Below are 46,627 nucleotides of genomic sequence, written 5' to 3'. Positions count from 1 at the left end.
CTTTGAGGACAGGCCCTAGGACGCGTTCGTCATGCGAGGACGCCGCAGGGTGAATCCGGGGCAGTCGCGCGGGGCGCAACATGAAGCTAAGGGAACGGTGAGCATAGTGCCGACCGGCAGGGTCAAGTGGTACGACGCGGAGAAGGGCTTCGGCTTCGTCACCCAGGACGGCGGTGAGGACGTCTACGTCCGCGCCTCCGCACTGCCCGCGGGGGTCGACGCGCTCAAGTCCGGCCAGCGCGTGGAGTTCGGCGTCGCCGACGGCCGTCGCGGCCCGCAGGCGCTGTCCGTCCGCCTCGTCGACCCCGCGCCCTCGGTGGCCGAGGCGCAGCGCCGCCCGGCCGAGGAGCTGCACGGCCTGGTCGAGGACATGATCAAGCTGTTGGAGATGAAGGTCCAGCCGGACCTGCAGCGCAACCGCTACCCGGACCGCAAGACCACCAAGGTCGTCGCCGACGTCGTCCGCGCCGTCGCCCGCGAACTGGACCCGAACTAGCGCTCAGCGGCGGTCGTCGACGGAGAGCACCCAGGTTCCCCTGGTGACGAAGTCGACGCCGCCGTCCTCGCGCGCCGCGAGCACCCCGCCGAACTGCTGGATCTCCACCGTCTCCAGCTGCGCGGCGTTGGTCGGCAGCCGCAGGGTGTAGGCGAGCCGCTCGTTCTCGCCGTAGAACACCGCGCTGCGGCCCTCGATCTGCGTGCCGGCCGCGTCGCGGAAGCGGAAGACGACCTGCCACGGGGTCTCCCCGACGTGGGCGTCCACAGAGATCTGCAACGGGCTGCCCGGCGGCACCCGCAGCACGGCGTGCGCGTCCGGGTCGGCCGAGCAGTTCTCCACCTGCACGTCGCAGTGCTGGGCGGGGCCGGTCACCACGGAGGTGCCCGCCGCGTAGAAGGTCACGGTCGGCGGGGTCGGCGCGGCGCACCCGGCGAGGGTGGCACCGGCGGCCGCGAGCAGGAGAGCGAGTCGACGCACGCGTCAAACCTACGGGGAGTGCGGTGGCGGGGCTCCGCCCGGCTGGCCCTGCGAGCCCGGCCACCCGGGAGTCCAGCCGTCCGGCCTGCTCACCGGAGAGCCCGGTGAGCCCGGAGGCACCGGGGGAGCCGTGGGCTTGGTCCGGTCCTCGCTGCCCGGGCGCAGCGGCCGGTCGCCGCCGAGGCCGGGGATCAGCGAGGTGCCCCGGTGCGTCAGCACGGTCTGCACCAGGCCGAGCGCGAGCACGCACGCGACCACGGTGAACCCGAGCCAGTAGACCGGCGGCAGCAGCAGGCCGAGCACGCCGCCGAAGACCCACGCGAGTTGCAGGATCGTCTCCGAGCGACCGAAGGCCGACGCCCGCGACTCGTCCGGCATGTCGGTCTGGATCGCCCCGTCAAGGCACGCCTTGGCCAGCGCGGAGGCGGTCGCGCCCATCAGGCCGACGATGGCCGCGGTGACCAGGCCCTCCATCAGCGCGGCGAACACCACCGAGGTGAGCGCGGTGCTCAGGCAGGCGATGACCACGGTGTCGGGCTTGTCCAGTTGCAGGCGCGCGCCGATGGCGTTGCCGAGGAAGGTGCCGAGCCCGGCCGCCGCCCCGATCACGCCGAGCAGCATCAGCTGGAGCACCGCGTCGCCCTCGGTCTGCGCCTTGATCACGAACGCCGCGAACAGGGTCAGGAAGCCGGTCAGCACGCGGATCGAGCCCGCACCCCACAGGCCGACGAGCAGGGTGCGGCCCATCGGCTGGCGCTTGGGCTTGCCGTCGCGCTTGTCGGCCTTGGCGCTCAGCGACGCGGGGACCTCGCCCTCGGTCACCTCCACCCACGCCGGGATGCGCAGGCAGCGCCACACGCCGATCGCGCAGATCACCGCGGCGAACCAGAGCGCGGCCGACTCGTGGATGAGCTGGCCGAGCCCGCCCGCGATGCCGCCGAAGACCACGCTCGCGCCGAGGCCGAACACGGCCATCCGCGAGTTGGACTTCACCAGCGAGATGTCCGGGGGCAGCACGCGCGGTGTCACCGCCGCCTTGAGCACGCCGAAGGACTGGGACAGCACCATCGCGCCCAGCGCGGCCGGGTACAGCCCCCACGAGTCGAAGTTCGTCGCCATCACCATGACGAGCACGGCGCGCCCGGCGAAGGAGGCGGCCAGCGCGAGTCTTCTGCCGCGCTGGAGCTTGTCCAGCAGCGGGCCGACGACCGGCGCGACCAGCGCGAACGGGGCAACGGTGATCAGCAGGTAGAGCGCGACCTTGCCCTGGCTCTCGCCCTTGGCCGCCGAGAAGAACAGCGTGTTGGCCAGCGCCACCGCGATCGCCGCGTCCAGCGCGAAGTTCATCATCACCGCGTAGGTCAGCGCGGCCAGCCCGGACTTGTCGGCCCCGTCCGCGTGCACCCCGCGCCGGAACGCCTGCACGGCCTGCTGGCCGAGCTGACGGGTGCGGTAGACCGCGACCCGGCTGACGGTGATCTTCTTCGGCAGCTTCGGCCCGGCCGAGCCGTACTCCGGCGGCGGGGCCAGCCGGTTGTGCTGCTCCGGGTACTCCTCGTGCCTGTCCTGGTGCCTGTCCTGGTGCCGGTCGTGCCCGCCCGAGTCCTCGACCGGGACCGGGTAGCCGTCGGAGTTGTAGCGCTCGCGGTAGCGCGGCGGCTGCTGCGGGTAGCTGTCCGGCGGGTAGTACTTGGGCTCGTACCGCGTCTCCGGCTCGGTGCGCTGGCGGCGGGGTCGTGCCTGGTAGTCCGGGTCCTCGTCCCACGGGTAGGACGGCTGCTCGTCGGGACGGGTGCGCCGGTCACCACCGCGCGGCGGTTCCGCGGAGCTGTGCAGCTCCTGCGCCTCCTTGTGCCGCTTGCGGTTGCCCCCGCCCCAACCAGGGCGGCCCCGACCGGTACCAGTCACGTCCTCATCCTGCCGTACGTCGTGCTGCCAGTGTCCCAGCCTTGACCACGCGTTATCGCACCGGCACGAACCGCACCCGGAAGATCTTCGGCCAGAGCTTGCCGGTGATCAGGAACTCGTCCGTCCCCGGTACGGCGGCGATGCCGTTGAGCACGTCGGTCGCCGTCCTGTCCGCCTGGCTGAGCAGGCCGGACGCGTCCACGGTAGCGGTCACCGCCCCGCTGGCCGGGTCGATCCGCACGATCTCGTCGCGTTTCCAGAGGTTCGCCCAGACCGCGCCGCCCGCGCACTCCAGCTCGTTGATCTCCCGGACCGGCAGCCCGTCCCGGCTGACCTCGACCCTGCCCAGCTCGGCGAAGGTCGCGGGATCGCGCAGGGTCAGCGTGGAGCTGCCGTCGCTCATCACCAGCCGCGACCCGTCCAGGCACAGCCCCCAGCCCTCGCCCTGGTAACTCACCCGGCGCAGTTCGCGCAGGTCGGAGCGGTCACGCTCGATCGCGACGCCCTCCTGCCAGGTGAGCTGCCAGAGCCGGTCACCGGACACCGTCACGCCCTCGCCGAACAGCTCGGGCAACGGCACCTGTCGGCGCACAGCTCCGGTCACCGGGTCCAGTTCGCGCACGCTGGACTGCCCTTTGAGGCCGGTGCCCTCGTAGAGCACGCCGTCGCGCAGCTCCAGGCCCTGCGTCCACGCGGAGGTGTCGTGCGGGAGCGTGCCGAGCACCTCCACGCGCAGCTGCTGCGCCGTTGCTCCGCCGGGCGTGTCTCCCTCGGCCAGCCACACGGCGCCGACCGCCACAGCCAGCGCAGCGGCCACCGCGCCGTACCGCCAGGTTGCGCGTCGCATGCGGCCAGCCTGGCATGCCTGACGAGGGCCGTACGGACATGCGGCACAATCGTCAACCGTGACGCCCACCTCCACTCCTGCCAGCCACCATTCGGCGGACACCCACGACGCGGCGACCACGCAACCCGCTGAGGTGCTGGTCGACGCGCTCGAACTGGCCAGGAGCGCCGCCGCGGAAGAGGCGGGCGGCGAGGTCGGTGACCACGTCGGCGTCACGGCCGAGGACGACGTCACCGCCACGCACCTGTTCGAGGCGGCGCACCCCGGCTACGGCGGCTGGCGCTGGGCGGTGACCGTCGCGGTCGTCGGCCCCGACGAGCCCGTCACGGTCAGCGAGGTCGTGCTGCTGCCCGGCCCGTCCTCCCTCGTCGCCCCCGACTGGGTGCCGTACAACCAGCGCATCCGCGCCGGTGACCTCGGTCCGGGTGATCTGCTGCCGACCGCCCCCGACGACGCGCGCCTCGCTCCCGGCTACGTGCTCAACGACGATCCCGGTGAGCAGGAGGTCGCCTACGAGATCGGCCTCGGCCGGCCGCGCGTGCTCTCCCGCGAGGGCCGCACCGACGCCGCCGAACGCTGGCACCGCGGCGACTTCGGCCCGACCAGCGACATGGCCAAGGCCGCCCCCGGCAACTGCGGGAACTGCGGTTTCTTCCTCCAGCTCCAGGGCTCGCTGAAGGCCGCGTTCGGGGTCTGCGCCAACGAGCTCGCCCCGGCGGACGGGCGCGTCGTGCACGCCGAGTACGGCTGCGGCGCGCACTCCGAGGCCGAGGTCGACACCAGCTCCATCGTGCCGATCTCCGAGGTGGTCTACGACGACTCCGTGCTGGAGATCGACCACACGCCGCGCGGCGGGGACCTGCCGTCGACCGACACCCCGCACTCGGCCGAGCCCTCGGCTGAAGCCGATCCCGCGCCCGAGGCCGAGCCCGCGACCGAGTCATGAGCACGGACCCCTTCGGCACCGCCGCGCTGCGGCAGGCGGTGCTGGACGCGTGGCGCGCCTCGCCGACCCGGTTCCGCGAGGACGCCAACGCCGAGGAGGACCTGCGCTACGGCGGCTACCGCGATCGGCTGCTCGTCGAGCTGGCGCAGAACGCCGCGGACGCGGCCGGCAGCGGCGGACGGCTCCGTCTGTCCATTGTGGACGGAGAGCTGCGCGCGGCGAACACCGGTGAGGCGCTGACCGCGCAGGGTGTCGCCGCGCTGGCCTCGCTGCGCGCCTCGCCCAAGAAGGACGCCAACCGGGTCGGCCGCTTCGGCGTCGGCTTCTCCGCGGTGCTCGCGGTGACCGACGAGCCCAGGGTCGTCTCGACCACCGGCGGCATCGCGTTCTCCGCCGACCACACGCGTTCGGTGAGCGCGGACCTGCCGACCGTCGCCGAGGCGCTGGCCGAGCGCGGGGGCGCCGTGCCGGTGCTGCGCCTGGTGTGGCCGATCGGCGCGGACGAGCCCGGCGTTCCGGAGGGCTTCACCACCGAGGTCCGGCTGCCGCTGCGCGCGGACATCGACCCAGACGAGGTGATCAAGGGCTTCGCCGCCGAGGCGGAGGACCTGCTGCTCGCCCTGCCCGGCCTGGCCGAGGTGGAGATCGACGGCCGGAGCTGGCGCCGCGAGGACCTGCCCGACGGCAATCTCCGCGTGCACGGGGACTCGGGTTCGACCACGTGGCACGTGCACCGCAGGGACGGCAAGCTCGGCGAGGACGATCTGCACGGGCTCGGTGCGGAGGCGCGCCTCCGTCCTGAGTGGACGGTCTGCTGGGCCGTGCAGCTCGACGCCGGTGGCGCGCCAAGGCCGCTCGACCAGGACGTCCTGCACACGCCGACGCCGACCGACGAGCGGATGTCGTTGCCAGCAAGGCTCCTGGCGACCTTGCCGGTCGAGCCGTCGCGCCGCAGGCTGATGGCGGGTCCCGCCACCGACCGCGTTCTCGAAGCCGCCGCGCAGTGCTACCCCGACCTGCTGCTGACCCTTCCGGTCGAGCACCGCACCGCCCTCGTGCCGCTTCCCGGGTTCCCACTGTCCGATGTGGACGGAAAGCTGCGCGATGCGGTGATCTCCGCGCTTCGCTCGGTTTCCTGGCTGACCTCGGTCGCCGAGGAGGACATCGCGCCGTCGCGGGCGCGTGTGCTGGACCGGCCCTCCGCCGAGCTGGCCGAGCTGCTCACCGACGTGCTGCCGAACCTGCTGCCCGCTGAGTTCGCGCAGAACTCGCACGCGAAAGCGTTGCAGGCGTTGGGTGTTCCGCGCGTCCGGCTCGCCGAGCTGGTCGAGTCGGTCACCGGGCTCGATCGCGCGCCGGAGTGGTGGAAACAGCTCTACGAAGCGGTTTCCGAGCTGCTCGACGCCGATCCCAGGGCGAGCGAGGAGCTGGCCGCCCTGCCCGTTCCGCTGACCGACGGCCGCATGGCGGTCGGCCCGCGCGGCACCCTGGTCCTCGACACCGATCTGTCCACTGTGGACGCCCTCGGCCTCCGGCTCGTGCACGCCGACGCCGCGCACCCGTTGCTGGAGCGCCTGGGCGCCGGGCGTGCCGGAGCCGACGAACTCCTTGACGCGCCAGAACTCCGTGCCTCCGTCGAGCGCAGCGTCGCCGACGCCGAAGCCGGGCTCGACCTGGACGTGGACGCGCTCGCCGATGCCGTGCTGCGCTTGGTCGAGCACGCAGGTCCACGCGACTGGCTCGGCGCGCTCGCGCTGCGCGACTCCGAGCGCGAGATCCACCGCGCCGACGAGCTGATGCTGCCGAGTTCCCCGCTGCTGGACATCTTCGAGGAGGACGCGCCGCTTGGCGTGCTCTCCGACGACCTCGCGGCGAAGTGGGCGGGCGAGACGCTGCGCGCGGTGGGCGTGCTCGACGGCTTCACCGTGCTCGTCGACCAGTCCCCGGTCGGCCCCGACCACCGCCTCGCCGACGAAGCGGCGTGGTGGGAGGAGATCGACGGCGACGCGAACCCGCCCGCCGAACTGCGCGCGGTCCGCGACCTCGACCTGGTCGCCGACGACGCGTGGCCCGCTGCTTTGCGGCTGCTCGCGGCCGACCCCGACACGTGGCGCGCGCTGACGCAGCCCGACGGCTACACCGGCTGGTGGCTCACCCGCTACGCACTGCTCGACGGGCTGCCGCCGACGCACTGGCGGTTGCCCGAGGCCGACGACCTCGCCGGGCTCTACGAGGTGGTGCCCGCCGAGGAGCTGTCCGAGGACCTGTTGGTGCAGCTCGGCGTCCGCTCCGGCCTGTCGGTCGACGACGCCTTCGACGCCGAGGATCTGCTTGCGCGCCTTGGTGATGAGGACCGGCTCGTGCGCGACGGCACGATGCTGCGCGCGCACTCCGTGCTCGCCGACGCCGTCTCCGAAGGGCTGTTCGAACCGTCCGATGTGGACGTTCCCGAGTTCGTCCGCGCGCTCTCCGGCGCCGTCGTGTCCACCGAGTACGCCGTGGTGCTCGACGGCCCGTGGCTGCTGCCCGTGCTCGACCCGGGCACGCTCGTCGGCGGCGGCACGCCTGAAGTCCTCGCCGACCTGCTCGACCTCCCGCTCGCGTCGGACTACGCGCAGGCTTTCGTTGTCAGCACCGGCACCGCGTCCGAGTGGGCCGACCTCGACGGCGTCGTGGAGGCGTGCGACCTCATCGGCGTGCCCTTCCCCGACGGCGAGGTCGTCCTGCACGAGCGCCTAGAGGTGAGCGTGCGTGGAGCGGTGCACGAGGCCGAGTGGTGGCGCGACGACTCCGGCCGCCTCCACACCACCGAGACCCCCTCCGGCCTGGCCCGCGCCCTGGCGCACGTGCTGAACCGCTGGCCCCAGCGTCACCAGCTCTCCGCGCTGCTCGCGTCCCCCACCGCCACCACCCACCTCGCGTAACCACCTGAATGACTCGTTCATGTGGTTCAACCTGCTGAACGAGTCATTCAGGTGGTTGAACGTGCTGAACGAGTCATTCAGCACGTTCACGTTGGCGAACGAGTCATTCAGCACATAAGCGCGGGCGGCTAGAGGCCGTCGCCCTGTTGGGCGGTGCGGGAACCTCGGCGGGAGGCGCGGCGCTGCCACATGATGATCGACCAGCCCATGAGGCCGAGGACGCCGCCGCAGAGCGTGGTCCACACCCAGACCCACTGGCCGGTGTCGAAGGCGGTGCGCAGCACCAGCAGCACCGCGAAGGCCACGAACCACAGCGCGGTGCCGGTGGCGATCAGCGGGACCGGGTCCGCGAGGGCGCGGGGCAGCGGCGGGGGCGCGGGGCTCTCCGCGCTCGTGACCTGACCGGGTTCGCTCTTCTCCGCCACATCGGGCAGGCTACCGGCCGAAACGTCGCGGCAGGGAGTGCGCATGGGCTCAGGCAGGCTGGACCGCTACTTCAAGATCAGCGAGCGTGGCTCGACGGTGGGCCGGGAGGTCCGCGGCGGGCTGGTCACGTTCGTCACGATGGCCTACATCGTGGTGCTGAACCCGCTGATCATGGGCAGTTTCGCGGCTGACGACGCGGGCGCCAAACGCGACGTGCTCGGCAACATCCTCCCGGTCCCGCAGGTCGCCGCCGTGACCGCGCTGGTCGCCGGCGTGATGACCATCCTCTTCGGACTGATCGCGAACTACCCCTTCGCCATCGCGACCGGGCTCGGCATCAACAGCCTGGTCGCGGTCACCCTGGCGCCGCAGATGACCTGGCCGGAGGCGATGGGCCTGGTCGTGGTCAACGGCCTCGTGGTGCTGGTGCTGGTCGCGACGGGCTTCCGCACGGCGGTGTTCAACTCGGTGCCGCCGGAGCTCAAGGCGGCGATCGCGGTCGGCATCGGCCTGTTCATCTGCCTGATCGGCTTCGTCGACGCGGGGTTCGTCCGCCGCCTGCCCGACGACGCCAAGACCACGGTTCCGGTGGGACTGGGCATCAACGGCTCGATCGCCTCGTGGCCGACCTTCGTCTTCGTGTTCGGCCTGCTGCTGACCGGAGTCCTGGTGGCGCGCAAGGTCCGGGGCGCGATCCTGATCGGCGTGCTCGGCAGCACCGCGATGGCGATGGTCATCGAAGCGATCTTCAAGGCCGGGCCGTCCAAGGGCACCGATCCCAGGGGCTGGAGCCTGGGCTACCCGGGCCTTCCCGACCAGTTCTTCGGCCTTCCCGATCTCTCGCTGGTCGGCGACGTGTCCTTCGGCGCGTGGTGGCGACTGCCCGCGATCACCGTGGCGCTGCTGGTGTTCACCTTGGTGCTGACCGACTTCTTCGACACCATCGGCACGATGACCGGTCTCGCGAAGGAGGCCGACCTGCTCGACAAGGACGGCCAGCTGCCCAACACCGGCAAGGCCCTGTTCGTCGACGGCGCGAGCGCGGTCGCGGGCGGCCTGGCGTCCTCCTCGTCGAACACCGTCTACATCGAGTCGGCCGCGGGCATCGCGGAAGGCGCGCGCACCGGGCTGGCCAACGTGGTGACCGGCCTGCTCTTCCTGGTCGCGATGTTCTTCACGCCGCTCTACCAGGTCATCCCGGTCGAGGCCGCAGCGCCCGCGCTGGTGATCGTCGGCGCGCTCATGGTCAGCCAGGTGCGGGAGATCGACTTCTCCGACTTCACCATCGCGCTGCCCGCGTTCCTGACGATCGTGGTCATGCCGTTCACCTACTCCATCGCCAACGGCATCGGCGCCGGCTTCATCAGCTACGTGCTGCTCCAGGTGGTGACCGGCAAGGCGCGCAGGGTGCACCCGCTGATGTGGGTGGTCTCGGTGGCCTTCATCGCCTACTTCGCGGTAGGCCCGCTCCGCCAGGCATTGGGCATCTGACCCACAGCCGGGTGACTCGCGTGGCTGGTCGGGTGAACGGCGCCTAGCCTCGGAAGTCGTGGGGATCAACAAGCTCTGGCGGCTCCTGCCCTGTGCTGCGGTGATCGCGACGTTCTCGCTGCCGGCCGAAGCGGTTCCCCAGCCCCCACCACCCGGCCCCGTCCTGCACACCCCGGCGTCCGCGCTGAACACGGCGCTGTCCTGCGGCGGCGACGTGGACGACTCCGGGACAGCGAAGCCGGTGCTGCTCGTGCACGGCACCGGGCTGAGCGCGGCGGAGACATGGGACTGGGGCTACCGCCGCGCGCTCGGCAAGCTGAACCGGCCGGTGTGCGTGCTCGACCTGCCGGGCAAGGGCATGGACGACATGCAGGACGCGGCCGAGTACGTCGTGCACGCGATCCGCACCGTCGCCACCCGCAGCGGCAACAAGGTCTCGGTCGTCAGCTACGACCAGGGCGGCGTGCTCGCGTTGTGGGCCTTGAGGTTCTGGCCCGACATTCGGTCCACAGTGGACGATTACGTCGGGCTCGGCGTGCCCTACCGGGGATCGCGCGCGGCGGCGGAGCACTGCGTCCGCAACCCGTTGTGCCAGCCCGCGGTCCGCCAGTTGCACCCGGAGTCGCAGCTGATCCGCAACGTCAACCTCGGCCAGCTCCCGCCGGGACCGTCCTACACCTCGATCCACACGCTCTTCGACGAGCTGGTGACCCCGCAGCCGACCGCGAGCCTGCTGCCGGAGGCCACCAACATCGCGACGCAGGTCTTCTGCCCGTTGCGGCACACCGGACATCTCACGCTGCTCGCCGACGCCGTTGGCTACGCGCTGACGGTGGACGCCCTGGAGCACGCGGGGGCGGCCGATCCGCGCCGGGTCTCGGGCTCGCTCTGCTCGGATCGCGCGCTGCCGGGGGCCGACCTCGTGGCGATGGCGACCAGCCTGCCGCTGCTGCGCCCGAGCGAGCTGTTCGACGTCGTCGGTGGCCAGGCCACCGAGACCGAGCCGCCGCTGCGCTGCTACGTCGGAGGGACCTGCGCTCCGGCAGCGAGATAGTGAGGTATGCTAAAGACATGTCGGAGTCCGAACCGGGTGAGCCCAACCTGGCCAGCCGCCTGAGGCTGTCCGTCGTCCGGCTCAACCGCAGGCTCCGCGCCCAGCGCAGCGACTCCACGGTCTCGCTGACCCAGCTCTCCGCGTTGTCCAGCCTGCACAAGGGCGGGCCGTTGACCCCCGGGGAGCTGGCATCGCGCGAGGGGGTCCAGCCCCCGTCCATGACCAGGGTGATAGCCGCACTGGAGGAACACGGGTACGCGACGCGTTCGCCGCACCCCACCGACGGCAGGCAGGCGATCGTCGACCTGACCGAGGCCGGGCGGACCTTCATCAAGGCGGAGGTCTGCGCGCGCGAGCGGTGGCTGGACAAGCGGCTCGCGGAACTGGACGAGTCCGAACGGGAGGTTCTCTCCCGCGCGGCCGAGATCATCGACAGGATGGCGGGGCAGTAAGGAAGTGCCGATTCACGCGGGGAACACCAGGAGTCAGCGTCCGCTCGACGACAACCACTCCCCGCCAGGCACACCCCCTCCGTCCATTGTGGATATAGAGGCGCCCCAGGAGAACGAGAAGCCTCGTAGCGGCATGTTCTCCTCGCTGCGAACCCGCAACTACCGCCTCTACGCCTCCGGGCAGGTCATCTCCCTCATCGGCGTGTGGATGCAGCGCGTCGCCCAGGACTGGCTGGTGCTCCAGCTCTCCGACGGCAGCCCGGTCGCCCTCGGCATCGCCGTCGCGATCCAGTTCGCCCCGACGCTCGCGCTGTCGCTCTGGGCGGGCGTGCTCGCCGACCGGCTGGACAAGCGGAAGTTCCTCATCGTGCTCCAGGCGGCGATCGGCCTGTGCGGGCTGACCCTCGGCGCGCTGGACGTGACCGGTGTGGTGCAGCTGTGGCACGTGTACCTGCTCTGCCTGGTGCTGGGCGTGTTCACCGCCGTGGAGACACCTGTGCGGCAGTCCTTCTCGGTGGAGATGGTCGGCAAGGCGCAGGTCACCAACGCGGTGGCGCTGAACTCGATGACCTTCAACATCGCCCGCATCCTCGGCCCGGCCCTCGCCGGCCTGATGATCAACTGGGTGGGCACCGGCTGGGTGTTCGTCGTCAACGGGGCCAGCTTCGCCGGGGTGATCACCGGCCTGGTGCTGATGAACCCGGCCGAGCTGTTCCGCTCCAAGCCGGTCCCGCGCGGGCGCGGCCAGCTCCGCGAGGGCCTGCGCTACGTGCGCGGGCGCGCCGACCTGGTCGTGATCATGGTGCTGGCGTTCGGGGTGAGCACCTTCGGGCTGAACTTCCACTCCACCTTGGCCGTCATCTCGCGCAACGAGTTCCACGGCGACGCCTCCCTCTACGGCGCGCTGTCCACCGCGATCGCCGTCGGCACGCTCTCCGGCGCGATCATGGCCGCGCGGCGCAGCAGCAGGGGACAGCCCCGCCAGCGACTGCTCATCGGCGGCGCCGCGGCCTTCGGCGCGCTGGAGATCATCACCGGCTTCATGCCCGACCCGTGGACCATGGGCGCGCTGCTGGTGCTCACCGGAGCCGCCGCGCTGACCTTCACCACGGTCTCCAACGCGATCGTGCAGCTCTCGGTCGCCCCGGAGATGCGCGGCCGGGTGATGGGCCTCTACATGCTGGTGTTCCTGGGCGGGAACCCGCTCGGCAGTCCCCTGATGGGATGGGTCGCCGAGCACTGGGGACCGCGCTCGCCGGTGTTCCTCGGCGGAGCCATCTCGCTGCTGTTCGCGCTGGTCTGCGGGGTCGTGCTGATGCGCCGCGGCGGGATCAGACTGCCGGTCCGCCGGCTGGTCCGGCTCCGGGTGCTCACCCGGAAGTGACTGGGGCTTGCCACCCCGGTGAAGTTAGGCTAACCTAATTCCTGTCCGCTTCGTGGTGGGAGCGGCAGTCAGTTCGGGAACATGAAGAGTCCCTGACTTCCGACCGGGAGTCAGGGGCTTTTCGTTTGTCAGGGTGTTGGTTGCGGCTGAACGCAAAAGGACCCCGGCCACCAAGGATGGCCGGGGTCCTTCCTGAGCAGCTTCGCTTGTCGGAGCATCCACTGCCAGGTCTCAGGGCTGGAGCAGCAAGCCGTTCTGTCCCGCGCGAGCCGAGACGAAGCGCTCGTTGACGTCGTTCCAGTTGATGACGTTCCAGAGCGCGTTGAAGTATTCGGCCTTCACGTTGCGGTACTGGAGGTAGTAGGCGTGCTCCCAGGCGTCGAAGGCCAGCAGTGGGGTGGTGGCGATGGAGAGGTTGGAGTGGTGGTCCTTGAGCTGCTGGGTGACCAGGCGCTGACCGACCGGCTCCCAGGCGAGGATGCCCCATCCGGAGCCTTGGATGGTGGAGGCGGCGGCGTTGAGCTGGGCGCGCAGGCCGTCGAAGGAGCCGAAGAATTCATCGACTGCCGCGGCGAGCTCGCCGGTGGGCTTGTCGCCGCCGTTGGGGGAGAGGTTTTTCCACCAGACCTGGTGCAGGGCGTGTCCGGCGAGGTGGAAGGCGAGGGTGGTTTCCAGGCCGACGATGGAGCCGAAGTCTTCCTTGTCCCGGGCTTCGTCGATCTTCTCCAGTGTCTGGTTGGCGCCGGTGACGTAGGCCTGGTGGTGCTTGGAGTGGTGCAGCTCGTTGATCTCGCCGATGATCGCCGGCTCCAGAGCCGAGTAGTCGTAATCCAGTTCCGGCAAGACGTACTGCGCCACGGTGAGCCTCCGGTGTGCCTCGTTGATGCAAGTCTCTCTTAGTTGCAACTTACTTGCATCTGGATCGACCTCGCGCGGTGGGTCTAAACACGTGCCAGGTGGGAATACGGTCACAACCCGTACCAGGGGTTTGACCGGCCCGCCGCAGCTCGGGGAGCATCCGGGGCGACAACCGAATACACGTCTCAGGCAGGGGAAGACCGGTCGAAGTCCGGCGCTGACCCGCAACGGTGGGCCTCCGCACGCGCGGTGGCGAGCCCGAACACCTGCCCGAGCACGTTCGGCTCGAACTCCGTCGAGGTCTACGGAAGGTGCCAATGACCAGGTCTTTTCGGCGTGCGCTCAGCGCTGCCGCGCTCACCGTCGCGCTGGCCGCGTGTGCGACCCCGGCGCCCGCTCCCGCGTCGTCGGCCACCAGCGTGACGAGCTGCGGCAGGGCGCAGTCGTTCCCGACACCGCCGCAACGGATCGTCAGCCTCAACCAGCACGCGACGGAGATCCTGGTCGCGCTTGGCCTGACCGACCGCATCGTGGGGACCGCCTACCCCGACACCCCGGACGTGCCCGCGTCGATCGAGGCGGACTACAAGAAGATCAAGCTGATCGCGGAGAAGTACCCGTCGATGGAGCAGGTGCTCGCGGCGGAGCCGGACGTGGTGGTCGGCGGCTACGCGAGCGCGTTCGCGGAGAAGGACGGACGCGGACGAGAAGCCTTGGAGCGCAAGGGAATTCGGACTCTGCTGCTGGCGGAGTCGTGCTCGACGGGGCCGATCGGGATCACCACCTACACCGAGGACCTGGTGTTGTTCGGCAAGGCGTTCGGGGTGGCCGAGCGCGCGAAGAGCTTGGCGGAGGAGACGACGCGGCGCATCGACGCGGTGTCGGCGAAGGTCCAGGGGGTCGAGCCGGTGCCGGTGTTCTTCTACGACAGCGGGGAGAAGGCCGCGTTCACCGTGGGGGGTCACGGCCTGGGCAACGACATCGCCAAGCGAGCCGGGGGCCGCAACATCTTCGCTGACCTGCCGAAGATCTTCGGTGACGCGAGCTGGGAGCAGGTCGCCGAGCGCGCGCCGAAGGCCGTGGTGCTGGTGGACTACCTCGGTGCGGGCGGCTTGGACGGCAAACGTGCCTTCCTGCAAGGACATCCGCTCGTCGCCAAGACCCCGGGCGTGGCGCAGGGCAAGTACGTCACGCTGACCCTGCCGGACCTCATCGAGGGCATCCGCCTGGCTGACGCGGTGGAGAAGCTGGCGCGCGGCCTGCATCCCGGTGTGGCCTGGTGACGGTTCTCGTTGGGGTGGCTCGAAAGCGGCCACCTCTGCTGTTCACGGTTCTCGCACTCACGGCTGCCGTGGTGGTCGTGTGTGTGCTGGCAGTGTCGTTCGGCTCCGTGTGGCTACCCCTCAGTCACGTGTGGGGCATCCTCGCGGAGCCGTTCGCGCCCTGGCTGGTGGACGTGACGTGGAGCCCGGTGCGCGCGTCGATCGTGTGGGACTCCCGCCTGCCCAGGGTCGCGATGGCCGTGGTGGTCGGCGCGGCGCTCGCCATTGCGGGAGCCATCGCGCAGATCGTCACGCGCAACCCCCTCGCCGACCCCTACCTCCTCGGTGTCTCACAGGGTGCCGGTCTCACGGCATCACTGGTGATGGTGCTTGGGGTAGAGGTTCTAGGCATGGTCGCGCTGCCGCCAGTGGCCTTTGTCGGAGCACTCGGGGTGCTGCTGGCGGTGCTCGCGATCTCGGGTCGCTCGGGCTCGGTCAGCGTGCTGGTGCTCGCCGGGCTCGCGGTGGGCCAGGTGTGCAGTGCGGGCCTGTCTCTCGTGATCTTCTTGCATGCCAAGGGAGATCAGGCCAAGCAGGTGCTGTTCTGGCTCGCGGGCGGACTCGGAGACGCCAGGTGGGACGCGCTGGCGGTACCCGCGGTGGTGCTCGTCCTGGCTGTGCTGGGCGGCATCGTGGCAGGTCGGCGGATCAATCTCCTGCACGCGGAGGACGACGCCGCGACCGCGCTCGGGGTGAACCCCCGCCGCTTCCGGCTGGTGATGCTGATCGGCGTCTCACTGCTGGCGGGCACCTCGGTCGCGGTCGCGGGCGGGATCGGCTTCGTGGGGCTGATCGTGCCGCACGTCGCGACGTTCCTCGTCGGCTCCGACGCGCGGCGCTTGCTTCCAGTCTCGGCCTTGCTGGGCGCGGGTTTTCTGGTCGCAGCGGACCTGCTCGGCCGGTTGCTGGCCTCGCCGTCGGAGTTGCCGGTCGGAGTGATCACCTCTGCCGTCGGCGGCCCGCTGTTCATCCTGATGTTGCTGCGGAACCGACGGAGGATGGGATGAGCCTTCGCGCTGACGGCCTCAGGGTGCGCTTGGGCGGGCGGTTCGTGGTCGACGGCGTTGACCTCGCGGTCACCCCGGGCGAAGTGCTCGGGCTCGTCGGCCCGAACGGCAGCGGCAAGACGACGTTGCTGCGATCCCTGTACCGCGCGGTCGCCCCAGCGGCCGGAAAGGTCTACATAGGACAGTCCTTTGTAGACGAACTGCCGCGCAGGGAACTCGCTCGGAGGTTGGCGGCGAGCACGCAGGAGCCGGAGCACGCGGCCTCGCTGACGGTGACCGAGGTCGTCGAGCAGGGGCGTGTGTGCCATCGCGGTTGGCTGGAGGCGATGCGCGCCGAGGACGGCGAAGCGGTGGAGTCGGCGATCCGGGCTGCTGGGCTCGTCGACCTGCGCGATCGGGATGTCCGCACGCTTTCCGGTGGAGAACGGCAGCGCGTCTCGATCGCTCGTGCGCTGGCTGTGCGGCCCGAAGTCCTGGTGCTGGACGAGCCGACGAACCACCTCGACCTGCGGCACCAGCTCGGCGTGCTCGGCCTGTTGCGCGAGCTGGCTGACGAAGGGCTGGCAGTTCTCCTGACGTTGCACGACCTGCGACTCGCCGTGTCCTACTGCGACCGGATCGCTGTGCTGGACAACGGGAGTCTGGTCGGGTCCGGGACTCCGTCCGAGGTGTTGGACGAGCGGTTGCTCGCTGACGTCTTCGGCGTTCGCGGGCGGCTGATCGGGTCCACTTTGGACATTCAGGGGCCGGTGTGAAGGAGCTGTTCGCGGCGTGCTGCCCGGAGGCGGAGGTCGTCGTCGGCACGCCTCCCGCTGATGCGATCAGATGCGCAGACTTGATCTACGAGCCTGATGTGCTGAGGTCGCTCGTCGACATCGAGGAAACATCGAGCGGGCACACCCTCCGCGCGTCGGCGGCGCGTACTTTTCTTTCTTGCTATGCGATTCGCGTGTGCCAGGTGACGGTCATGCCCACGGTCATCGGAGATGTGCTCGTGCATCCGGATGGTGTTTCGATCCGAGGAGACGGGCACGGGTTCGGCGTTGTCTACGTTGAACCGAAGGCGATTCAGCCCGTTGCCGATTCGGCGAGCGGCCTGGCGGACGTGGCCGACTTGGTGCTGGAAGGGCACATGCGAGCGCTTGCGGAGGCGCTGTCCGTCGAGCCGGGGTGCGCGTGGAGTCCGGTAGCGGGGCAGATCGGCTTCGGGCTCGGCACCGCGATGGCTCGTGCCCGTGCCCCGAAGGAGAAGTTGCTCGAAGCGCACAGGGCGCTCGTCGCACAAGTGCCCTGGCTCGCTCACACCGGGCGCCTGGTCGAATCGACGGCGGGGGACAAGCTGGTCTTCCTGAGGTCGAAGTGCTGCCTGTGGTGGACCATCCCGGTGGAGGACGAGTGCCGCAGCTGCCCACGTCGGAGTGACGAGGAAAGGCTTGCCCGATAAACCAGTTGCCGAGCCGGGGTGGCTGGTGCACCGTGGTTCGGGTGTCCGTTCTGGTAGCGCGCGGTCTTTCGCTGTCATTCGGTCCGAGAACGGTTCTCGCGGAGGTAGATCTCGATGTCGCTGCTGGTGATCGCGTAGGGCTCATCGCCCCGAACGGAGTCGGCAAGTCCACGCTGCTCCGCGTGCTCGCCGGGGATCTCCCGCCTGAGGAAGGCACCGTCCGCACCCGTCCGCCCAGCGCCACGGTCGCGTACCTCACGCAGGAAACCGATCTGCGCCAAGGGGAATCCCTGCGCGACCACCTCGCTCGGCGGACCGGCGTCGGCCGTGCGGAGCGGGAGTTGCAGCGCACCGCCGAACTGCTCGCGGACAACCCGTCCGGCTCCGAGTACGCGGACGCCTTCGACCACTGGACGGCTGTCGGCGCCGCCGACTTCGACGAGCGGGCCGACGCGGTGTGCGAACGGCTGGGACTGGCCGCTGACCTGCTGGACGGCCGTGGCGCCGACCAGCTCTCCGGCGGGCAGGCCGCGCGGTTGCGGCTGGCGTCGGTCTTGCTGGTGCGAGCGGACGCGATCCTGTTGGACGAGCCCACGAACGACCTGGACACCAGCGGCTTGGAGCTGCTCGAACAGCACGTGGTGGGCAGCCGCGCGGCGATCGTGCTGGTCAGCCACGACCGCGAGTTCCTCGCCCGCACCGTCACCACGGTCGCCGAGCTGGATGAGTTCTCCCACCGCCTCAAGCTGTTCGGCGGCGGTTGGGAGTCCTATGTGGACGAACGGCTGAACGAGGAGCGGCACGCCCGCGAGGCCTACGAGCAGTACGCGACCAAGCGCGAGAACCTCGTCCAGCGCTCGCGCCGGGCGAAGGAGTGGTCCCGCACGGGCGTCAAGCGCGCGACGAGCGCGAAGGCGATCAACGACGAGCCCGATCGCAGCGTCAGGTCCGGCCGGAAGCAGGGTGCGCAGAACGTCGCGGCCAAGGCCACCCTCGCCGAGCGTCAGCTGGACCGGCTGGAAGAGGTCGACGAGCCGCGCGAGGCATGGGAGCTGCGGTTGACGCTGCCCTCGGCCGGGCGCGGGAGCGACATCGTGTTCACCTTGCGCCAAGCCGTCGTCCGACGCGGTGACGTCACGCTCGGGCCGGTCGATCTGACCATCGGCGCCGGTGAGCGGTGGCGCGTCGTCGGGCCCAACGGCTCGGGCAAGTCCACGCTGATCGCGGCGGTGCTCGGCCGCCTCCCGCTCGTCTCCGGCGCCCGCAGCGCCGGGGCGAACGTGGTGGTGGGCGAGGTCGACCAGCTCCGGGCCGCCTTCGCCACCGACGAGCCGACGCTGGCCGTGGTCGCCGCGGCGACCGGACTGTCCACGGTGGAATCACGAACGCTGCTCGCGAAGTTCCGGGTTGGAGCGGATGCCGTACTCCGTCCGGCCCGCACACTGTCGCCGGGAGAACGCACCCGTGCGGGCCTTGCGGTCCTCCAGGCGCGCGGAACCACGTGCCTGGTGCTGGACGAGCCGACCAACCACCTCGACCTGCCCGCGATCGAACAACTGGAGCAGGCGCTGGCGGAGTACCCGGGCGCGCTCATCCTCGTCACCCACGACCGCAGGCTGGCCACCCGCATCACCACCGACCACACCCTCGACGTCACCGAGCTGCGCACGCGGCGCTAGGCGCCCAGTGACCAGGTGTGGACGGGTTCGCCGACGTGCATCAGCTCGATGTAGCTCTGCAGCATGCCGGTGATCGCGGCGTCTCGGCTGAGACCGCGTTCCTCAAGGCGCGCAACGGTTGCACGCTGCCACGACGCACCGGTCCGACGAGTCACGCAGCGCTGCTCGATGATGCCGAGGTAGCGCTCACGGGCCTCGTCGGAGACACCGCAGGCGCGCAGGCCGTCGTGCGCCATCGGCAGCAGTCGCCGCAGCACCAGCTCGTCCGGCGGAATCCAGCCGATGCCCGGCCAGTAGAGCTGGGCCTGCATGGCGTGCCTGGCACCCGAGTAGAAGTTCTCCTCGGCGGCCTGGAAGGACATCTGGCTCCAGATGGGCCTTTCCTGCTCGCACAACGCCCGCTGCGCTCCGTAGAAGAACGCCGCGTTGGCCAGCACGTCGACCACGGTCGGCCCCGCGGGCAGCACGCGGTTCTCCACGCGCAGGTGCGGAACGCCGTCAACGATGTCGTAGACCGGCCGGTTCCACCGCCAGATGGTGCCGTTGTGCAGCCGGAGCTCGCCGAGCTGCGGAGCCCTGCCCGCCTCGATCGCCTCCAGCGGGTCCTCGTCCTCGACCTCCGGGAGCAGCGCGGGGAAGTAACGCGCGTTCTCCTCGAACAGGTCGAATATCGAGGTGATCCACCGCTCGCCGAACCACACCCTCGGCCGGACGCCCTGGTTCTTCAGCTCCTGCGGCCGGGTGTCGGTGGCCTGCTCGAACATGGGGATGCGGGTCTCCTGCCACAGCGCCTTGCCGAGCAGGAACGGGGAGTTCGCCGCGAGCGCGACCTGCACGCCCGCCAGGCACTGGGCCGCGTTCCAGTGCGCGGCGAAGTCGTCGGGGTCGACCTGCAGGTGCAGCTGCACCGACGTGCACGAGGACTCCGGCAGGATCGAGTCGGCGTAGCTGCGCAGCCGCTCGCCGGGGCGGCCGGGCATCGGCACGCCCTCCATGTCCAGCAGCATGTCCTCGCCGCGCTCGTCGAGGATCTGCCGGTTCAGCACGCCGTAGCGCGGATTGCTGGACAGGAACCGCCGGTCGAAGTGCTCGGCGCGCAGCGTCGGCAGCATGCCGACCATCACCATCCTGGCGCCCGCGTCGTGGGCCTTGCTGTCCGCGCCGTCCAGGACCGCGCGCAGCTCGTTCTCCAGTTCCAGCGCCTCGTCCCCGGCGAGGGGGCGCGGCGGGACGTTGATCTCCAGGTTGTACTGGCCGAGCTCTGTGGTGAACAGCGGATCGGAGATCTTCTCCAGCACCACCGCGTTCAGCATGGCCGGGTTGAGCGCCTGGTCCACCAGGTTCAGCTCGATCTCCAGGCCCATCTGCTGGCGGGGGAAGGAGAAGTGGTTCTCGGCGAGCATCCGGGCGAGCGCGTCCAGGCACCGCTGGACCTTCTCCCGATAACGCTGCCGGTCCTCCCTGCTGAACGTCCGTTCCGACACGTCCCTACCCATGCCGCCCTCCCGTGCGGTCGGCTGGTTTCCGAGGGGCACACCAGCGGCAAAGCGAACGACAACCGTCGCATAGCGGTTCCCCCGCCACCAGCGGCCAAACCGGTGCTCTCTGTCACATCGACATGACATTGTGTGACAAAGTCCTGGTCAAGGAAGTGCAAAGCGCAGATTGTTACTGGACGGTGTAGTCCAGGATCTGAGAACGGCACAATGTCGCAGGTGGCGAACGTGATCACCATCGACGACCCGGCCGACCCGAGGCTGGCCGACTTCCGCGACCTGTCCACGGCCGACCGCCGACCCGACCGGCCCGGCGGCCGGGGGCTGGTGATCGCCGAGGGCGTCGTGGTGGTCGAACGCCTGCTCGCCTCGCCCTTCCCGGTCCGCGCGCTGCTCGGTGTCGGGCGCCGGATCGAGGCGCTGGGGGACCAGCTCGCGCCGCTGGACGTCCCCGCCTACGTGACCACCGCCGAGATCATGGCCGAGGTGGTCGGGTTCCACCTCAACCGCGGCGTTCTGGCCAGCGCCGACCGCGCCGTGCAGCCGCCGGTCACCGACCTCGTCGCGCGCTCCCGCAGGCTCGCCGTGCTGGAGGGTGTGGGCGACCACGAGAACCTGGGCTCGTTGTTCCGCAACGCCGCCGCGCTCGGCCTCGACGGCCTGCTGCTCGCACCTGGATGCTCCGACCCGCTCTACCGGCGCAGCGTCCGCGTCTCGATGGGGCACGTGCTGCGAGTGCCGTTCGCCTTTCTCGACGATCTGACCGCTGGCCTGGATCTGTTGCGCGACAACGGTTTCAAGGTCGCCGCGCTCACCCCTCGCGCGGATTCCGTTCCGCTGTCCGCCGCGGGGCTGCACACGGGCAAGGCCGCGTTGCTGCTCGGATCGGAGGGACCGGGGCTGACCGAGGAGGCCATTGCCGCCGCCGACGTGGCCGTCCGCATCCCGATGTACGGCGGGGTCGACTCGCTCAACGTCGCCACGGCCGCCGCGATCGCCTTCTACGCCATCGGAATCCAAGACACGTCAAGGGAAACTGACCCGTCCTCCTGACGGGCGAAGAGATCCCGCGACGGTGGCGTTCACCCGAAAGGCCCTAAGATCCTCTGCCGTGGAGCTGCGCGCGGACCAGGGGCGGGCGGTCCTCGTCCGAGCCGGCGAGGGGCGCGCGCTGGACCCTGCCGACCTCGCGCTGCCCGCCGCCCTGGTCTCCGCCCTGCACGAGTGGGCCTCCGTCGCGCGCCAGGTTTCCCCGCCCCCGCACGGGGAGGACGGCCCGGCACTGGAGTTGATCACCCACCGGGGCCGCCTGCTCGCCGGGCGGATCGCGGCGCTGCTGGGCGTTCCGGTCCGCTACCGCGACCCGATCGGTGGAGGCACCGAGACCGTCGACGTGCCGAGGGCGCGCCTCGCGGTCCCGCCGCCCCCGGTGCCGATCGGCGAACCGACCCCGTGGGCGACGGGGCTGACCGTGAGCCTCTTCGTCGCCGTGCTCGTGCTCTGCGTGATCATCGCCCTGTCCAGCGGTCTCGCCGAGGCCAGCCCGTGGTTCGCCCTCGGCGCCAACGTGCTGATCGCCGCAGGACTGGCGCCCTCGCTGTGGCTGTCCAAGGCGGTCCCGGTCTGGCGGTGGGTCGCGCTCGGCGCCACCGCCGGGCTGCTCTCCGCCTGGCTGGCCCTGACGCTGGCCCTGCTGCTGGGCTAGCCCGCGCCCTCAGGCCAGTGACGCCGTCCAGGCGGAGTGCAGTGAGGCGAACTCCCCACCACGGCCGAGCAGTTCCTCCGGCGAGCCGTCCTCGGTGATCTCGCCGCGCTCCATCACCAGCACGCGGTCCGCGATCAGCACCGTGGACAACCGGTGCGCGATGATCACCGCGGTCCGGTCGCGGAGCACGGTCTCCAGCGCGTCCTGAACGGCCCGCTCCGTCGGAATGTCCAAACTGGACGTCGCTTCGTCGAGGATGAGCACGGCCGGGTCGGCGAGGAACGCCCGCGCGAACGCGACGAGCTGCCGCTGCCCCGCGGAGAGGCGGCTGCCGTGCTTGTTCACGTCGGTGTCGTACCCCTCGGGTAAGGTCGAAATGAAGCTGTCCGCGCCGACCGCACTCGCCGCCGCCTCGATCTCCGAACGCTGCGCTGAAGGTTTGCCCAGCGCGATGTTCTCCGCGACGGAGCCGGTGAACAGGAACGATTCCTGCGTCACCATCACCACCGCGCGCCGCAGGTCCTCGTCGCTGAGCTCGCGCAGGTCGACGCCGTCGAGGGAGACCACGCCCGCCTCCGGGTCGTAGAACCTGGCGAACAGTTTGACCAGCGAGGACTTCCCGGCCCCCGTCGCGCCGACCACCGCGAGCGTCTGCCCCGCGGGCACCCGGAGGTCCATGCCGGAGAGCACGATCGGCGTCTCGCCGGAGTACCGGAAGGACACCGACGACATCCGCAGCTCACCGCGCGCGGAGGGCAGCGGCGTCGGCCGCGCGGGCTCGGGAACACCGGGCTCCTGGGCCAGCACGCCGGAGATCTTCTCCAGCGCCGCGTTGGCGGAGGCGTAGGTGTTGAGGAAGTTGCCGAGCTGCTCCAGCGGGTCGTAGAACAGGCGCACGTAGATGAGGAACGCCGCCAGCACGCCGACCGCGAGGCTCTCCGCCGACGCCAGCCACGCGCCGACCGCGAGCACGATCACGAAGGACAGCGAGCCGACGAGGCGCAGCGTGATCAGGTACACGCCGAGCACCCACGTCGCGCGGTTCTGCGCGACGCGGTAGCCGTCGTTGTGCTCGTCGAGGACCTTCGCGTTCGCCTCCTCGCGCCGGTAGGCCTGCACCGCGCGGATGCCCGTCATCGTCTCGGTGAACTGTGTGATCACCTTGGCGATCTCGGTCCTGGTGCGGCGGTAGCAGACGGCGGAGGCCTTGCGGAAGGCCAGCGTCGCGAGGACCAGCGGCACGAAGCCCGCGAGCACGATCAGCGCCAGCCGGTGGTCCAGCGACAGCATCAGCACGGTCACGCCGACCACGGTCAGCACCGAGGAGATCAGCCCGTCCAGGCCCTCGTCGATCAGGTCGCTGAGCGTGTCGATGTCGCTGGTGGCGCGCGCGATCATCTTGCCGGAGGTGTAGGACTGGTGGAAGGACAGCGACAGCCGCTGCGAGTGGGTGAACAGCCTGCCGCGCAGGTCGATCAGCACGTCCTGGCCGATCCGCCCGGACGTCATCAGGAAGCCCCACCGCAGCCCGGCGGTGAGCAGCGAACTGACCGCGTAGCCCGCGACGAACCACGCGATCGGTGTCGGATTCCCGCGCACCGCGGCGGGAACGCCGATGTCGAGCGCGCCCGCGATCAGCAGCGGGCCCGCGAGGTGCACCGCGTTCTCCGCCAGCACCAACAGCATCGCGACGATCGCCTTCGCCCGGTGCGGCCGGAGCAGCGAGCCGAGCAGCTTGCGCGCGCGGCCCGGCTCGGCCTCGATCTCCAGTGGGCGCGTCATCGCGCGGTCACCTCCACGGGTTCGTCCATTGTGGACAGAAGGGTGCGGTAGACGGTCGAGGAGTCCAACAGCTCGCGGTGCGTCCCCGTCGCCACGATGCGGCCCTCGTGCAGCACGGCGACGCGGTCAGCGAGCTGCACGGTGCTCGGGCGGTGCGCCACCACGAGCGCGGTGACGCCGTGCAGAACGCGGCGCAGCGCCTGCTCGACCTCGGCTTCGGTGTGCACGTCCAGCGCGGACAACGGGTCGTCGAGCACCAGCACCGCCGGTCGGCCGATCACCGCGCGCGCCAGGGCGAGCCGTTGGCGTTGACCGCCGGACAGCGACAACCCCTGCTCGCCGATCGGTGTGTCCAGGCCCTGCGGCAGCGCGTCGACGAAGTCCTCCGCGTTCGCCACCCGCAGCGCCTCGCGGACCTCCTCCTCCGTCGTCGGCCGGTCGGTGCCCATGGCCACGTTTTCCCGCACGGTCGCGGAGAACAGCACGGCCTCCTCGAAGGCCACCGCGACCCGCCCACGCAGCTCGTGCAGCGCGAGCGTGCGGATGTCCTTGCCGTCCAACGTGATCCGCCCGGCGGAGACGTCGTAGAAGCGCGGCACCAAGGAGGTCAGCGTGGTCTTGCCGCATCCCGTGGCGCCGACGAGGGCGACGGTCTCCCCGGGGTGCAGCGTCAAGTCCACTGTGGACAGAACGTCGGTTTCCGCGCCGGGGTAGCGCATGCGCACGCCCTCGAAGCGGACCTCGCCGCGCACCGGGTTCGCCAGCTGCTCGGGGTGAGCGGGGTCGGTGACGCTCGGCTTCGTGTCCGCGACCTCGCCGAAGCGCTCGCACGCCGCGGCGGCGGAGTTCATCTCGGCGAGGAACCACCCCAGCGACTCCACCGGCCACGTGAGGAAGGTGGTGAGGGTGACCGCGGCGACCAGGGTGCCCAGCGTGATGCTGCCGGTGGCGATGCCGTGGGCGCCGACGCCGAGCTGAGCGGCGATCGCCAGGCCCGGGAGCGCGATGATCACCGCCCAGATGAGCGCGAGCACGGCGAGCTTGCGCAGACCTGATTCCCGGAGGTCGGCCGCCTGCCTGAGGTAGTGCGCGCGCAGGTGCTTCCCCCGGCCGAAGGCCTTGAGCACCCGCACACCCAGCACGGACTCCTCCACCGTGGTGGCGAGGTCACCGGCCTGGTCCTGCGCCCTCCGCGCCACCACGCGGTAGCGGGTCTCGTAGAAGTAGCTGCTCACCACCAGCGGCAGCAGGCACACCGTCACGGCGACGCCGAGCAGCGGCGCGAGCGTGTACATGATCACCAGGCCCACGACGATCGTGGTGGAGTTGATCACCAGGTAGATCAGCGTGAAGGTCATGAAGCGGCGGATGGTCGCGACGTCGTCGACCCCGCGCGAGAGCAGCTGGCCGGACTGCCAGCGGTCGTGGAAGCCCAGCGGCAGGCGTTGCAGGTGCGCGTAGAGGGCCGCGCGCATCCCCGCCTCGGCCCGGTTGTTCGGCGGGGCGGAGAGTTGCCGCCGCGCGAACAGCAGACCGGCCTCGGCCAGCCCGAGCCCGAACACGAGCAGCACCAGCCAGAACAGGCCGACGGTGTCCCCGGTGCGCACCGGCCCGTCGATGATCTTCTGCGTCACCAGCGGGATGGTCAGCCCCGCCATCATGGCGCCGAGCGCGCAGATCCCCGCGACGAGGAGGGGGAGCCGGGATGCTCGGTAGTAGGGAATCAGCCTTCGCAGTTCTTTCAGTGTCGATCCCCGGTCGCTCACCGGAACATCCCCCTAGCGTCTGGCTCGAACCAGCGACGCTACGACCAACGGCGGCGTGTGGTCATCTGGTTTTCCGCCGACCGCACGCACGCGGCGCCCCCTTCGCGGGTGCTTGATCAATGGGCGCACGTGCGTATTCGGGTTCATTTTCGCGTGTTCGCGCGGGCACGCTCCGCAGGCATCCCGATCATCCGAACGAGCAGTTCGGCGGGCCGACTACTAGAGCGGGGTGCTTTCGCGCAATACCTCACCGGGGCATGCAGAAGTAGACCTCCAGTCGGAGGCGCGAGCGCGGCGCGTGCGGTGAACTGGTGGCGGTGACGTTTCCATAACGGCAGCAGAAGGTGAGTGAGTCGGTGTTCGCACAACGAGCCATGCCGGTGTTGTTGCCGCCGATCCCGGCGGACCGAGAGCTGTGGTCCACCCTCACAGCCTTGTTCGGGCAGATCGAGGCGGCGCTGGAACGCGCGCTGCAACGCGGTTACGGCCTGAGCCTGTCCGAGTACCGCGCGGTGTGCGCCCTCGCCGAGAGCGACCTCGGCTACCTGCGGATGCAGGACCTCGCCGACGCCGTCGGGCTCAACCAGAGCTCGATCAGCAGGCTCGTCGCGCGGTTGGAGCGGGCAGGGCTGACCACCCGCAAGCTCTGCGAGACCGACCGCAGGGGCGTGTGCACCGAGGTCACCGAGCGCGGACGCTCGGTGTGCGAGCGCGCCGTGCTCACCTACGAGGTGGTGCTGACCGCGGAGCTGGACCGCGCCGCCGCCGAACCGCGCTTCTCCGCGATGGTCGACCGCATCCGAGCCTGACCAGCGCCAGCAACGGCAGGGCCCCCGCCGGGAGATCCGACAGGGGCCCTGGTGTCCGTGGTGCCTCGGCGCTAGCCGCGCTGCGAGCGGACGCCGAGCAGGACGTCCTCCCACGAGGGGACGATCGGGTGGTTCTTCCTGCCACCCTTGCGGGCGGCGGCGGGCTCGGCGCGCCGATCGGCCTCGGGCTGAGGCTCCTCGACCTCCGTGCTGACCGCCTGCTCGGGCTCACCGGTCTCGGCGGCCGGACCCGGGTCCATCTCCGCGGGCAGCGGTTCCGGCTGGTAGCGGCCGTGTCCGGTCGGCTCCTGCGGTGCAGGGGGAGCCGGGTCCGCCTCGACGGCGGGCGGCAGCAGCAGCGACTGCTCCAGCGGGCCGTGCGACTCGTCCAACTCCAGCGCCTGCCGGGCCAGCTGGGTCACCGGCCGCACCGTGCGCAGCGAGCGGTTGGGCGTCGGGTCGATCAGGTCGGCGGCGTGCTCGTCCAGCGGCGTGACCGTGCCGCCGTGCGCTCCGGGGTGGAAGATCCAGTGCGCGCGGATGTCCGAGCGGCCGGCCCGCCACAGCAGCTGGACGACCCACTTGCCGTCCTCGCCGCGCCAGGAGTCCCAGCTGCCCGACTCGTGGTCCTGGCCGCGCAGGCTGAAGGCGTGCGCGACGACCTCGCCGAGGGTCTGCACGTCGGGGCCGTCCTCGCGGACCGGGTGGGCGCGCTGGGCCAGCTCGGCCGTGCGCGAGCGTTCCAGCAGAACGGGGTAGGCGAAGCGCTCGACGCGCTGCGGGTCGATCCCCGCCGACGCGGCCAGCTGGTCGATGGACTCGCCGCCGCGGATGCGGGCCTGGATCTCCCGGGGCCGCAGCTGGCTCTCCAGCTCGATCTGGGCCTGGCCGAGCTTGGGCAGGTCTCCGCGGGCGGCGGCGCGCAGCCGGTCGTCAGCGGGCAGCGTGAAGCGCTCACCACGTTCCGCGTCCTCCAGCACGACGGTCTGACCGTCCTCGCCGAGCCCGACGACTCGCAGCGCTCGCATCACTGCCTCCCCGATTTACTTCACCTCGCTAGAGGTCACGGTATGTCGGCGTGCCTACTTGACGGCGTAGGCGCGCCGACACTCATGTCTCTTCCCCATGCGATCTTGCCCGAAGCGCAAGGGGTTACGCATCTTTGATCTCGTGACGATACGAAGCCGAAACGGCCACACCGTGAACACTGCGTGATCACGATGTGGCCGTGGGCAACCAGTGGTGGATCAGCCGATCTGCTCGACGACCCAGTCGACGCAGCGGGTCAGCGCGGTCACGTCGTCCGGCTCGATGGCCGGGAACATGGCGACGCGCAGCTGGTTGCGGCCGAGCTTGCGGTACGGCTCCACGTCCACGATGCCGTTGGCGCGCAAGACCTTCGCCACGGTCGCGGCGTCGACGGAGTCGGCGAAGTCGATCGTGCCGACCACGTGCGAGCGGTTGCGCTCCTCGGTCACGAACGGCGTGGCGAACTGCGAGGACTCGGCCCAGCCGTACAGGCGCGACGCGGAGTCGGCGGTACGCGCGGTGACCCAGTCCAACCCGCCGTTACCGAGCATCCACTCGATCTGGTCGGCCAGCAGGAACAGCGTCGCGACCGACGGAGTGTTGTAGGTCTGCTCCTTCACGGAGTTGTCCAGCGCGGTGCTCAGCGACAGGAACTCCGGGATCCAGCGATCCGATGCCGCGATCTCGGCGACCCGCTCCAGCGCGGCCGGGCTCATCAGCGACAGCCACAGGCCGCCGTCGGAGGCGAAGGACTTCTGCGGCGCGAAGTAGTAGACGTCGAAGTCCTCGGCCTTGACCGGCAGGCCGCCCGCGCCCGAGGTGGCGTCGATCGCGACGAGCGCGCCCTCGCTGCCCGCGGGGCGGCTCACCGGCACCATCACGCCGGTGGAGGTCTCGTTGTGCGCCCAGCCGATGAGGTCGACGCCCTCGTGCGCGGTGATCTCCGGCGCACTGCCGGGCTCCGCCTTCACCACGACCGGCTCGCCCAGGAACGGGGCGCCCTTGGTCACGGTGGCGAACTTCGAGGAGAACTCGCCGTAGGTGAAGTGCTGCGAGCGCTCGCGGATCAGGCCGAACGCGGCGGCGTCCCAGAACGCGGTGGTGCCGCCGTTGCCCAGGACCACCTCGTAGCCCTCGGGCAGCGAGAACAGCTCGCGCAGCCCGGAGCGGACACGTCCGACCAGCGCCTTCACCGGCTTCTGGCGGTGCGAGGTGCCCATCAGCGCGCCACCTTCGGCGGCGAGGCGGGCCAGCTGCTCGGGACGGACCTTGGACGGTCCACAGCCGAACCGGCCGTCCGAGGGCTTGAGCTCGGCGGGCAGCTTCAGGGTCGTGGGATCAGCCGTCTGGGTCATTACGGCGCCTCCGGAGGGCGGTCTCGTGGTCAGGATGACCCGGCGCCGTTGCCGGAGCCCTCAGTGTCGCAGCCGGATGACCCGCGTGTGACCACCGGGTGTCCATCCCCACGTCAGGGGCGTGTCGTCCGCTCCCGCTGTCCCCAGGCCCGATCGAGCAGGCCGACCAGTGAACCGAGGAGTTCCGGGTCGTCGCTGTGCAGCCGGATGCGCGACACGGCGAGGTCGTAGCACTCGCCGTCCGTGCGCTTGCCGATCACCCAGACCACGACGACCGTTCCGTCCGTCTCGACCCGGTAGACGACGCGGTAGTCGCGGTCACCGACCACGAGTTTGCGAAAGGTCACCAGGTTGCTCCCCGGGCGGCTGCCCAGCGGCGCTCCGCGGCTCTCCGGGTCGGTCTCCAGCTTCTTCAACACTTTCAGGACGATCTTGCGGGCCGAACCGTCCAGGTCCCGCAGGTCTTCCTTGGCCTCGGTGGTGAGAAGAACGCGGGCCAAAGCTCAGTCCTCATCCAGTTCCGCGGGATCGATGCCGAACTCGGCCGCGACGTCGTCGAGACTGTGACGAGCGCCGTCGTCGGTGACCGTTCGCACCAGCGCCAGGCTGAGCAACTTCAGGTCCTCTTCCAGTTCTTCCAGGTGTCGCAGCCGCGCGGCCGCCTCAGGGCTCACGATCGCGGCAAGTGGCTTGTTGTTGCGCATCACGATTCTGGAGCGCCCGGCACTCGCGTCGTTGAGCAGGCGCGACAGTGAGCTGTTGGCCTCGGTCACGCTCACCATGTCTTCGGTGTTGATGTTCACCCGAGCACCTCCTTGCCGGAATTCTAGCTCGAATTCGAGCTAGACTCCAGGGAGAGGGCGAAGTCGCGCAGGACCTCGGTGAAGTCGGGGGCTCGGTCCCAGTTGGCGGTGTGCCCGGCACCGGCGAGGACGCGGACGGCGGCGTGCGGTGCGGCGGCGAGCAGGCGGCGCTCGGCGCGGCGGTTCGCGCGGTCGTTGGCGCCGTTGAGGATCAGCGTGGGGCCGCCGTAGGCGCTGAGCCCGGGGGTGTAGTCGACTCCGGCCAGCTCGCGCAGGATCTCCGGCCCGGCCTGCGGGCGGACGCCGACGGCGAGCACAGCGGCGGCGACCTCGCGACCGGCCTGCTTGGTGAAGCTGCGCGCGGCGGCCTTGCGCACGGTGCGGTCACCGACGATCCGGAAGACGGTGCTGAGCAGCGCGGCATTGGCCCGCAGGCGGAGCCCGGCCAAGCCCGTGTGGTCCCCGGAAGCGCCGGAGACCACCAGGCCGGCGACGCGCTCGGGGTACTGCCCGGCGAAGCTCATGGCCACGTGCGCGCCGAGGGAGAGGCCGACGACGAGGGCGGGCCGCTCCAACTCCACCCGGGCGACCTCGGCGACGGCGTCCGCCATGCGGAAGCGGCGGTCGGCGAGCGGGCCGTGGCCGGGCAGGTCCAGTGTGATGACGCGGAATTCCTTCTCCAGCGCGCTCACCTGGGACAGCCACATTTTCCGGTTCACACCCGCGCCGTGCAGGAACACGATCGCGGGTGCGTCTTCCGGCCCGCTCGCCTCAATCGTCACGGAATGTTCTTCCCCGATTCCCGCTCGGAGAAAACCATTCCGCGGCGAAGAGCCGGTCAGTCCAGCAGGCCGTGTTCCATCGCGGTGGTCACGGCGGCGGTCCGGTCGGAGACGTCGAGCTTGGTGAAAACGCGCAGGAGGTGCGTTTTCACGGTCGCTTCGCTGATGAACAGCTCCTTGCCGATCTCGCCGTTGCTGAGCCCGCGCTTCACCTGGCGCAGCACCTCGACCTCGCGCGCGGACAGGCTCGGCACCTGGCCGCCCCGGACCCGGCTGAACAGCTTCGCCGCGACCGAGGGCGTGAGCACCGTCTCGCCCCGGCCCGCCGCTCGGATCGCGTGCAGCAGGTCCACGCGCGAGGTGTCCTTCAACAGGTAGCCCGACGCGCCCGCCTCCACCGCCCGGAGGATGTCGCTGTCGGTCTCGTACGTCGTGAGGACGACGACCCTGCTGTCCGGGCACTCCGCGCGGATGCGCGCCGTCGCGGCCACCCCGTCCCCGCCGGGCATCCGCAGGTCCATCAGCACCACCTGCGGCCGGTGCGCGAGCGTCATCGCCAGCGCCTCCGGCCCGGACGCCGCCTCGGCCACCACGTCCAGATCGGGCTCGGCGTTGAGCATCCCGCGAAGTCCTTCTCGCACAACGGGATGGTCGTCGACCAGGATGATCTTGATCAGGTCGTCGCTCATATCGGCACCGCCACCTTCACCACCGTTCCCTCGCCGGGGGCGCTGCTCACCGCGAACGCGCCACCCACCTGATCTGTCCGTCCGCGCAGCCCCGGCAGGCCGAAGCCCGTCGGCTTGCTCTCCGGGTCGAAGCCCACGCCGTCATCGGCGACCCGCAGCAGCACGGCCTCTTCTGTGAATTCCACGGACACCGCGACCGCGCTCGCCTCCGCGTGCTTGCGGACGTTGTTCAGCGCCTCCTGGGTCGCGCGCAGCAGCATCACCTCGATGTCGGTCGCCAGCCGCGTCGGCTCCCCGGAGACCACGCACTCCGCGGCGATCCCGAGGTCGTGGCCGACCCGCTCGACCAGCCTGCGGATCGCCTCGACCAGCGAGGAGTTCGCCAGCGGGGCCGGGGTGAGCGCGCCGACCAGCGCCCGCGCCTCGTCCAGGTTCTCCCGCGCGGTGCGCACGGCGAGCGCCAGGTGCCGCCGGGCCAGCTCGGCGTCCGGCTCACTGTCCATTTCGGACTGAGCGGCCTGGACGAGGGTGACGATGCTGGTGAAGCCCTGCGCCAGGGTGTCGTGGATCTCCCCGGCCAGCCGCTCGCGCTCGGCGGAGACCCCGGCCTCGTGGGAGAGCCGGGCGACCTCCGCCCGCGAGGTCTCCAGCTGGTCGATCAGCCGCTCGCGCACGGCGTTCTCCTCGGCGATCCGGTCGAGCCAGAGCCCGAACGCCAGCGCGTAGAAAGCGGTCATCAGCGCGAAGATCCCGTACACCGCGATCGTCTGCCACGGCTCGCCCTCGATGATCAGCACGGCCATCGCGGTGAGGTCCAGCAGCAGGATCATCGTGATGGCCAGCCGCAAGCGCACCGACAGGAACAGCTGCGGGCCGAGCACGAACAGGATCGAGCTCGCGTCCAGCGACGCGGCGACGGCGGGCCCGTAGAGCACCATCACGCCGACGACGTAGACGATGCCGACCCACGGCGGTCCCTTGCGGCCGATCGAGGAGCGACCGAAAAGGCAGTACCAGACACCGATCGCGCACAGCAGCGCGATCGCGCGCATCTTGTCGGTGTGAACGCTGTTGGGCGCCAACGAGACCGTGGTCAGCGTGAGCGCGAGGAACGCCGCGAAGAAGGCGTCCCACATCGGGAAGACCCGCAGCCACGCGTTCTCCGACCAGCTCCGGCCGTGCTCCTCCTGCACGGAGGAACCCTTGGTGGGCACGTGCCAGTGGCCCAGGGAGCTGAGGGCGGTGCCGATGTGCTCCCAGCGCCCGCGCTTCGGCGTCACGGACGGGCCCGGGAGCCGAGCGCGTCGTCCGCACGACTGGGTTTTGGCGGACGATCACGGCGCTGTGAGCAGGAGAGGCGCGCCGTGGTGGCCGCGCCCGCGCGGGGAAGCGGTCCCCCCTGTTCCCCGCGCGAGCGCTCGGCCCGGTGCCCCCGGCCCCCGGATTCCCCTCCGTCGCACCTGGGAGCGACGGCCCTGAGCGGGGGAGCGGTCACGGCGTGGGCTGTGCCGAGACGCTCCTTCCCGCTCATGACCCCATGGTGTCGTCCCTCGGTGCCCGGTCGCGACGAACGGGTGGTGGAACGCGATGTCCACCGGCCGGTGGATGCGCTTGGCCTGCTCACGGCCTCTTGCTGGCGATCTCGGCTATTCGTCGCATGGATCGCGCCCAGTTCGCTGTTTCGGGACAAGCCAGGTGCAGCACTGTGTGCATGTCGCGCTCGTCCGCCTCGTGATTTCGCGCGTGAACCGGCTCCAGGTGGGCGATGCGGTTTCGGATCTGGTGAAGCCGTCTCAGCGGCCGTTGCACCAGCTCGCGTTTGTTCGTGCCGGGGAAGCCGTGTCGGATCGAGGGAGTCCAGAGCGTGTGCTCGTACTGGGCGGCCAACAGGAAGCTCCAGAAACCGAACGACAACTCGGCGATGATCGCACCAGGCGGTGGATCGGGACGAGTTGCTTCGCGTACCCCGCGTACGGTGCGCCACTGTTGCGCTCTTTCCTTGGCCTTCGCCAGATCTCGTCGCGCGGGCTCCCCCAGTTGTCGTTGGGGATCGTCCAGCCACGTTCCCGGTAGTCCTCGGCTCGTGTGCCACGCCGTCAACTCGTCGTGGATGACGTTGCGCACCACGACTTCGACGACGGCCAGGGCTTCGTAGAGAGCGCCCGAAAGCTCGATGTTCCACTCGTACAGCCTGAGGGCATGTGCCTGGTCATCACCGCATGCGAACACGTATGGGGCAAGCCTGTCTGACGAGAGTCGCCGTTCGCGGAGTGCGTGTGTGGCCGTGTTCGTGTTCTTGGACATGGTGGGGTCGAAGTGTAGAGTTGGGTGCGAAGACCTGGAACGGCCTCTACATCAAGTACATCTGTACGTGGTGCACGTCCCCATGGTTATGGCTTCAACCGATGCCCGGCTCCTCTTGGAGCCGGGCATCGGCCGTCTGCGGGGTCAGACCGGGGTGATGCCCGACCAGCCCTCGATGCTCTCGGGGGAGCGCGGGGCCGGGCCGATGTACTCGGCGGAGGGGCGGACCAGCCTGCCGGTGCGCTTCTGCTCCAGGATGTGCGCGCACCAGCCAGCGGTCCTGGCGCAGGTGAACATCGCGTGCATCATGTGCGGCGGCACCTCGGCGAAGTCCAGCACCACGGCGGCCCAGAACTCCACGTTGGTCTCGATCGCCCGGTCCGGCCTGCGCTCGCGCAGCTCGGCGAGCGCGGCCTTCTCCAGCGCGGCGGCGGCTTCGAAGCGCTCGGCGCCCAGCTCCTGGCAGGTCCTGCGGAGCACCCGGGCCCGCGGGTCCTCCGCGCGGTAGACGCGGTGGCCGAAACCCATCAACCGCTCCTTGCGGTCGAGGATGTCGGCGACGACGCGGCGCGCGTCGCCGGTCCGCTCGACGGCCTCGATCATCGGCAGCACCCGCGCCGGAGCACCGCCGTGCAGCGGCCCGGACATCGCGCCGATCGCGCCGGACATGGCGGCGGCGACGTCGGCCCCGGTCGAGGCGATCACGCGCGCGGTGAAGGTGGACGCGTTGAGCCCGTGCTCGGCGGCGGAGACCCAGTAGGTGTCGATCGCCTTGACGTGCGCGGGATCGGGCTCGCCGCGCCAGCGCGTCATGAAGCGCTCGGTGATCGTCGAGCACTCGTTGATCCGGTCTTGCGGGACGGCGGGAACACCGATGCCGCGCGCGGACTGGGCGACGTAGGACAGCGCCATCACCGAGGCGCGGGCCAGCTCCTCGCGCGCGGTCTCGTCGGAGATGTCCAGCAGCGGCCGGTAGCCCCAGATCGGCGCGACCATCGCCAGCGCGGCCTGCACGTCGACCCGGACGTCGCCGGTGTGCACCGGGATCGGGAACGGCTCGGCGGGCGGCAGGCCCGCGCCGAAGCGGCCGTCCACGAGCAGCGCCCACACGTCGCCGAAGGTGACCCGGCCGGCCAGCTCCTCGATGTCCACGCCCCGGTAGCGCAGCGCGCCGCCGTCGCGGTCCGGCTCCGCGATCTCGGTCCGGAAGGCGACCACGCCTTCGAGGCCGGGGCGGAACCCGTTGTCGTCGCTCGCGTCCTGCACCGCGTTGTGCATCCGATCAGCCTCCTCGCCCGCCGCTGTCGGCAAGGCTCATTAGTGGCCACCCGGACAGATTTACAAGGCGGCCTTCCATCTGTTTCGGTGCAGTAACCCTCCACCCGCACACTCGGTGGCAGCAATCACCTCGTGCGGTGGCATGCATCACCGGCCAGGCGGTTCCGCAAAGGCGGTCGAGGCCGTACGGTCCGCTCTCACGGGTTGTGTCGGTCGGCCAGCAATTCCACGGAGGAACGTCATGCCGGACGCGGACGTGAACATCGCACTGCCAGCCATGAGGGTGTCCTACGAAGCGGGCGTGCTTGACGAGTCCTCGCTGGCGAACACCTGGCACGAGCAGCTGAAACTGTGGCTGGACGAGGCGATCGAGTTCAAGATCCCCGAGCCGAACGCGATGGTCCTGGCCACGGCCGACCGCGAGGGCCGCCCTTCCTCACGCACCGTGCTGCTGAAGGGGCTCGATGACCGGGGCGTGGTGTTCTTCACCAACTACACCTCGAACAAGAGTCACGATCTGTTGGCGACCCGCTATGCCTCCGCCACTTTCCCGTGGTTCTCCATGCAACGCCAGGTGAGCATTCGCGGCGGCGTGGAAAAGGTCGGCGCTGCGGAGACCGCGGAGTACTGGAACAGCCGTCCGCGCGGTTCCCAGCTCGGCGCGTGGGCTTCTCCGCAGTCGCGCGTGATCACCGGCAGGAACACGCTCAACTCCGCGCTGAACTCCGTGCGCAGGCGTTTCGCCGACGCCGAGCAGATCCCGGTTCCCCCGCACTGGGGTGGCTGGCGCATCCGGCCGGAGATCGTCGAGTTCTGGCAGGGCCGCGAGGACCGCATGCACGACCGGCTGCGCTTCCGCGACAACCGCGACGGCTGGAAGGTCGAGCGGCTCGCGCCCTGAGCGCCCGTCACTCGTTCACGACGTAGGAGAACGCCTCGCGCACCTGGTCGTCCGACGGGGTGACGTAGGACTGCGACGACGCGTTGACCTCACTACCGGGCACGAAGAACGGACAGCTCGTTCCGCCGATCTCCACGGTGGTCTGGAAAACGGGCTTTCCGGTCCGCAGTTCGTAGGCCGTCAGCGGGATCGCGATGTTGTGGAAGCTGATGTTCTCGCGCGCGTTGGTGCCCTGGTTGCGGTAGGCGCAGGTCTTGACCTGCGCGCCGTAGTCCTTGTCGCCCGCGCAGAGCACCAGCACGGCGTCGCCGATGTCGGTGGTGATCCACTCGGCAGGGAACTTGCTCGTGTAGACGTAGGTGTTGTCGCCGTAGACCACTGAGCGGTTGGTGCCCGGGCCGTAGGGCGCCGCACCGCTGTACGCCGCGGGCTTGGAGCAGTAGTTCTTCCCGAGCGAGCGCACGTGCGCCAGCTCGATGGCCAGTGTGGCTCGCTTGATGCCGTCCTGGGCGCGCGCGGTGAACTCGGTGCCGGGGTACTGGCTGAGCAACTGCTCGTACCGGGTCCGCGCCGCCGCCCAGCTCTGCGTGGTCATGAGTTTGTCGCCGCAGCCGATGAGCGCGGCGGGCTCGACGCGGGCGACGGCGTGCGCGGAGCGATCTGCCTCGCTCCCGCTCAGCTTCTCCGCGCGCAGTGCATCGGTGATCGAGAGGGTGTCGCAGGGCTCCTTGGATGGCAGGCCGCCGAAGAACCCGTCGAGCACGACATCGGCCATCTTCTCGTGGCCGGGCAGCTCGCCGCGAAGTCCTGCCAGGCCCTGGAAACCCGCTTTCATCGACTCGACGTCTCCGGTGAGCGCGACGGTGAACTTGGACTTGGTCGCCTTGAGCCACTGGCACGCGCGAACCGTGGCGTCACCCTCGACGGTCATCGGGGCGTCGACCACGTAGTGGGCGAACCACACCTGGTTCAGCGCGGTCAGCGCCTGTGCGCAGTCGCCGTTGCCGCGAGCTTCGGTGACGGAGCTGCCGATCATCGCGGAGTCGACCCGGATCAGGCCCACGAGGACCAGCACCGGGAGAGCCACACCGAGCGCGATGCTCCGCTCGCGGCGAACCTTGATCCGCTGAGCGCGCCCACCGGCCAGTAACCACCCGTGGGCGGTGAGAGCCAGCCACCACAGCAGCACGACGAGCTCGAACCACCCCGTCCGGAAGGTGGTGCCGAGCAGGACGACGAGCAGCACGGTGACGATCCCGGTGAAGACCGCGAGCTTGCGGCGCCCCGCCAGCAGGTAGCCGACGCCGAGCAGGGAGGCGTTGCCGAGCGCGACGGCCAGCGCGTCGTGCGTCCTGGCTGGGGGAGCGGCCTGCTGCTGGAAGTCCATGCGGCCGATTGTCACGACGACCTCCGGGACGGGTCCCGAAGCCGGGAATCCCCTACGTGAGCCGGAATACGCTTTCTCTGCTGACGGTCGTTACCTACGCTCACAACGTGGACGACAAGGCGGAATCTCGGAGTCAGCAGCCAGGGACGATCGACCCGCCCGTCCCCGTCCGCAAGGGGTGGCTGCGCCGGATCGTGATCGACACCGAGCCGCTGGGCATCCCGGACTTCCGGCGGCTGTGGCTGTCCGGCATCGTCACCGCGCTCGGCAGTCAGCTGGCCACCGTCGCGGTTCCCAAGCAGCTCTTCGACCTCACCGGCTCCTCCGCGTGGGTCGGCCTGGCCGGTGCCTTCGCCGTCGTCCCGCTGATCGTCTTCGGGCTCTGGGGCGGAGCGATCGCCGACGCGGTCGACCGCCGCAAGCTGCTTCTGGTGACAAACGTTGGCGTGGCCCTGACCTCGGTGTTGCTCTGGGGCCAGGCCGCTGTCGGGATGAACTCGCCGTGGACGGTGCTGGTGCTGCTCGGCGTGCAGCAGGCGTTCTTCGCGGTGAACATGCCGACCCGCAGCGCGGTGCTCGCCCGGTTGGTCCCGTTGCGCCTGATGCCCTCCGCGCAGGCGTTGAACACGACCACGTTCTCCACATCGGCCGTCTTCGGCCCGCTGCTCGCGGGCGTCCTGCTGCCGCTGGTCGGCGTCTCGACGCTGTTCCTGATCGACGCGATCGCGCTGACCGCGACGCTGTGGGCGGTCTTCCGGCTGCCCGCGATGCCGCCGGTCGGCGACTCGCCCTCGCGCCGGGCGGGACTGCGCGAGGTGATCGACGGCTTCCGCTACGTGGCGACCCGCAGCGTCCTGCTCGCCTCGTTCCTGCTCGACATCATCGCGATGGTGGCGGGCATGCCGCGCGCGCTGTTCCCGGAGATGGCCGAGCGCACCTTCGGCGATCCGCCCGGCGGCGGTCCCGCGCTCGGCCTGCTCTACGCGGCGATCCCGTTGGGCGCGGCGGTCTGCGGGCTGTTCTCCGGCTGGTTCATGCGCGTCGAGCGGCACGGCGTCGCCATCGCGGTCTCGGTCGTGGCGTGGGGCGTCGCGATGATCGGCTTCGGGCTCTCCGGCTCGGTCTGGTGGGCCGTGGCCTTCCTGGCCTTCGGCGGAGCGGCGGACATGGTGTCCATGGCCTTCCGGGGCGCGATGCTCCAGGCAGCGGTCACTGACGACATGCGCGGCCGGATGCAGGGCATGTTCACCGTCGTCGTTGCGGGCGGTCCGCGCGTGGCCGACATGCTGCACGGAGCGGTCGGCGCCTCCGCGGGCGCGGGTGTCGCGGCTGCGGGCGGTGGAGTGCTCGTGGTGGTGCTGACCGTGGTCGCGGTCCTGTTCCTCCCGGCGTTCTGGCGCTACGTCGCGCCTAGCGAGGAGAAGCCAGCCCAGCGATGAGCGTGGCGGTCAACGCCGCCGCCAGGCCGCCGTCGGGGTCGAGGTCCGGGTCGAACACGGTCACCTCGACGCCGAGGCAGTTCGGCGCGCTGGTGAGGCCGGACAACAGCTCCGCCAGCTCCTCGTGCTCAAGGCCGCCCGGGTCCGGGCTGTCCACGGCGGGCATCACCGCGGCGTCGAGGATGTCTACGTCCAGGTGCACCCAGAAGCCGTCCAGCCGGTCGAGCCGCCGCCGCGCCCACTTCGCGCTCTTCGCCGCGCCCGCCGCCCTGATCGCGGAGGCCGTGCGCACGAGGATCTTGGTGTCCGCCAGCTCGTCCAGGTCCTCGTCGTCGTCCCGGATGCCCATCAGCACCACGTGCTCGTCCGCGAAGATCGGACCCTTTCCGTCCACATTGGACAGATCGTCCTGGCCGCGGCCGGTGACGAGCGCCAGCGCTTCGCCGGCCGCCGCGCCGACGTGCGGCGAGTTGCCGACGTGCCGGAAGTCGGAGTGCCCGTCCAGGTAGACCAGCCCCGCCCGCGGCACGTGGCGGCGAACGGCTTCCCCTGTGCCGAGCAGGATTCCGCAGTCACCGCCGAGCACCACGGGGAAGCGCCCCGCGTCGAGCAGCTTGCCGACGCGCGTTGCCAAGCGCTCCGCGTACTCGGCGATCAGCGGCGCGTGGAAGACGCCGTCGCCGGGCTCCCAGTCCTCCCGGTCGTAGCGCGGCGCGACGAGGTGCCCGGCGTCCTCCGCGCCGAGCCCGGTCAGCAGGCCCGCTTCGCGCAGGGCTCCGGGTGCCTTGGCGGTCCCGGGCACGGTCGCGGGCTTCGGCGGGCGCAGGCCCAGGTTCGACGGGGCGTCCAGCACGGCGACGGTCCTCATGAAACCACTGTAACAGCAATGGTGGTTACTGGCGGGCCATATCGATAAGCGATACCATCGTTTTTCGATATGTCTCAGGAGGCACGGTGGCGCAGAAGAACAACCCGCTGGACAACCCGGCCGAGCCCGCCGCGGCGATCGTCCGGGTGCTGTTGGTGCTGGTGGCGGTGGGCTACGCGGTCAGCATCCTGCTCGCGGTGGTCGGCATCGGCTCGTTCCACCCGTTCGGATCGGACGTGCTCTGCGAGGAGAGCAGCGGTGTCACGCAGCGCTCCCTGGAGATGGACGGGCTGAGGCCGGGCACGGACGCGCACGTGCTGGAGATCCGCTTCTGCGCCAAGCCCGTCACCGGTGAGCAGCGCGTGCTGTGGGGCGTCGCCAACCACCTGGGAACGGTGGTGAACATCGGGCTGCTGGCGTTCGCCCACCGCCTGGTCAGCGCGGTTCGGGACAGTGGGCTGCACACCGCGTTGACCGCGCGCCGGTTGCGGGTGCTGGGGTGGCTGCTGGTCCTCGGCTGCACCGCCGCGAGCCTGATCGAGACCGTTGCGCGCAGCGCCTTCCTGAGTTCGCTCCTCGACCCCGCCCGCTACTCCTGGTCCTGGTACGCGCCCTGGGAATTCCCTGTGTGGCCGCTCATCCTCGGTTGTGTGCTGCTGTCGCTCGCGAGGATCATCCGTATCGGCAGCGAGATGCAGAAGGACCTCGAAGGGACGGTGTAGGTGTCGGCGGACTCCGAGACCCACGGCGTTCGGGTGCACCTGGACCGGCTGCTGGTCGAGCGGGGGATGACGCTGACCGAGCTGGCCGAGCGGGTGGGCGTGACCGTGGTGAACCTGTCGGTGCTGAAGAACGGTCGCGCGCGGGCCATCCGTTTCAGCACGCTCACCCGGTTGTGCGAGGTCCTGGACTGCCAGCCGGGTGATCTGCTCAGCAACGGTCGCGGAGATGAAGATCAATCGCGAAATAACCTTTTGAATTAGCTCGAAGAACAGATGGGCGCGGCTGGCTTCTTGTACGGATAGTGACCAGGCACACTCTGTTGGCATGTCCGAGACGACGCCGCCCAGCACGGCCGCCGCCCCAGCGGCCGAAGGCCAACCGGAGCTGAAGCGGGCCATCGGCCCGAAACTGCTGCTGTTCTTCGTGATCGGTGACATCCTCGGCACCGGCGTGTACGCGCTGATGGGAGATGTCGCGGGTCAGGTCGGTGGTGCCCTCTGGGTGCCGTTCCTGATCGCCTTCGTCGTCGCTTTCCTCACCGCGTTCAGCTACCTCGAACTGGTCGGGAAGTACCCGAAGGCGGCGGGTGCCGCGCTCTACACCAACCGCGCCTTCCGCAAACCGTTCTTCACCTTCATGATCGCCTTCACGGTGATGTGCTCCGGGATCACCTCCGCCTCCTCGGCGGCCGTGGCCTTCGGCGGCACCTACCTCAAGGAGTTCGTGCAGACGCCCGCGCCGTGGGTGGCCATCGGCTTCATCGTGCTGCTGGCGTTCATCAACTTCCGCGGTGTCGGCGAGTCGGTGAAGGCCAACGTGGTGCTGACGATCGTCGAGCTCTCCGGCCTGGTGATCATCGTCGGCATCGGCGTGATGGCCGTCGTCAACGGCCAGGGCGATCCCGGGCGGCTGGTGGAGTTCAACACCGCCAACCAGAGCACGCTGATCGCGATCACCTCGGCCACCTCGCTGGCCTTCTTCGCGATGGTGGGCTTCGAGGACTCGGTCAACATGGCCGAGGAGTGCAAGGACCCGGTCAAGATCTTCCCGCGCTCGATGCTGCTCGGCATGGCCGTCGCGGGCTCGATCTACGTGATGGTCGCGGTCACCTCCTCGCTGCTGATCCCGGCCGCCGGGCTCAAGGCCGCGGGCTCCGGCGCGCTGCTGGAGGTCGTGAAGGTCGGCGCGCCCGGCTTCCCGCTGGCCCTGTTCTCCTTCATCGGCCTGTTCGCGGTCGCCAACTCGGCACTGATCAACATGCTGATGGCCAGCCGCCTCGTCTACGGCATGGCCAACGAGAAGATCATCCCGATGCCCTTCGCCAAGGTGCACCAGACGCGGCGCACCCCGTGGATCGCCATCGGCTTCACCAGCATCATCGCGATCTTCCTGGTCTCCTTCGTGCCGCTGAAGGACCTGGGCGGCACCACCGCGCTGCTGCTGCTGATCGTCTTCACCGTGGTGAACATCGCCTGCCTGGTGCTGCGCAAGGAGAAGGCCGAGCACAAGCACTTCAGGGCGCCCACGATCGTCCCGGTCATCGGCGCGATCACCTGCGCCTACCTGGCGCTGCCGTTCACCGGGCGGGCCCCGCAGCAGTACGTGCTCGCGGCCATCCTGCTCGGCATCGGCCTGGTCATGTGGATGATCAACTGGTTCTTCTTCCGCCGCAAGCAGCACCTCAAGGCGGAGTTCGACGCGGGTGCGCTGACCAAGTAAGACCGGATCGAAGACCTGAATCGTTTGCGTAGGCTGCCCCCATGGGAGCGGGGCAGCCTACGGGCGAGCAGTTCGAGATCACCAACGGAGCCGCGCGCGCCGTCATCACCGAGGTCGGCGCGTGCCTTCGGGTTTTCGAAGTGGCCGGAGCGCCGTACGTCACCAGCTTCGCCGAGACCGAGGCACCACCGCTCTCGGCGGGGCTGGTGCTCGCGCCGTGGCCGAACCGGGTCCGCGACGGCCAGTGGAGCTTCTACGGCGAGCCGCAGCAGCTGGAGCTCAGCGAGTCCAAGCGCAACGTCGCCATCCACGGCCTGACCAGGACGATCCCCTGGCAGGTCGTCGAGCGCTCGGCCGAGGCGATCACCCTCGGCGTGCTCATCGAGGCCCAGGCGGGCTGGCCGGTGCCGATGCGCACCACCGTCCGCTACGCGCTCGACGCCGACGGCGGCCTGACCGTCACGCACACCATGCTCAACGTCGGCGACCGCAAGACGCCGTTCGGCGTGGGCGTGCACCCCTACCCGCGCGCCGGCCACGCGCCCGCGTACGAGTGCACCCTCCAGCTCGCCGCGCGGACCAACCTGCCGGTCGACGAGGACCGCCTGCTGCCCAACGGCCCCGTCGCCCCGCTCGACGGCGGCGAGTTCGACTTCCGCGAGCCCCGCAAGCTCGACGGCATGCTGCTCGACCACACCTACGGCGGCTGCGTCGCCGACGAGGACGGGATCATCCGGCACCGCCTCGTCGGCCCGGAGACCGGCGTGGAGATCTGGGCGGAGCCGGACTTCGGCTGGGTGCAGGTGTTCTCGACCACCGGCTTCCCCGGCGCCAGCTCCGCGATCGCGGTGGAGCCGATGACCTGCCCGACCAACGCGCTCAACTCCGGCATCGACCTGCGCGAGCTGGAGCCCGGCCAGGACTGGTCCGGCAGCTGGGGTCTGCGCCCGATCGCCTGACGGCACGTGACCACTTGGCCGTGTTTGTCTTCAACAGGTCAGATCGGGTTTCTAGTGTTGGACGGAGCGGTTACCGTCCGACCGTGGATGTCGCGATCACAGGTGGATACGTCGTGCCCGTCGCCGGGGACCCCATTGACGGCGCAACGGTGCTGGTCCAGAACGGGAAGATCACCGCGGTAGGCGCGGACGCCGACGTGGAGGTGCCCGAGGGCGTCCCCGTCGTCGACGCCTCCGGCTCGTGGGTGCTCCCCGGCTTCGTCGAGGCGCACGCGCACATGGGCGTGCACGAGGAGGCCGAGGGCTGGGCCGGCCAGGACACCAACGAGATGACCGACCCGGTGGGCGCCAGGATGCGCGCGCTGGACGCGATCAACCCGGCCGACATGGGTTTCGCGGACGCGCTCTCCGGCGGCGTCACCACCGCGGTGATCAAGCCGGGCTCCGGCAACCCCATCGGTGGCCAGACGATGGCGATGAAGTGCTGGGGCCGCACGGTCGACGAGATGCTGGTGGCCGAACCGGTCAGCGTGAAGAGCGCGCTCGGCGAGAACCCGAAGCGCGTCTACGGCGACAAGAAGACGCTGCCGTCGACCCGCCAGGGCGTGGCCGCGGTGATCAGGGACGCGCTGACCAAGGCCCAGGACTACCGGGCCCGGCGCGCGCACGCCGCCGAGGAGAACAAGCCCTTCGAGCGGGACACCACCATGGAGGTGCTGGTCCGCGTGCTCGACGGCGAGCTGCCGTGGTGCCAGCACGTGCACCGGCTCGACGACATCGCCACGGCGCTGCGGCTGGCCGACGAGTTCGGCTACCGCCTGGTGATCAACCACGGCACCGAGGGCCACCTGATCGCCGACGTGCTCGCCGAGCGCGATGTCCCGGTGATCATCGGCCCGCTGCTGACCTCGCGGTCCAAGGTGGAGCTGCGCAATCGTTCGCTGCGCAACCCCGGCCTGCTTGCCAAGGCGGGTGTGCGGATCGCGATCACCACCGACCACCCCGTGGTGCCGATCCACTTCCTGGTGCACCAGGCCACCCTCTCGGTGAAGGAGGGCCTGGACCCGGACGTGGCGCTGCGCTCCATCACCACCAATCCGGCGGAGTTCATGGGCCTGGACGACCGCGTCGGCTCGCTGACGCCCGGTCTCGACGGTGACGTGGTGATCTGGTCCGGCGACCCGCTCGACGTGATGAGCCGCGCCCTCCAGGTGTTCATCGAGGGTCGCGAGGTCTACCGCTTCGACTCCGACCTCGGCGAGGGCGTCGTCACCGACCCGTTCCGCCGGAGCGCGCCGTGATCGTGGTCGGCGGGGAGGCCCTCGTCGACCTCGTGCCATCGCCCTCCGGTGAGTCCACTGTGGAGGGTCTGCCCGCGCTGCTGCCCCGCCTCGGCGGCGGTCCGTACAACGTGGCGGTCGCTCTCGGGCGGCTCGGCAGCCGGGTGTCGTTCCTGTCCAAGGTGTCCACGGACTTCTTCGGCGACGCGCTCGTCGGGCGGCTCGGTGCGTCCACTGTGGACACTTCACTGCTCCAGCGCGGCGCCGAGCCGACCACGCTGGCCGTCGTCGGGCTCGCCGAGGACGGTTCCGCGCGCTACTCCTTCCACGTCGAGGGCACCGCGGACCGGCTCGTCACCGATCCCGGGCCGCTGCCGGAGGAGGTGCGCGCGGTCTCCCTCGGCACGCTCGGCATGGTCCTGGAGCCCGGCGCGTCCGCGTACGAGGCCGTGCTGCGGAGGGAGTCCGAGCGCGGTCGGTTCACCGTGCTGGACCCGAACATCCGGGCCGCGTTGATCACCGATCCGGCCGCCTACCGCGAGCGCTTCCTGGGCTGGCTGCCGCACGTCGGGCTGCTCAAGCTCTCCGTGGAGGACGCCGCGTGGCTGGCCGACGCGGAGGACCCGTGGCCCGCGCTGCGCGACTGGGCGGGCAAGGGGCCCGCGGGCATCGTGGTGACGCTCGGCGGGGACGGCCTTGCGGTCCTGACGCCGAGCGGTGGTCTGGTCCGCGTGCCCGGTCAGCGGGTCGAGGTGGTGGACACGATCGGCGCCGGGGACACCGTGCACGCGGCGATCTTGCACTGGCTGGACGCGGCAAACGCGCTTTCCACGGAATCCGTGCGGGAAATGCCTGAGGAATCCTGGCGCGAGGCACTGGAATTCGCTGCCCGTGCGGCGGCGATCACGTGTTCCAGGGCGGGCGCGGAACCTCCGTGGGCGGACGAGCTGAAATAGGGAATGAACGTGATGCGGAGCCGGGAACGTCACGCGGAGTTCCCGGCTCCGCCACGTTCTGCGACCATCCGAGTGGTGTGGGTGGGCGCGACCTTTGCCGCCTGGGCGGGATGCTCGCCCGGATGGCTCAACCGTTGCGACACCGTTGTCATCTGGTCGAGCCCGTGCCCACGTCGGGCATTGGTCCAGCGCGTCCGCGCTCGTCACGGCGCCCTGACCGGTACAGATACCGTTCAGTAACCGCAAAGCGCGTGGTCTGAGCCACCAAAGGCGGCGAACCGGACCGTACGCGCGTTATGTGATACCTGTCCCAACTGCCCCGAGCGGGTAAGTCGAAGGCTGCGAAAAGGGCGTACCGCCTACTAGCTTGGAGTCTCCAGGACCCCAACGAGGCGGTGCTGCGGACGGACATCCCGACCGTTTTCCACCCGTCCTCGTCCGAGCGTGAGAGGGACTCGCATGCCCGACGCGACGACCGCGCCTGACCAGGCGGCCACTTCGGCTGACGCCACCACCGTCGCACTGCGCCACCCGGGCGGCGAGCACGAGATGTCTCTGGTGACCGCCAGCGAGGGCGCGCCAGGAATCGATCTCGGCAAACTGCTCGCGACAACCGGCCTCGTCACTCTGGACACCGGTTTCGTCAACACCGCCTCCTGCTCCTCGGAGATCACCTACATCGACGGTGACGCCGGAATCCTGCGCTACCGGGGCTACCCGATCGAGCAGCTGGCCGAGAAGTCGAGCTTCGTCGAGGTGAGCTACCTGCTCATCCACGGCGAGCTGCCGACCAAGGCCCAGCTCGACGACTTCACCACCAAGATCAGCAGGCACACCCTGCTGCACGAGGACCTCAAGCGCTTCTTCGACGGCTTCCCGCGCGACGCGCACCCGATGCCGGTGCTGTCCTCCGCGGTCTCCGCGCTGTCCACCTTCTACCAGGACAGCCTGAACCCGTTCGACGACCAGCAGGTCGAGATGTCCACCATCCGCCTGCTCGCCAAGCTGCCGACCATCGCGGCCTACGCGTACAAGAAGTCGGCGGGCCAGCCGTTCCTCTACCCCGACAACTCGCTCGGCCTGGTGGAGAACTTCCTGCGGATGACCTTCGGCTTCCCGGCCGAGCCCTACGACGTCGACCCGACGCTGACCAAGGCGCTCGACCTGCTGTTCATCCTGCACGCCGACCACGAGCAGAACTGCTCCACCTCGACCGTGCGCATGGTCGGCTCCTCGGAGGCCAACCTCTTCGCGAGCGTCTCCGCGGGCATCAACGCCCTGTTCGGCCCGCTGCACGGCGGCGCCAACCAGGCGGTGCTGGAGATGCTGGAGAGCATCAAGGCCGACGGCGGCGACGTCGACAAGTTCGTGGAGCGGGTGAAGAACAAGGAGGCGGGCGTCCGCCTCATGGGCTTCGGCCACCGCGTCTACAAGAACTACGACCCGCGCGCGGCGATCATCAAGAAGACCGCCGACGAGGTGCTCAAGAAGCTCGGCGGTGACGACCAGCTGCTGGAGATCGCCAAGAAGCTCGAAGAGCGCGCGCTCGCCGACGAGTACTTCATCTCCCGCAAGCTCTACCCCAACGTGGACTTCTACACCGGCCTGATCTACCGCGCGATGGGCTTCCCGACGCGGATGTTCACCGTGCTGTTCGCGCTGGGCCGCCTGCCGGGCTGGATCGCCCACTGGCGCGAGATGATGAAGGACCCCGCCACCAAGATCGGCCGTCCGCGCCAGATCTACGTCGGCCCCACCGAGCGCGACTTCATCGACCTCGACAAGCGCTGACACCCGCACTCCGCACCCCCGCACGCAGCACTCCGGAAGCCCGGCCCGCGCACTCCGCAGGCCGGGTTTTTCGCGTTTTGGCAACAAC

Annotated in this window: 43 protein-coding genes and 1 riboswitch; of the genes, 24 read left to right on the top strand and 19 right to left on the bottom strand. The window is 70.1% G+C overall.

The features are described from left to right. Positions 1–106 precede the first annotated feature (106 nt). Complete coding sequence (locus tag CCN37_RS10720) at positions 107–496, top strand: cold-shock protein (protein ID WP_086820569.1); 390 nt, start codon at positions 107–109, stop codon at positions 494–496. Positions 497–499: 3 nt separating this feature from the next. On the opposite strand, the gene CCN37_RS10715 is transcribed toward CCN37_RS10720, so the two are convergent. From CCN37_RS10715 to CCN37_RS10705, 3 genes are read right to left on the bottom strand one after another with little or no spacing between them, the layout of a single operon-like run. After that, complete coding sequence (locus CCN37_RS10715) at positions 500–976, bottom strand: DUF2771 family protein (RefSeq protein WP_086820568.1); 477 nt, start codon at positions 974–976, stop codon at positions 500–502. Positions 977–985: 9 nt separating this feature from the next. After that, positions 986–2,884, bottom strand: a complete 1,899-nt coding sequence (locus tag CCN37_RS10710) for an MFS transporter (RefSeq protein WP_086820567.1) — start codon at positions 2,882–2,884, stop codon at positions 986–988. Between the two features lie 52 nt (positions 2,885–2,936). Continuing rightward, positions 2,937–3,731, bottom strand: coding sequence for a glutaminyl-peptide cyclotransferase (locus CCN37_RS10705; protein WP_086820566.1), 795 nt, complete (start codon positions 3,729–3,731; stop codon positions 2,937–2,939). 58 nt (positions 3,732–3,789) lie between these two features. On the opposite strand from CCN37_RS10705, the gene CCN37_RS10700 reads away from it, so the two are divergent. After that, a complete protein-coding gene (locus CCN37_RS10700; RefSeq protein WP_086820565.1) occupies positions 3,790–4,677 on the top strand; it encodes a DUF3027 domain-containing protein in 888 nt (295 codons plus the stop codon). After that, positions 4,674–7,601, top strand: a complete 2,928-nt coding sequence (locus CCN37_RS10695) for a sacsin N-terminal ATP-binding-like domain-containing protein (protein WP_086820564.1) — start codon at positions 4,674–4,676, stop codon at positions 7,599–7,601. The genes CCN37_RS10700 and CCN37_RS10695 overlap by 4 nt, the downstream gene beginning before the upstream one ends. A gap of 128 nt (positions 7,602–7,729) precedes the next feature. On the opposite strand, the gene CCN37_RS10690 is transcribed toward CCN37_RS10695, so the two are convergent. Next, positions 7,730–8,026 carry a DUF2530 domain-containing protein gene (locus CCN37_RS10690; RefSeq protein WP_371503949.1) on the bottom strand — a complete coding sequence of 99 codons (297 nt, stop codon included), beginning with the start codon at positions 8,024–8,026 and terminating at the stop codon, positions 7,730–7,732. A 43-nt stretch (positions 8,027–8,069) separates the two neighbouring features. Between CCN37_RS10690 and CCN37_RS10685 the strand changes: the two genes are divergently transcribed. The 4 genes from CCN37_RS10685 (at position 8,070) to CCN37_RS10670 (ending at position 12,408) form a co-directional block, all read left to right on the top strand. After that, positions 8,070–9,518: an NCS2 family permease gene (locus CCN37_RS10685; RefSeq protein WP_086820562.1), complete on the top strand. Its 1,449-nt coding sequence runs from the start codon at positions 8,070–8,072 to the stop codon at positions 9,516–9,518. Positions 9,519–9,576: 58 nt separating this feature from the next. Further along, on the top strand, positions 9,577–10,572 hold the full coding sequence (locus tag CCN37_RS10680) for a triacylglycerol lipase (protein WP_086820561.1): 996 nt from the start codon (positions 9,577–9,579) through the stop codon (positions 10,570–10,572). A gap of 17 nt (positions 10,573–10,589) precedes the next feature. Next, positions 10,590–11,024, top strand: coding sequence for a MarR family winged helix-turn-helix transcriptional regulator (locus CCN37_RS10675; protein ID WP_086820560.1), 435 nt, complete (start codon positions 10,590–10,592; stop codon positions 11,022–11,024). Positions 11,025–11,157: 133 nt separating this feature from the next. Then, entirely contained in the window at positions 11,158–12,408 is a 1,251-nt protein-coding gene (locus tag CCN37_RS10670) for an MFS transporter (RefSeq protein WP_086820559.1), read from the top strand. A 231-nt stretch (positions 12,409–12,639) separates the two neighbouring features. Here the strand turns inward: CCN37_RS10670 and CCN37_RS10665 are convergent, their stop codons facing one another. Then, positions 12,640–13,266 (bottom strand): superoxide dismutase, encoded by a 627-nt coding sequence (locus tag CCN37_RS10665; protein ID WP_086820558.1) that lies wholly within the window; start codon positions 13,264–13,266, stop codon positions 12,640–12,642. Positions 13,267–13,436: 170 nt separating this feature from the next. After that, positions 13,437–13,555: riboswitch (cobalamin riboswitch) on the top strand. Positions 13,556–13,583: 28 nt separating this feature from the next. On the opposite strand from CCN37_RS10665, the gene CCN37_RS10660 reads away from it, so the two are divergent. From CCN37_RS10660 to CCN37_RS10640, 5 genes are read left to right on the top strand one after another with little or no spacing between them, the layout of a single operon-like run. Further along, positions 13,584–14,549: an ABC transporter substrate-binding protein gene (locus tag CCN37_RS10660; protein ID WP_086820557.1), complete on the top strand. Its 966-nt coding sequence runs from the start codon at positions 13,584–13,586 to the stop codon at positions 14,547–14,549. After that, positions 14,546–15,595: a FecCD family ABC transporter permease gene (locus CCN37_RS10655; RefSeq protein ID WP_371503946.1), complete on the top strand. Its 1,050-nt coding sequence runs from the start codon at positions 14,546–14,548 to the stop codon at positions 15,593–15,595. Before CCN37_RS10660 ends, CCN37_RS10655 begins: the two co-directional genes overlap by 4 nt. Continuing rightward, positions 15,592–16,350 carry an ABC transporter ATP-binding protein gene (locus CCN37_RS10650; RefSeq protein WP_086820556.1) on the top strand — a complete coding sequence of 253 codons (759 nt, stop codon included), beginning with the start codon at positions 15,592–15,594 and terminating at the stop codon, positions 16,348–16,350. The genes CCN37_RS10655 and CCN37_RS10650 overlap by 4 nt, the downstream gene beginning before the upstream one ends. Then, complete coding sequence (locus CCN37_RS10645) at positions 16,347–17,039, top strand: hypothetical protein (RefSeq protein WP_086820555.1); 693 nt, start codon at positions 16,347–16,349, stop codon at positions 17,037–17,039. The genes CCN37_RS10650 and CCN37_RS10645 overlap by 4 nt, the downstream gene beginning before the upstream one ends. A gap of 41 nt (positions 17,040–17,080) precedes the next feature. Next, positions 17,081–18,718 (top strand): ABC-F family ATP-binding cassette domain-containing protein, encoded by a 1,638-nt coding sequence (locus CCN37_RS10640; protein ID WP_086820554.1) that lies wholly within the window; start codon positions 17,081–17,083, stop codon positions 18,716–18,718. Here CCN37_RS10640 and CCN37_RS10635 read toward each other — a convergent pair. Then, positions 18,715–20,214, bottom strand: coding sequence for a glutamate-cysteine ligase family protein (locus CCN37_RS10635; RefSeq protein WP_086820553.1), 1,500 nt, complete (start codon positions 20,212–20,214; stop codon positions 18,715–18,717). The two genes, CCN37_RS10640 and CCN37_RS10635, sit on opposite strands and share 4 nt — an antisense overlap. A 219-nt stretch (positions 20,215–20,433) precedes the next feature. Between CCN37_RS10635 and CCN37_RS10630 the strand changes: the two genes are divergently transcribed. Together CCN37_RS10630 and CCN37_RS10625 are read left to right on the top strand one after the other, a co-directional pair. After that, complete coding sequence (locus CCN37_RS10630; protein ID WP_086820573.1) at positions 20,434–21,267, top strand: RNA methyltransferase; 834 nt, start codon at positions 20,434–20,436, stop codon at positions 21,265–21,267. A 58-nt stretch (positions 21,268–21,325) separates the two neighbouring features. Beyond that, positions 21,326–21,919: a DUF2537 domain-containing protein gene (locus CCN37_RS10625; RefSeq protein WP_086820552.1), complete on the top strand. Its 594-nt coding sequence runs from the start codon at positions 21,326–21,328 to the stop codon at positions 21,917–21,919. 9 nt (positions 21,920–21,928) lie between these two features. Here the strand turns inward: CCN37_RS10625 and CCN37_RS10620 are convergent, their stop codons facing one another. Both CCN37_RS10620 and CCN37_RS10615 read right to left on the bottom strand, forming a co-directional pair. Beyond that, positions 21,929–23,701, bottom strand: a complete 1,773-nt coding sequence (locus CCN37_RS10620) for an ABC transporter ATP-binding protein (protein ID WP_086820551.1) — start codon at positions 23,699–23,701, stop codon at positions 21,929–21,931. Further along, entirely contained in the window at positions 23,698–25,467 is a 1,770-nt protein-coding gene (locus CCN37_RS10615) for an ABC transporter ATP-binding protein (RefSeq protein WP_086820550.1), read from the bottom strand. The genes CCN37_RS10620 and CCN37_RS10615 overlap by 4 nt, the downstream gene beginning before the upstream one ends. Before the next feature lie 356 nt (positions 25,468–25,823). Between CCN37_RS10615 and CCN37_RS10610 the strand changes: the two genes are divergently transcribed. Continuing rightward, a complete protein-coding gene (locus CCN37_RS10610) occupies positions 25,824–26,276 on the top strand; it encodes a MarR family winged helix-turn-helix transcriptional regulator (protein ID WP_246842935.1) in 453 nt (150 codons plus the stop codon). A gap of 71 nt (positions 26,277–26,347) precedes the next feature. On the opposite strand, the gene sepH is transcribed toward CCN37_RS10610, so the two are convergent. The 9 genes from sepH to CCN37_RS10565 all read right to left on the bottom strand — a co-directional run bounded on the left by sepH (position 26,348) and on the right by CCN37_RS10565 (position 34,516). Then, positions 26,348–27,304 (bottom strand): septation protein SepH, encoded by a 957-nt coding sequence (gene sepH, locus CCN37_RS10605; RefSeq protein ID WP_086820548.1) that lies wholly within the window; start codon positions 27,302–27,304, stop codon positions 26,348–26,350. A 219-nt stretch (positions 27,305–27,523) separates the two neighbouring features. Beyond that, positions 27,524–28,660, bottom strand: coding sequence for a phosphoserine transaminase (gene serC, locus CCN37_RS10600; RefSeq protein ID WP_086820547.1), 1,137 nt, complete (start codon positions 28,658–28,660; stop codon positions 27,524–27,526). Positions 28,661–28,773: 113 nt separating this feature from the next. Further along, a complete protein-coding gene (locus CCN37_RS10595; protein WP_086820546.1) occupies positions 28,774–29,160 on the bottom strand; it encodes a type II toxin-antitoxin system RelE/ParE family toxin in 387 nt (128 codons plus the stop codon). A 3-nt stretch (positions 29,161–29,163) separates the two neighbouring features. Then, on the bottom strand, positions 29,164–29,463 hold the full coding sequence (locus CCN37_RS10590; protein ID WP_210407959.1) for a type II toxin-antitoxin system Phd/YefM family antitoxin: 300 nt from the start codon (positions 29,461–29,463) through the stop codon (positions 29,164–29,166). Between the two features lie 23 nt (positions 29,464–29,486). Beyond that, positions 29,487–30,245 carry an alpha/beta fold hydrolase gene (locus tag CCN37_RS10585; protein ID WP_086820545.1) on the bottom strand — a complete coding sequence of 253 codons (759 nt, stop codon included), beginning with the start codon at positions 30,243–30,245 and terminating at the stop codon, positions 29,487–29,489. A gap of 56 nt (positions 30,246–30,301) precedes the next feature. Further along, a complete protein-coding gene (locus CCN37_RS10580) occupies positions 30,302–30,922 on the bottom strand; it encodes a response regulator transcription factor (RefSeq protein ID WP_086820571.1) in 621 nt (206 codons plus the stop codon). 8 nt (positions 30,923–30,930) lie between these two features. Then, positions 30,931–32,214, bottom strand: coding sequence for a sensor histidine kinase (locus tag CCN37_RS10575; RefSeq protein ID WP_086820544.1), 1,284 nt, complete (start codon positions 32,212–32,214; stop codon positions 30,931–30,933). 340 nt (positions 32,215–32,554) lie between these two features. Next, entirely contained in the window at positions 32,555–33,238 is a 684-nt protein-coding gene (locus CCN37_RS38915) for an Abi family protein (protein ID WP_143261544.1), read from the bottom strand. 144 nt (positions 33,239–33,382) lie between these two features. Further along, positions 33,383–34,516, bottom strand: coding sequence for a citrate synthase 2 (locus CCN37_RS10565; RefSeq protein ID WP_086820542.1), 1,134 nt, complete (start codon positions 34,514–34,516; stop codon positions 33,383–33,385). Positions 34,517–34,757: 241 nt separating this feature from the next. On the opposite strand from CCN37_RS10565, the gene pdxH reads away from it, so the two are divergent. Beyond that, entirely contained in the window at positions 34,758–35,417 is a 660-nt protein-coding gene (pdxH, locus tag CCN37_RS10560; protein WP_086820541.1) for a pyridoxamine 5'-phosphate oxidase, read from the top strand. Between the two features lie 7 nt (positions 35,418–35,424). Here the strand turns inward: pdxH and CCN37_RS10555 are convergent, their stop codons facing one another. Beyond that, positions 35,425–36,819, bottom strand: a complete 1,395-nt coding sequence (locus tag CCN37_RS10555) for a hypothetical protein (protein WP_143261543.1) — start codon at positions 36,817–36,819, stop codon at positions 35,425–35,427. A 182-nt stretch (positions 36,820–37,001) separates the two neighbouring features. Between CCN37_RS10555 and CCN37_RS10550 the strand changes: the two genes are divergently transcribed. Continuing rightward, positions 37,002–38,243 carry an MFS transporter gene (locus CCN37_RS10550; RefSeq protein ID WP_210407961.1) on the top strand — a complete coding sequence of 414 codons (1,242 nt, stop codon included), beginning with the start codon at positions 37,002–37,004 and terminating at the stop codon, positions 38,241–38,243. Here the strand turns inward: CCN37_RS10550 and CCN37_RS10545 are convergent. Beyond that, complete coding sequence (locus CCN37_RS10545; RefSeq protein WP_086820539.1) at positions 38,215–39,111, bottom strand: arginase family protein; 897 nt, start codon at positions 39,109–39,111, stop codon at positions 38,215–38,217. The two genes, CCN37_RS10550 and CCN37_RS10545, sit on opposite strands and share 29 nt — an antisense overlap. 86 nt (positions 39,112–39,197) lie before the next feature. On the opposite strand from CCN37_RS10545, the gene CCN37_RS10540 reads away from it, so the two are divergent. From CCN37_RS10540 to CCN37_RS10510, 7 genes are all read left to right on the top strand, one after another. Then, a complete protein-coding gene (locus CCN37_RS10540) occupies positions 39,198–39,833 on the top strand; it encodes a DUF2975 domain-containing protein (protein WP_086820538.1) in 636 nt (211 codons plus the stop codon). A 33-nt stretch (positions 39,834–39,866) separates the two neighbouring features. After that, positions 39,867–40,094: a helix-turn-helix transcriptional regulator gene (locus CCN37_RS10535; protein WP_256388033.1), complete on the top strand. Its 228-nt coding sequence runs from the start codon at positions 39,867–39,869 to the stop codon at positions 40,092–40,094. A gap of 64 nt (positions 40,095–40,158) precedes the next feature. After that, positions 40,159–41,553: an APC family permease gene (locus CCN37_RS10530; RefSeq protein ID WP_086820536.1), complete on the top strand. Its 1,395-nt coding sequence runs from the start codon at positions 40,159–40,161 to the stop codon at positions 41,551–41,553. A gap of 41 nt (positions 41,554–41,594) precedes the next feature. Next, positions 41,595–42,512 (top strand): aldose 1-epimerase family protein, encoded by a 918-nt coding sequence (locus CCN37_RS10525; RefSeq protein ID WP_086820535.1) that lies wholly within the window; start codon positions 41,595–41,597, stop codon positions 42,510–42,512. Positions 42,513–42,595: 83 nt separating this feature from the next. After that, positions 42,596–43,813, top strand: coding sequence for an amidohydrolase (locus CCN37_RS10520; protein WP_086820534.1), 1,218 nt, complete (start codon positions 42,596–42,598; stop codon positions 43,811–43,813). Then, positions 43,810–44,748 carry a carbohydrate kinase gene (locus CCN37_RS10515; RefSeq protein ID WP_086820533.1) on the top strand — a complete coding sequence of 313 codons (939 nt, stop codon included), beginning with the start codon at positions 43,810–43,812 and terminating at the stop codon, positions 44,746–44,748. Before CCN37_RS10520 ends, CCN37_RS10515 begins: the two co-directional genes overlap by 4 nt. A 459-nt stretch (positions 44,749–45,207) precedes the next feature. After that, the gene (locus tag CCN37_RS10510) at positions 45,208–46,539 is read left to right on the top strand and encodes a citrate synthase (RefSeq protein ID WP_086820532.1); all 1,332 of its coding nucleotides are present in this window, start codon (positions 45,208–45,210) and stop codon (positions 46,537–46,539) included. The last annotated feature ends 88 nt before the right edge of the window (positions 46,540–46,627 follow it).

Source organism: Allokutzneria sp. NRRL B-24872 (genome assembly GCF_002155965.1).
Taxonomy (GTDB): Bacteria; Actinomycetota; Actinomycetes; order Mycobacteriales; family Pseudonocardiaceae; genus Allokutzneria.
The sequence above is the reverse complement of the archived record's forward strand: the minus strand, read 5'-3'. Positions and strand labels throughout refer to the sequence as shown.

Excerpts from the sequence above, each read along its gene's own strand:
- CCN37_RS10705 (WP_086820566.1), bottom strand. The coding sequence starts at position 3,731 with ATGCGACGCGCAACCTGGCGGTACGGCGCGGTGGCCGCTGCGCTGGCT.
- CCN37_RS10695 (WP_086820564.1), top strand. The coding sequence starts at position 4,674 with ATGAGCACGGACCCCTTCGGCACCGCCGCGCTGCGGCAGGCGGTGCTG.
- CCN37_RS10685 (WP_086820562.1), top strand. The coding sequence starts at position 8,070 with ATGGGCTCAGGCAGGCTGGACCGCTACTTCAAGATCAGCGAGCGTGGC.
- CCN37_RS10675 (WP_086820560.1), top strand. The coding sequence starts at position 10,590 with ATGTCGGAGTCCGAACCGGGTGAGCCCAACCTGGCCAGCCGCCTGAGG.
- CCN37_RS10670 (WP_086820559.1), top strand. The coding sequence starts at position 11,158 with ATGTTCTCCTCGCTGCGAACCCGCAACTACCGCCTCTACGCCTCCGGG.
- CCN37_RS10660 (WP_086820557.1), top strand. The coding sequence starts at position 13,584 with ATGACCAGGTCTTTTCGGCGTGCGCTCAGCGCTGCCGCGCTCACCGTC.
- CCN37_RS10650 (WP_086820556.1), top strand. The coding sequence starts at position 15,592 with ATGAGCCTTCGCGCTGACGGCCTCAGGGTGCGCTTGGGCGGGCGGTTC.
- CCN37_RS10635 (WP_086820553.1), bottom strand. The coding sequence starts at position 20,214 with ATGGGTAGGGACGTGTCGGAACGGACGTTCAGCAGGGAGGACCGGCAG.
- CCN37_RS10620 (WP_086820551.1), bottom strand. The coding sequence starts at position 23,701 with ATGACGCGCCCACTGGAGATCGAGGCCGAGCCGGGCCGCGCGCGCAAG.
- sepH (WP_086820548.1), bottom strand. The coding sequence starts at position 27,304 with ATGCGAGCGCTGCGAGTCGTCGGGCTCGGCGAGGACGGTCAGACCGTC.
- serC (WP_086820547.1), bottom strand. The coding sequence starts at position 28,660 with ATGACCCAGACGGCTGATCCCACGACCCTGAAGCTGCCCGCCGAGCTC.
- CCN37_RS38915 (WP_143261544.1), bottom strand. The coding sequence starts at position 33,238 with ATGTCCAAGAACACGAACACGGCCACACACGCACTCCGCGAACGGCGA.
- CCN37_RS10565 (WP_086820542.1), bottom strand. The coding sequence starts at position 34,516 with ATGCACAACGCGGTGCAGGACGCGAGCGACGACAACGGGTTCCGCCCC.
- pdxH (WP_086820541.1), top strand. The coding sequence starts at position 34,758 with ATGCCGGACGCGGACGTGAACATCGCACTGCCAGCCATGAGGGTGTCC.
- CCN37_RS10545 (WP_086820539.1), bottom strand. The coding sequence starts at position 39,111 with ATGAGGACCGTCGCCGTGCTGGACGCCCCGTCGAACCTGGGCCTGCGC.
- CCN37_RS10530 (WP_086820536.1), top strand. The coding sequence starts at position 40,159 with ATGTCCGAGACGACGCCGCCCAGCACGGCCGCCGCCCCAGCGGCCGAA.
- CCN37_RS10525 (WP_086820535.1), top strand. The coding sequence starts at position 41,595 with ATGGGAGCGGGGCAGCCTACGGGCGAGCAGTTCGAGATCACCAACGGA.
- CCN37_RS10510 (WP_086820532.1), top strand. The coding sequence starts at position 45,208 with ATGCCCGACGCGACGACCGCGCCTGACCAGGCGGCCACTTCGGCTGAC.